The organism is Amycolatopsis sp. NPDC058278, assembly GCF_042881395.1.
Lineage (GTDB): Bacteria > Actinomycetota > Actinomycetes > Mycobacteriales > Pseudonocardiaceae > Amycolatopsis.
Genome location: NZ_JBHVXZ010000054.1, coordinates 22,451 through 63,384 on the forward strand (window position 1 = coordinate 22,451; position 40,934 = coordinate 63,384).

Genomic DNA, 40,934 nt, shown 5'->3' on the forward strand with positions numbered 1-40,934 from the left:
GTTTGGGGGGGGGGGGCGTTTGTGTTGTTTGTGGGGGGCTCGGGTGCGGGGGGGGGGGGTTTGTGTGGGGGGGCCTGGGCCACCTGGCTTTTGGGCCCGGGCCCCGGCGCCCGCCGCCCCCTCCACCGGCTGCTCAGGACTGTCCGGCTCGGACGCCCTTCTCGATCCGCTGGCCGAGTTCGTCGTCGACGTTGCGCCAGTACTCGAACGCGCGCTGCAGCACCGGCTCGGTGACGCCGTCCAGCAGGTGGCCGACGACGTTGGAGACCAGCCGGTCACGTTCCGCGTCGTCCATCACGACGCGGACCAGCGTGCCGGCCTGGCCCCAGTCGTCGTCCTCGGCGTGCAGGGTCTGCGCCGCGTGGACCATGTCGCCGTCGGAATACCACCCCGCGGGCTCGCCGTAGCGGGCGACGTCGGCTTGCGGGCCGCCCTTGGAGTTCGGCGCGTACACCGGGTCGGACACCTTGCGGTACCGCATCGCGCCGTCCTTGCTGTAGCTGTTCACCGGCGCGATGGGCTGGTTCACCGGCAGCTGGTTGTAGTTCGCGCCGATCCGCGCCCGGTGGGCGTCGGGGTAGGAGAACATCCTGCCCAGCAACATCTTGTCCGGGCTGGGGCCGATCCCCGGCACGAGGTTGCTCGGCTCGACGGCCAGCTGCTCGATCTCGGAGTGGTAGTCCGTCGGGTTGCGGTCCAGCGTCAGCCGGCCGACCTCGAGGAGCGGATAGTCTGCGTGCGGCCACACCTTCGTCATGTCGAACGGGTTGAACCGGTAGGTGGCGGCATCTTCGTAGGGCATGATCTGCATCTTCAGCGTCCACGACGGGAACTCGCCGCGGCCGATCGCCTCGTACAGGTCGCGGGTGTGGTAGTCCCCGTCGGAGGAGGCCAGCGCGTCGGCCTCGCCCTGGGTGAGGCACTCCACGCCCTGGTCGCTGATGAAGTGGTACTTCACCCAGTACTTCTCGCCCTGCGCGTTGACCCACATGTAGGTGTGGGAGCTGTACCCGTTCATGTGCCGCCAGGAGCGCGGGATGCCGCGGTCGCCCATCAGCCACGTCACCTGGTGCGCCGACTCCGGCGACAGCGTCCAGAAGTCCCACTGCATGTCGTGGTCGCGCAGGTTGTTGTCGGCGCGGCGTTTCTGCGACCGGATGAAGTGCTGGAACTTCATCGGATCCCGCAGGAAAAAGACCGGGGTGTCGTTGCCGACCATGTCGTAGTTGCCCTCGGTCGTGTAGAACTTGATCGCGAAACCGCGGGGGTCGCGCCACGTGTCGGGGCTGCCCCGCTCCCCCGCCACGGTCGAGAACCTGATCACCAGCTCCGTCTTGGCGCCGGGCTGGAAGACGGCCGCTTTCGTGAACGGGCTGACGTCGTGCGTCACCTCGAACCGGCCGAACGCGCCGCCGCCCTTCGCGTGCGGCTGCCGCTCCGGCACCCGCTCGCGGTTGAACTGGGCCATCTGCTCGATGACGTAGTGGTCGTGCAACAGGATCGGGCCGTCCGGACCGACCGTGAGCGAATGGTCGTCGCTCTCGACCGGGATGCCGGCATCCGTCGTCGTCGGCTTGGGCTGGGTGTCGGTCATGCTGGTGCCTCCTGGGCCGGGGTTACTTGTCGTCGGGGTTGAGCACGCGGAACACGAGGCCCGCGGCGGCGCCCGCGACGAGCTGTGCCACCACGTAGAACCAGAACGTCGTCCACGCGAAGAGGCCGACGGCGGTGGTGCCGAGCGCGACGGCGGGGTTGAACACGCCGCCCGAGATCCCCCCGACCGCGAACGCGCCCGCCGCCACGGTGAACCCGATCGCCAGGCCGAAGAACGCGTTGCCCGGCTGGTCCTTGCTCGTGGCGACATTGAGCACCACGTAGCACAGGGCGAAGGTGAACAGCAGTTCCGAGAGGGTGGCCGCGGTGAGCGCGTGCCCGGCCAGGTGCGGTACCGGCGCTGTCAGCGGGTCGACGATCGCGCGGGCGGCGAACCCGGCGACCAGGCCCGCGACAAGCTGCGCGACCCAGTACCCGGCGGCCTGTCCCCACCCGATCCGCCCGCGCACCAGCGCCGCCATCGTGACGGCCGGGTTGTAGTGCCCGCCGGAGATGTGCCCGCCCGCGTAGATCATGACCATCAGCACCGCACCCGCTGCGAGGGGCGTGAACGCGCTGTGGCTGAGCACACTGGCGGCGACCGTGAACACGAGGAAGAACGCGCCGATCGCCTCGACGGCGTATTTCCGGCCAGCGACGGCCCACGGTAACGAGGACATCGCCGGCAGGCCGGATTGGCGCGTGATAACGTCCGCCATCTGCTTTCTCCTTGCTGCGGGAATAGTGGTGACGCTGCCCAAGAATCGCGCGCAAGCGATGGCATCGTCATCGTCGCCAGCGGCCATCTCTCGCCCCCGGCTGGCCGGGACGGCCGAGTACCTGCTAGCTGCACCGGGCCCCGGGCTACCGGCCAGCAGGAACCGGCCGATTCCAGCCAACCCCCGCGAACGACGGCCGCTGGCGGCGATGTCCGTTCCGCACCCGCGCGCAACGCTGATCCCGGTTCACCGGCGAGTTCCGGCCCTGCGAAAGCGAGACAGCGATGAGCACGCGGCACCCCACCCTTGACGAACCGCACACGACGGTCGGGGCACACCGAGCCGGTGTGCCCCAACCGTCGGAGCGCACCGGGCGCCTCGTGGCGGGCCGCTACCGCCTTCAGGCGTTGCTGGGCCGCGGCGGCATGGGCCGGGTGTGGCTCGCCGACGACGAGGTGCTGCGCCGGTCCGTCGCGCTCAAGCAGATCATCCTGAGCGGCCTGCACACCGCGACGATGCGTGCGGAGGCATGGGACTGCGCCTTCCGTGAGGCACGCGCGGCCGCGCAGGTCGGCCACACCGGCGCCGTCGGCATCCACGACGTCGTCGAGGACGGCTCGTGCCCGTGGATTGTCATGGAACCGTTGTCCGGCCGGACACTGCGCGAAGCGCTCCTCGCCGAGGGACCGTTGCCGGTCGACGAGGTGACAAGGATCGGCCTGGCTCTGCTCGACGTGCTGCAGGCGACGCACGACGCGGGCGTCGTGCACCTCGACGTCAAGCCGGGCAACGTCCACCTCTGCGACGACGCACGCGTGGTCCTCACCGACTTCGGCATCGCGTGCGCCATCGACGACGTCCCCTCGGCCGGCACGCTCGCCGGGAGCCCGGCCTACGTCGCCCCGGAACGAGTCGACAGCGGGGAGTTCGGGCCGGCCGCCGACCTCTACTCACTCGGCGCGACGTTGTTCGCGGCGGTCGAGGGCCGGCCGCCCTTCGACCGGGGCTCCGCGCACGCCACGTTCACCGCCGTCGTCACCGATACGCCCGCTCCGTTCGAGCACGCGGGCAAGCTGCGCCCGGTCATCGAAGGACTCCTCGCCAAGGACCCCGGCAGGCGGCTCAGCGCCGACCAGGCCCGTGCCGCGCTGCGCGCCGCATAGGCGCCCTGCACCGGCCGGTGACCTGGTTCCCAGTCTTTGCAGGCGGTCTCGTCTTCAGGCGGGCACCGCGCCGGTCGAGTGAACGACCTCGCCCGCCACCACCGTGAGTTCGGAGCGGATCAGCGGGATCCGGTCCTCGGGAACGGCGAAGTAGTCCTCGCTGAGGACCGCGAAGTCCGCGTACGCGCCGGGCACCAGCCGTCCCCGGGCGGTCTCCTCGAAGCTGAGCCACGCGCTGCCCGCGGTGTAGCAGTCCAGCGCTTGCTCCCGCGACATCCGGTGCTCGGCCGCACGCCGGGCGGTTCCGTCCGCGGACCTGCCGGTGACGAGCCACCACAGCGCAAGCCACGGGTTGTGCGAACAAGCGCGGGTGGCGTCGGTGCCGGCCGCGAGCGGGACGTCGGCGGCGAGCAGGTCGGCGAGGGGCGGGACCGCGGCCATGGACCCGGCGCCCCACGCCCGTTCGGACAAGGCGGCTTTGAACACGTGGTGGTCGTCGAGCACCAGGCCGGCCCCGAGGGCCTTCAGCCGTTTCAGGTTCCGTGGGCTGATGCGGTCGCCGTGCGAGAGGGTGAACCGCAGGCCGCGCACCGGGATCCGCTCGTCGACGGCCTCCCAGCAGGTGAGGATCCGGTCGATGGATTCGTCGAGCACGGCGTGGATGTTCACCGGCCAGCCACGTTCGGCGGCGTGGGAGCAGATCCGGTGCAGCTCGTCGATCGCCGCGTCGGAGATCGCGAACTCTTCGAGACCTTCGAAGTCGTGACAGCCGAAGTGCACCACTTCCCCAATGCCGAGGAAGGCCAGCATCGGGTCGCCGAACCGGGACGGGGTGTGGCGCATCCAGTCCACGAGCTGGGCGTACTCCTGGCCCGGGTCGGCGGCGGACAGGAAGAGCCGCATCCGCATCGAGAGCCCGCCCTCGCGCCACAACGCGAACAGCGGCTCGTACCGCTGCGGTGGCATCCCGAACCCACCGGCGTCGACGAGCCCGGTCAGGCCGAGCGAGTGCAGGTCGGCGAACATCACGGCGGTGGACCGGCGTTCCTCCTCGGGCGTGGCCGGCGGCACCGCGGACAGGACGTGGTTGAACGCACCCATGCCGAAGACCCGGCCGGTCGGCTCGCCGGTCACCGGATCGCGTTCGAAGCGGCCACCGGGCGGATCGGCGCTCGCGGCGTCGATCCCGGCCGCGCGCAGCGCCGCCGAGTTGAGCACCGCGACCTCGTACAGCGCCTGCACGTACACCGGGTGCTCGGTCGTGACGGCGTCCAGCTCGGCCCGGGTGGGCTCGCGTGATTCGGGGAACTGGCAAGGGTGCCAGCCGCCGACGACGCGGATCCACTCCCCCGGCTCGGCCCGCCGGGCCACGGCCCGGATCGCGGCGAGTCCGGCCCCCAGGTCCGGCAGATCCGTCCAGCGGAGCTCCCGCGCCCAGCTCGCACCGCCGCGCACGGCGTGCATGTGCCCGTCGATCAAGCCGGGGACCAGCCGGCGGCCGCCGAGGTCGATCTCTCCGGCACCCGCGCCGGCCAGTTCGCGGATTTCGGCGTCGGTACCGCAGGCCACGACGTGGCCGTCACACACGGCCAGCGCGGTCGGTTCGGGCCCGGCGGCCCGGTGGGCCTGCGGCCAGACGAGGCCGTTAACGAAAATCCTGGTCATCGCGGTCCCTCGGGTCCGGTCGGGGATGGCTACCGCCAGGTGCGCGTGTCGGGCGGGACATCGCCGACGGTCAGCACCGTGCCCGCCGTGACGATCTCGAAGGCGTCCGGGAGCAGCTCCGCGACGGCCTTCTTGAGCGGGAACCCGCTGCAGTGCATGGGCGCGACCAGCTTCGGGTCGTAGGCGGCGAGGGCTTTCGCCGTGTTGTCGATCCTGTGGGCGCTGATGCCCGGGTGTCCGGTGTGGAACCCGCCGAGGACGCCGTAGAGCGTGTCGGTGCCCGTGAGGCTTCGCATGTGGTCGACCGAGCTGACCACGCCGCGGTGCCCGCACGGGTCGATGACGATCAGGCCGTGGCCCTCGACGTCGATGCCGAGCACCTGGTGGTCGTTGATGTCGTCGGCTTCGACGTGGCCATTCGCGTGGACGCACAGCCGTCCGGTCGGCGCTTCCCGTTCGAACTCGGCGCTGGTCTTCATCTCGCCGGAGGTGAGCAGCCCCGGCCCGAGCGGAACCGGGTCCCGCACCTCCATGAGGTGCCCGCCGGCCGCCCGGATCCCCTCGCGGGTCAGGCCGATGTTGATCATCGGAAGCGTGGTGTGCGGCTTGACGATCATCCGCGGGTCGAACGCGTCGGGGTGTGCGAGGACCGGCGTGGGGTGGCCGATCGCTTCCAGCACACCGTTGATCCCGCCGAAGTGGTCGGGGTGGCCGTGGCTGAGCACCACCGCGTCGACCTCGCTCAGGTCGACTCCCAGTTGCCGCGCGTTGTGCAGCACCACCGGCGCCGTCAGCCCGGCGTCGAAGAGGATCTTCGTGGAACCGCTCTCGGTGAACGTCTCCACGAGGAAGCACAAGCCGTTCTCGGCGAGCAGTTCGCCGTAGCGGGAGCTGAAGTGCTGGTCCATGTTATACCGGCGCACGCGGGGGCTGGAAGGCAACAGGATGTCGATGAAGTTCTCGTCGAGGACGGTGATGCGGGCACCGGTGCAGCGCGTCATGGTCTCGCCTTTCAGGTAAGGGGTTCCGGGATGATGACGACGCGGCCGGGAACCTGGTCCGCCACGGCGGAATACGCCTTCGGGCCGTCCTCGAGGCCGAACCGGTGCGCGACCGGCAGCGGCCGGAACTCGCCGCGCTCGAAGTACGGGGTGAGCAGGGTCAGCCGCTCGGCGGACTCGGTGACGTCGAGCTTGCGGCTGTCGGCGCCGAGCAGCCGCGCCTCCCGGTGGTAGAAGTCCGGCAGGTTGATCTCCACCGTCGGGGTGCCGACCGCACTGATCACCACCAGCCTGCCGCGCTGGGCCAGTGCCGCGAGCGCCGCCGCGGTGGTGACGCCGCCGACCGCGTCGTAGACGACCTCGGCGCCCCGGCCGCCGCTGTGCTTCAGCAGCGTGTCGGCGACTTCCGCCGGATCGGTGAAGGGCACGAACTCGTCCACGATTTCGGCCGCGGGAGTGCCTTCGGCCGGGGCGATTCGGTCGACACCGAGCACCCGGGCGCCGCGCGCGCGGGCGATCTGGGCGACCGCGCCGCCGACCCCGCCGGCGACCCCGAAGACCACGACGGTCTCGCCCTGGCCCAGCTGCGCGACCTCGACGGCGCCGAGCCAGCCGATCACGAAGTTGACCCCGACTGCGGACGCCTCCTCGAAGCTCAGCCGTGCGGGCTTGCGAGCCAGGGCGCCGACCGGCACGCGGAGGTACTCGGCGTGCGAGCCGTCGAGGGTGAAGCCGACGTCGCCACCGGTGCCCCACACTTCGGCGCCGCACCACTCCGGCGGTCCGTCGACGACGATCCCGGCGAAGTCCCGGCCCGGCACCCGGGGCAGCACGGTGTCCTCCATGCGGCCGGCGACGTTCTTCAGGTCGGACGGATTGACCGAGGCGGACCGGACGGCGACCACGGCCGTGCCGTCGGTCGCGACGGGATCTGGCACCTCGGCGACCCGCAGGACATCAGGACCGCCGAACCGGTCGAAGCGAAGCGCACGCACGTGACTGTCCTTTCTGGACTCCGGACGGGGAAGCGGCGGTCACCGGCGGCCCGGATCGAGGGTGAAGGTCCATTCGACGGTCTGGAACGGCTCGTCCATTTCGGTTCCGTCCGGCGCGGTTTCGCCGGCCTCGCGCTGAACGAAAGACACGACCAGCGAACGCTTGACGCCGAACACCGCGTCCTGCTCCAGGTACGGGTCCCCGCGCCGGAACAGCATGGTGACCAGCGGTTCGTGGGCCGGCGCGTGGAACCGGAAGTGGATGTGCTCGGGCCGCATCGGTGAGCGGCCCGCCGCACGGAGGATCTCTCCGCAGGGCCCGTCGGTGGGCACCGGGTAGTACCGCGGCACGATCGAACGGAACGAGAACCGGCCGTCGCGATCGGTGCTCAGCAAGGCCCGCATCGCCGGTTCGCCGTGCAGCTTGTCCGCCTGCTGGACGTCGTAGAAACCCTCGCTGTCGCTGTGCCAGGTGTCCACGCCCGCCCCGGCGACCGGCCGGCCGCCGGCGTCCACGACCGTGCCGCTGAAGAACAACGGCATGCCGGCGACACCGCCGGAGATGTCGGAGCCGTTCTCCGCGCGCGGCCTGCCTTCGACGTAGAACGGCCCGAGGAGGGTGGAATCGGTGGCCGGGCCCGTGCCGTGGTTGATCTGGTCGACCAGCACGCTCAGCCCCAGGATATCCGACAGCAGGACGAACTCCTGGCGCGTCGGGCTGCTGATCCGGCCGACCCGCTCCAGGAAGTCCACCGCGGTGAACCATTCCTCGCTGGTCAACCGGACCTCACGGCTGAAGTCGTGCAGGTGCTGCACCAGTTTCACGAAGATCTCGCGCATCCGGTCGTCGGCGGCGCCGTCGAAGGTCTTCTGCACCTCGGCGGTGATCGTTTCCTCGGTCAGGTCGATCGACATCGCTCGACTCCCTTCGTTCGGCCGGGTTGGCCCCGCACCTCCGAGCATCACCCCGAATACCCATCTCGTCCAACGAAGAGTTTCGATAGAAATCATCTCGATGTGAGATAGTGTCGAGGTGGATCTTCGCCAGCTCGAATACTTCGTCGCCGTCGCCGAGGAGCGCAGTTTCTCGCGGGGCGCCCAACGGGCCCACGTGGTGCAGTCAGCGGTGTCGACGGCGGTGTCGAAGCTCGAGCGCGAGCTCGACATCCGACTCCTCGACCGAACCGCGTACCCGATCGCCCTGACGCCGGCCGGTGCCGCGTTCCTCGCCGAAGCCCGCGGCACCCTCGCCGCCGCCCGGCGCGCGAGGAACTCGGTCGCGCCCTTCCGCGAGCAGCTCAGCGGGAGCGTCGATCTGGGGATACTGATGTCCTCCGGGCCGCTCGACCTGCCGACGGTACTGGGCCGGTTCCACGCCCGGTACCCGCTGGTGTCGGTGCGGTTGCGGCAGAGCGTCGCGGGCACCGCCGGACACCTCCACGCCGTCGCGGACGGCGCACTGGACCTCGCCCTGGTGGCGGCCACGACGCCACCGGCGAGCGTCACCCTCCGCACGATCGCCCGTGAGCCACTGGTCCTGCTGTGCCGGCCCGACCACCGGCTCGGCACCCGCGGTCAGGCGCAAGTGTCGGATCTGGCCGACGAAACGGTCGTGCGGTTCGCCGCGGGCTGGGGCATTCGCCGCCAGGCCGACGAGTCCTTCGCCGCCGCCGGGATCAGCCCGGACACCCCGTACGAAGTGGCCGACTACGACACCGCGGCCGGACTCGTCCGCAACCGGCTCGGCGTCGCCCTGCTGCCCGCGACGCCGGCCGGTCGCTACCCGGACCTCCGCACTGTCCCCATCACCCCCGCGAGCACCTGGACGCTGGCGCTCGCGGCGCCGACCAGATTGGCGGTTTCGGCGGCTGCGACGGCGCTGGCCGACGCCCTTCTCGAGGCGTGCCGCGCCTGACCGGTTTCCCGGACGCCATTCCGGAAATCGGTTTTCCCGCCGGACCCGTCAATTCCGGCTGAGATCCGCGCACAGTGTGGACAAGAGGAATTCGACCTGGCCGGAATCGGTCCCGGCCGGGCGAACCCCGTGCGCACGGCGTTGCCGCCGTGCCGGACACCGGACTACCGTCGGACGAGTGACCGCGCCCGACGCCGGCGCCAGCGTCGATCACCCCGTCCTCGCCGAGCCCGACGACCTGGCCCGGCTGCGTCGGCTCGCCCAGGAACAGGCGGCGCTACGGCGGGTGGCCACGCTGGTGGCGGGTGGGGCCACGCCGGGCGAGGTGTTCACCGCGGTCGCCGACGAACTCGGCCGCCTGATCGGTGCCGAAGCGAGTTTCGTCGCCCGCGTCGATCACCCGTCCGGGGAGGCCGAAGGACACATGACCGTCGTAGGCTCCTACGGCGAGGTACCCGTCGGGTTCCGGATCGGCCTGCAGGCCGGGATGGCCACCACGGCCGCTGTCCGCACCGGGCTCCCGGCGCGGGTCGACGGCGAGCGGCTCGCACAGGGCCCGTTCGGTGCCATCACCGGCCGGCTGGGCCTGCGGGCCGCGGTCGCCGCTCCGATCGTGGTCGGGGGCTGCCGCTGGGGAGCGACGGTGGCCGCGACCACACGGGCGGCCTTCCCGGCCGGCACCGAGGCACGCCTGGCGGATTTCACGGAACTCGCGGCGACGGCGATCGCGAACGCCCGGGCCGAGCAGGAACTGCGCGAACTCGCGGACACCCAAGCAGCCCTGCGGCGCCTGGCCGAGCTGGTCGCGCGCGGTGCGGCACCCGAGGTGGTGTTCGCGGCCGCGACCGGGGAGGCGCTCCGCCATTTCGGCTGCAGCACCGCCCGGATGATCCGGTACGAGCTCGACGGGACGGCGACGATCGTCGCCAACGAAGGCACGTCGGGACCCCACGTGCAGGTCGGGCATCGCTGGGAGGGCTACCCGGAGACCGGGCTCACCGAGACCGTCCGGCGCACTGGGCGGGCCGCCCGGGTCGCCGACTACCACGACGTCCCGGGTGGGGACATCTACCTGCGCGAGGGACTCGTCTCCGCGGTCGCCGTGCCGATCCACGTCGACGGCAGGCTGTGGGGCATGATCGCCGCCGGTACCGGGCAGCGATCGCTGCCGCCGGACCTCGAACAGCGGATGGGCGAATTCACCGACCTCGTCGCCACGGCGATCGCGAACGCCCAGAGCCGCTCCGAACTCGTCGCTTCCCGCGTGCGACTGCTGACCGCGGCCGACGAAGCGCGCCGGCGGATCGAACGGGACCTGCACGACGGCGCGCAGCAAGGTCTCCTCGCGCTCGCGCTCCGGCTGCGCACCGTGGCGGCGAGGCCGGACTGCGCCGCCATCCGCGACGAGACCGAGGACATCGCCGCGGGTCTGCGGGAGGTGATCGACGACCTCCGGGAGATCTCCCGCGGCATCCACCCGGCGGTGCTGTCCAGCGCGGGACTGCCGCCCGCGTTGCGCGCACTAGGACGGCGTTGCCCCGTCCCGGTGGAAACGACCGTGCGGATCGACGGGCGGCTTCCGGAACCCGTCGAAGTGGGCGCCTACTACGTCGTCTCGGAAATGCTCACGAATGCGGCGAAGCATTCGCGTGCCACCGTCGTCCAGGTGGACGCCGATGCCTCCGGGCCCACGCTCCGGCTGTGCGTGCGCGACGACGGGATCGGGGGCGCCGACCCGCGGCGGGGCTCGGGGCTGGTCGGGCTGAAGGACCGGATCGAAGCGCTGGGCGGATCGTTCTCCCTGCACAGCCCGCCGGGCGAGGGCACGACGGTGCGCTGCGAGCTGCCGGCCGTTGCCCCGCACGACGGGTGACCGATCGGTGATCAGGACGCGAGCAGCCGACGTGCCACGGGCAGCCCGGCCGATTCCCGGTAGACGTCTTCGAAGGCGTCCAGGGTGCCGGCGAGGTCGTGGCGGGCCACGGCCTGCCGGCCGGCCTGGCCCATCACCGCCCGCGTGACGCCATTGCCGAGCCACCTGAGCGCCGCGGCCAGCCGTTCGACGTCGCCGGGCGGGTACAGGAACCCGTTGACGCCGCTGCGGACCAGATGCGGCAGGGCCATCGCGTCGGCCGCGACCACGGGCAGCCCCGCGGCCATCGCCTCCATCGTCGCGAGGCTCTGCAGCTCGGCCGTACCCGGCATGCAGAAGACGTCGGCCTCCCGATACGCCCGCACCAGGTCCTCGTCGCCGACGAAGCCGTGGAACCGGACGCGCCCGGTCACACCGAGGCGCTCGGCCTCGTCCGCCAGCGCCGTCCGGCACGAGCCGTCGCCGACGATCTCCGCCCGGGCCGTCGGCACCGCGGCCACCGCGCGGAGCAGTTCGCCGACGTTCTTTTCCCGATCCAGCCGCCCGACGAACAGCACGGAGATGTCCGTGCCGCCGACAGTCCGGCGTGTCACGTAGTGCGCGAGGTCGATACCGCAGGAGATCGCCCGGGCGTTGCCGAGAAAACCCTTGTCGGCCAACAGGTCCACCGCGCGAGGGGTCGGCGCGGTGACCACTTTCGCCTGGTGGTAGACACGAACCAGATCACGCCAGGCCGCGGCCGCAACCCACGACCGCACCCGGTCCGGGGCCGGCACGAAGCCGAGCAGGTTCTCCGGCATGAAGTGGTTGGTGGCGATCACCGGGACGGCCCGCTCGACCGCGGCCCAGACCACCGACCGACCCACCGCGAAGTGGGACTGCACGTGCACCACGTCCGGCCGGAGCCGGTCGAGCAGCGCTCCGGCCACCCGTGCGGCCTGCCGGGGAGTGCTGAACCGGAACGTCGGGTGAAAGGGGGTCCGCCGGGATTTCACCCGGTGGACGGTGAGGACACCGTCGGCCGTGGTTCCCGGGGTGGCGGAGTCGGCGGGGCAGAGCACGTGCACGTCGTGTCCGCGGGCCGCGAGGCCGCGGGCCAGCCGGTCGGTGAAGTGCGCGGCCCCGTTGACGTCCGGGGGGAAGGTGTCCGCGGCGAGCAGGATGCGCATGTCGGGTTCCTTTCGGGGGGACGCGGATCGGGGATCGACCGCGCCAGGACGAGCACGCCGGCGATCGCGAGCCCGGCGAAGCCGGCTTGCGCGACCGCCGAAGCGGGGGTGGTGTGTGCGGCCTCGCCGTAACGGGTCAGGCCGATCACGACCGCCGTGAACGGGTCGATCACCGTGGTGACGGCGAGGACCACGGCCGGTGGCCCGGCGGCGTAGGCCTGCTGGACCAGCCAGCCGCCGGCCGCGATCAGCAGCAGTGACTCGGCGGCGAGGCTCAAGCCGGTCACCGCGGCCAGGTCGTGGGTGGCGGCCCTGATCAGGGCCGAGCCCGTGCCGAACAGCACGGCCGCCGCCGCGGCCAGGCCGAAGCACCGCGCCCGCCCGTGGATCGACAGGGCCGCAGCGGCAACCGCGATCGCCGCCGGCGCGAAGAACCAGGTCGCACCGGGCTGCGATATCCCGCCCGAGGCGACGCCGGACCGCGCCGCCAGCACGACGAACCCGGCGACGCCCAGGCAGACGCCGACGACCGCGGGCCGGAACCGCCCGGTGACGACGACCAGGCCGAGCACGCCGACCGGCTGCACGACCACGAGCGGCGCGAGCGACAGCGCGACGACGTGCAGCGTCCCGCCGACGACCGCGAGCCCGGCGCCGGCCAGCCAGCGGCGGGTCCGCAGCACGCGGCCCAGCGAGCGGACGCTGAGCGACTCCCCCGGGTTTCCCGACCGGACCGCGCCGTGCTGCAACCGCGCCGAACCGGCGAAACAGCACGCTCCGAGCGCCGCGAGGAGGATCGCCACCAGCGTCGTCATCGGGACGGCTGCCGCACGGTGAGCGCCAGCACGACCACCAGGGCGAGCTCCGCGGCGAGCGCGAGGCGTTCCAGCAGGCCGGCCGGCAGCGACGGGGCGAACTGGGAGACCCCGAACGCGGCCGCCGTGACCACCCCGGCCGCCGCGGACCACCGGATCCGCGGCGCCGCCCGGTTCCACCGCGGGTTCCCGCGCAGCGACCGCGCCAGCAGCCAGCAGGCCGTCGGCAGGCAGGTGAAGTACACCGCGCCGCCGAACCAGTGCAGGTCCCCCGGCACCGTCGGGTCGAACGCGGACCGGTTGGCGGGGAACACCGCGACCAGCGCCAGCCCGGCGCACCACAGTCCGAAGAGGACCCGGACGGCGCGGCCGCGCGGCAGGCCCGCGTGGCCCATCGCGGCGATCACCGCCAGCCCGCCCGAGATCAGCAGGAGCACGGCCGCGACGAACAACGGTGCGCCCGCGCCGTGGAACTCGTAGTCACTCACCGGATCCCGGACTGGATCGACCTGACCGCCGAGCGCCGTGGTGAGATAGCCGACCACGACGACGGCCGCGGCCACCGACGCGATGGCCAGTCGGCTGAAGACCTCGGCCCGCGGGCTCCGGAGGATTGTGGTCACTCCTCCACGGTCCTGCGCCGACCGCCTCCTGTCGTCGACGCCAGCAGCCATCCGCCCTACCAGCTGGCCGCCATTCCCGCTTCCGGTCACCTCTCCCGGGTCGGCCGGATGACCGCGACCGTGGTGCCGCCACTGCGCGCGCACGGGCATGATGGCGGCCATGCCGCACCGCGTCCTGCTCGCCGACGACGACCGCGCGATCCGTGAGTCGCTGGTCAGAGCCCTCGACCTCGAGGGCTACCACGTCACCGAGGTGACCGACGGCGTCAGCGCGCTCGCCACCGCCCGACGGGACGAGTTCGACGTGCTGATCCTCGACGTGATGATGCCCGGTGTCGACGGCCTCGGCGTGTGCCGGGTGCTGCGCGCCGAAGGCGACCCCACGCCGATCCTCATGCTGACCGCCCGCGTCGAGACGCCCGACCGGGTGGCCGGGCTGGACGCCGGGGCCGACGACTACCTGCCCAAGCCGTTCGAACTGGACGAGCTACTGGCCCGGCTGCGAGCCCTGCTGCGCCGCACGTCACCCGAGCCGGACGCGCGCCGCACGCTGCGGCTGGACGAGCTCGCGGTCGACCCGGCCGCCCGTCGGGTGTGGTGGCGAGGCACGGAGATCACCCTGTCCAAAACCGAGTTCGACCTACTGGAACTGCTCGTGCGCAACGCCGGGATCGTGCTCGACCGCACCACGATCTACCAGCGCATCTGGGGCTACGAATTCGGCTCGGAATCCAAGAACCTCGCCGTCTACATCGGCTACCTGCGGCGCAAGCTGGAGCAGGCCGGGGCCACCGACCTGATCCACACCGTCCGCGGGGTGGGTTATTCGGTGCGGCCGGCATGAACCTCCGCAGCAAGCTCGCGATCGCGTTCGCCGGGGTCGGCGCGGCCGCGGCGATCCTGGTCGGCGTGTTCAGCTACCAAGCCGCCTCGCAGCGGATCAACGCGGAACTCGACCGGTCCCTGCTGACGACGTCGGCCGAAGTCGCGGCCGGCGCGACGCAGATACTCGCCCCGAGCCCGGTTACCCGCGGCCCCGATGACGACGACCACGACGAAGCCCAGCCCATGGTCGCCCAGGCCATCGCCCCGGACGGCACCGTCCGCCCCATCGGCGGCCGCCCGGTCCACCTCGCCGTCGACGGAGAAGACCGGGCGCTCGCCGCGACCGGCACCCTCGGCGACCACCGCTACCAGGACCTCACCGTCGCCCCGGACGACTACCGGGTGATCACCGTGGCCCTCGGACCCGGCCGCGGGGCACTCCAGCTCGGCATCGACGTCGACGAGTCCCGGCACGTGCTCGGCGAGCTGGCCACCCGCATCACCGCCGTCAGCGCGATCGTCCTGGTCGCGGCGGCACTGGCCGGCTGGCTGCTGGCCCGGCAGATCACCCGCCGGCTGGTCCGGCTGACCCGGGTGACCGAGCAGGTCAGCGACGGCCGCCTCGACGACGTCGCCGTGCCCACCGGCGGCCGCGACGAGGTCGGACGGCTCGCGACGTCGTTCGACCGGATGCTCGGCCGCCTCGCCGACGCCCGCGCCGACCAGGAACGCCTCGTCCAGGACGCCGCCCACGAGCTGCGCACCCCGCTGACCAGCCTGCGCACCAACGCCAGCGTCCTGCGCCGGTTCGCCGAGCTCACGCCCGAATCCCGGGCCCGGCTGCTCGACGACGTCGACGGCGAAGCCCGCGAGCTGACCCACCTGATCGACGAGCTCGTCGAACTGGCCACCCGTCGCTACGAAGCCGAAGAGCCGGCGCCGGTCGAGCTGCACGAGGTCGCCGAGCGCGCCGCTGAGCGCGTCCGGCGCCGGTCCGGGCGGGCCATCACCGTCACCGCCGACGCGTCGACGGTGACCGGCCAAGGGAAAGCGCTGGAACGCGCCGTTTCGAACCTGCTGGAAAACGCCGTGAAGTTCGCGCCCGACGGCCCGATCGAAGTCGACGTCCGCGACGGCCGGGTGCAGGTCCTCGACCGCGGCCCCGGCATCGGCGACGACGACGCGGCCCGGGTGTTCGACCGCTTCCACCGCGCGGACAGCGCCCGCGGCCAGCCCGGCTCCGGGCTCGGCCTGGCCATCGTGCGCGACATCGCCCTCGCCCACGGCGGGACCGTCTTCGCCGAGCCGCGCCCCGGCGGCGGAGCGGCGATCGGGTTCACCGTCGGCGCGGATCTTCTCTTACCCAACTCTCACCCTCGTCACGTCGACGGCTAACCCGGCTCCGGAAGGGTGGACCTCAGAAGCGATCACCCGAGGAGCCCGATGTCCACCACCCTCACCGTCCGCCGCGTGGCGCACCCCGCGGTCCGCGCGTGGTGGCGGGACGCCGCCGGGCTGACAGCCTGGCTGAGCGTCCTGTTCGTGGTCGCGCTCTGGGTGTCCGGCCGCGGCCTGCAGGACCTCGGCTCCGATTTCTTCACCTCGACCGGGCGGCTCACCGGGCTGCTGTCGGCGGACCTCCTGCTGCTGCAGCTGCTCCTGATGGCGCGCATCCCGTGGGTGGAGCGCAGCTACGGCCAGGACGAGCTGGCCCGGCGGCACCGGCTCGTCGGGTTCACCTCGATCACGCTGCTCGCCGCGCACCTGGTGCTCATCACCCTCGGCTACGCGGCGGCCGACCGCTCCGGCGTCCTGGCCGAGGCGTGGGCGCTGGTGACGACCTACCCGGGCATGCTCCTGGCCGCGGCCGGGACCGCCGCGCTGGGCATGGTCGCCGTGACGTCGGTGCGCGCGGCCCGGCGGCGGCTGCGCTACGAGTCCTGGCACCTGCTGCACCTCTACGCCTACCTCGGCGCCGCCCTCGCCCTGCCGCACCAGCTGTGGACCGGCGCCGACTTCACCGCCTCACCGGTCGCGACCGCGTTCTGGTGGACCGCCTACGCCGCCGCGGCCGGCGCCGTGCTCGTGTTCCGCGTCGGCCGGCCGGTGTGGCTCAACGCCCGGCACCGGCTGGTCGTCGAGCAGGTCGTGCCCGAAGGCCCCGGCGTCGTCTCGGTATACCTGCGCGGCCGCGACCTCGACCGGCTTCCGGTGGCGGCGGGCCAGTTCTTCGTCTGGCGGTTCGGCTCCGGACCGGGCCGGACGCGCGGCAAGCCGTTCTCGCTCTCGGCCGCCCCGGACGGGCAGCGGCTGAGGATCACGGCGAAGGACCTCGGCGAGGGCAGCCGCCGGCTCGCCACCCTCCGGCCCGGCACCCCCGCGTGGTTCGAAGGCCCGTACGGCCGACTGACCGCGAACGTCCGAAAAGGACGGAAGCTCGCGCTGTTCGCCTCCGGCATCGGCATCACCCCGCTGCGCGCCCTGCTGGAGGAGCTGCCCTACCGGTCCGGCGATGCCGTGCTGTTCCTCCGCACCGGCCGGCAGGCGGACCTGCTGTTCCGGCGCGAGATCGAGGACCTCGCCGCCCGCCGCGGGGTGCGCATCCACTACCTGCTGGGCCGGCGCTCGCGCGACCGCGCGTCGTGGCTGCCCGCCGGATACGCCCCCATGCCCGACGAGCAGGTGCTGCGCCACCTCGTGCCCGACATCGCCGACCACGACGTCTACGTCTGCGGCCCCGATGCGTGGACCGCCGCCGTTCTCGACAGCGCGCGCCACGCCGGCGTCCCCGGCGACCGCATCCACGCCGAACGGTTCGCCTGGTAGGAAAGGACTCTCCCGATGCGCAGGATCGCCATTGCCGTCGCAGCGACCGTGTCCGTCGTCGTGCTGCTGTTCAGCTACCGCACCAGCACCGACCAGACGCCGGTCGCCACCGGCAGGCCCCTCGGCAGCACGCAGCCGTCACATACCACAGCCCCGCCCGCGTCCGGAGCTTCTTCCGGGGGCGACGGGACGTTCACCGGCGACGCCGCCGACACCCGCTACGGACCGGTCCAGGTGCGGATCACCGTCACGGGCGGCAAGATCACCGAGGCGGACGCGATCGAATACCCGCAGGAAAGCGGCCGCGACGTCCGGATCAACTCCGCTGCCGTGCCGGAGCTGAACCAGGAGACGCTGCAGGCCCAGAGCGCACAGATCGACACGGTCAGCGGCGCCACCTACACCTCCGAGGGCTACCAGCAGTCCCTGCAGTCGGCGATCGACCAGGCCCACAGGTGACAACCAGGCCCCGCCGGTCCTGAGCACGGCGGGCCGGCCTCCGCCTGCGCGGTCCGCGCATCGGCTCCGCCCTCACCGACGGACCGCTTTCCCGGCGATCCAACCCTCCGCAAAGGACAAAATGACCACCGTCAACGGCCTTCCCGCTCACGTGCTGCTCGTGCACGCGATCGTCGTCCTCCTCCCCCTCGCCGCGCTACTGCTCGTGCTCAGCGCGGTGTGGCCCGCCGCACGGGACAAGCTCGCCGGGCCGAACGCGATCCTGTCCGTGCTCGTCGTGGTCCTGGTCCCGATCACGACAGATGCCGGCGAATGGCTCGAGCGCCGCGTCGCCTCGACCCCGCTCGTGCGGACCCACACCGAACTCGGCGACACCGCCCTGTGGGTCGCGATCCCGGTGGCCCTGCTCGCGCTCCTCGTCTGGTGGCGCCGACGGGAGAGTCTGCGAATTCGAGCGGACGAGACCGGCCGCCGAACGTTCCTGGCCCCGGCATCGACCGCGGTCACCCCGACATGAGCATCGTCCACCACGATCGAAACCCCGGAGCCGCCCGAGCCGGAGGATTCCCCAACGGGTTGCGGGTGCGCGCACACAGCGGCCGGTTCACCGGCGGGACCGGCGTCGTGGTCGACCGCGCACCCGAACTGCGTCCCGGCTCGGTCTGGGTCGAGTTCAGCCCCGGCCACGCGCGACTCGTGCCCGGCTACCGGCTCGACGTCGTCGAACCGGAAGACTGAGCGGGCCCGCCATGCTCGCCGAACCGACGCCGGAAGAGCGCAGCCGCGCCGTCCGGGTCGTGCAGCGGTACGCCAACGACAGCCACGACGAGGCCGAACGGAAGGCGATGCTCGGCTTGGACCAGGCTGAACCGGCGCCGCCGAGACGACGGCCGCACGGCGCGCTGACGACCGCCGAACTGCACGACATGCTCGCGCCGTTCGCTGCCGAGTGTGGTCGTCGACCGGACGACGCGCGGTAACTCCGGCCCGGTGCGAGGTGGACCCGTTCCGACCGCCGGCCACGCGGCCGATGGCTCCCCCCACACGCCGGAACCGGATCACCAAGCGGTCGGCGAAACCCTTGGTGTTTCCCTCAATGGATCGCGCAGCAGCTGCGAGAATCCGAGCTCACCGGCGCCGATCAGGGTGGTGTCGTCCCCGAGCGCCGATACACTCAGGCGCACTTTTTCCTTCGCCACCGGCAGCACATTGCGTGCGACGCGGCTGCGTACTCGCGGCAATACACCGGCGTACACGTCCCGCAACATTCCGCCGAAGACGACCACGGCCGGATTGAAGAGGTTGATGAGATTCGCCACGCCGATGCCCAGCCAATCCCCGACGTAATCGAGCGCGTTTCGCGCGTCGGCGTCGCCCGCGGCCGCGTCGGCGGCCACCGCTCGCACCGCGTCGCGACCGAAGACCTCCGTCGGCCGGCGCGCGGCGTCCAGCAAGGCCCGCTCCCCGGCTTCCGCCTCCAGGCACCCGCTGGAGCCGCAGCCACAAGGTCGCCCGCCGTGCGGGTTGACGACCATATGGCCCAGCTCGCAGCCGTACCCCGCGTCGCCGTCCAGCACCGTGCCGCCGACGATGATCCCGCCACCGACGCCGACATCGCCGTGCAGGTAGACAAGGTTCTGCTGCCCCATCCCGGCCCCACGAAGGTGCTCCGCGAGCGCTCCGAGATGCGCCTCGTTTCCCACCGGCACCCGCAGTCCCAGCCCCAGCCGGTGTGCCAGTTCAGCGCCGAACGCCTGGTCGACCCATCCGAGGTCGGGGCCGAAACGGACGGTCCCGTCGTCGGGACGGATCATTCCGCAGTACGAGGCCCCGAGTCCCACGCAAGTCGAGGTCGGCGGCGCCGCCTCGGTCAACTGGTGGCCGAGCTCCGCGAGCGTCGTGACCACATAATCGAGATCGACTCCGGACCGGTGCCGGGCCGCGACCTTGCGGTCCAGGATGACACCGCCGAGGCCGATCCGGGCGGCGACCAACCGGTCCACCGCGACGTCGAACGCCACTACGTGGAAACGCTGAGTCTCCGGCCGCACGATGAGCGACGGGCGGCCCTGGTGACGATTGTCCGTCTGAGGCACTTCCCGGACCAGACCTGCCGCGCTCAGTTCCGCCGTCAACGTCTTGATCGTGCTTCGGTTGAGGTTCATCTGTCTCGCGAGTTCAGCCCGTGAGATTCCGCCGTTCAGGTGCACGAGGCGAAGAAAAGCAGCGCGATTATGCCGACGCATGTCGTCCTGGTCCAACCCGACCCTCGAACCGTCCCAGGGCGTCAGCAATTCCATGTCGTGTCCGATGCGTAGAGTGTTCGGGCCAGACTCGCACCATCGCGCCCTGCATGCAATCCCGCGATGCGGGCCGCGTCTCACCGCCGGTCAGCCTGCCGGCCTTCGCCGGACTGGACGCTCCGCTGGGTCGTGCGGCATCCAGGCGACGTAGGTAACCCGACGCCGCCTTCCGACAAGTTCACCGCTACTCGATGTGCCGGACGATCCGGTGACCGACCGCACCGACGACGAACTCTGATGGTCCCGCTCGAGTCCGGTGCCTCATACTCGGCGGCGGGCATGTCCACCGCCCGAACCGCGGCAAACGATGAGCGCGTCGACATCTCCCCGTGGCTCCGAGGCGGTTGCTTAGCCGGTTCGAGTTCCTTCGAGTCGACCTCAGTCGTCGTCCACCTTGCGCGGACGCCCGCCGCCGGCACCCTGACCCGGCCGCGCAGCCGCCCACTGCTCGATCTCGGCCCTTCGTTCAGGTGACCAACCCGGCGTCCGTCCGATGACGACGTCAGGCTCGGGAAAGGGATGGGAGTCGGCGTAGCGGGAACGCCAGTTTGCCACGGCGCGGTGGCTGACGTTGAACCACGAGCCGATCTCGACCATGTCGACGTAGCGGAAGGTCGTGTCCGCCGGCGCGGCCGGTCCGGCCGCGATCTGCCGCTCGCCTTGCTCCACCCGGCGAAGTTAGCAGGAACGACCAGGCAGAGCCGTCACCCGCGCCGTCGACGGCGCGTCGAAGGCACAAGATCAGATTCGCTTCAGGAAGTCGAGGGCCTGCCTCGCCGCTTCCAGGGAGCCGACCTGCTTGAGAAACCACGCTCGTCCGCGGCTGGCCTCCTCGGGCCAATGTGGGTGAGCGAGGATGTCGCCCACGTACAGGGTCACGCCGGAGCCGAGACCCCACAGCAGGCCGTTGACCGCCGTGGCGGCGACGGCGAGTTCGTCGGTGTCCGCGCCGAACCACACCATGTCGGCCGGGTCGAGACCGCGGCTGCGGACGATCTGGGCGGCCACCCGGAAGAGCCCACCGGTGCCGACGGTGTCGTCGCAGAACGACTGTCCGGCCTTGAGGTCGTCGAGCGCGACGGCAGTCAGGGCGCAGGCGATGTCTCCCGGCGTGTACATCTGTGCGTTGACCTTCGTCGCCGTCCGCGAGCGCAGAGCGCCGAGTAGCGGGCCGAACAGGTCGCAGTCGAATCGTCGCTCCGTAGCGGTCAGATCGAGTTGCCCGGCGTTCAGCGCAGCGAGAGCCGACCGCTTGATCCGCTGTCGCGTCGGTTCGTCAAGGTCCGCAAACAACCAGCGCAGCAACGGGTACGACCACAACGTCACATCCGGACGACGCGTGACCACGACAGCCCACACCCGCCGGGCGAGGTTGACGAAGTCGGTCGGCGACGCCGAGGTCATCTCCTCCGCCAGCCAAACCGGGTCATCGACCAGCAGTCCGGCCGCCGCAATCGTCGCGACGACACCCATCGGTACTTCGGCCTGACCTGACGCACTGTTCTTGTGCCAGGCCGAGGCGACCTCGATCGCGATCTTCAGCGCATGAGCCTCCGCGTTGATCGGCCCGCTCAGGGCCGAGCCACTCGGTCGGTGCTTACCGCACGTCATAACGACGCCCCCTCACCCTTGTTGACTAAGTACTCAATGTTTGCTTACCGTAAACCATGAGCACTCAGTACACAAGGTTTGAGAGCGAGGCTTGATGACACCCGAACCGGCCGGCTGGTCTCCCCCGCAACCCCGCGAACTGCCCGCGTTACGCGAGCACTTGGCCGAGTACCTGACGACGTGGCCAGCCCACCTGTCGGTCGCCGACGCCCTTCGCCGCGGACGCGGGACACTCCGGCCGATCACCAGCCCCGAAACCGGAGCCAGCCTCCTGCTCGGCGACGAGCACCAGCGCCTGAGCGGGGCGCAGCTGTTCTACGTGACCTCCGACATCACCCGGCTCGTACGCCAGGCCGCCCCGAGCTTGCGGGACAAGTGGGACATCCAGCCCCACGACCTCCCGGCACCGACCGGGTTCATGCTCTTCGCCGAGCCAATGGCCGAGTACACCCGCGAAGACGGCAAGCGCATCGACATCGTCGCGGTCTCCTGGGGCGGGACCGAGCTAGTCACCTCCGACACCGGCGGGCTATGGGTGACGTTCTGGAGCGTCACCGACTTCGCCGCACTCAAGCGCCTCGCCCGTTCCTTGGGCGCGAGCGCAGCCGAAGCAGAAGTGACGACCCACCAGCAGCACGCCGAACTCACGTGGGACAACGAGCTCTACATGCCGTGGGGCTCGACATCGGTCACCGTCGCACCCGGCCCGGACGGCCGGGTAATCGACCCGGCGAAGATCGCGGCCGCGGAGACGACGATCGACTGGCTGCAGACCGTCCACGCAGGCTGGATCTTCTGCACGCCCAACACCCTGACCGAGACCACTGAGGAACACCTCCCCCGCACGCAGCGCGCCCGCGCCGAACGAGCCGGCCACCGTGCTTCGCCGGTCCGGGTGGTGTCGGTCAGCCGAAAGGCCTCTCCCGCGACCGTCCGCAGTGGGGAGCCCTCCGGCCGCAAGGTCGGCGTCCGCTTTCCGGTCGCGCCGTTCATCCGGCGCCAGGCCTACGGTCCCGGGCGTCAGCTGCGCAAGCTGACACCGGTCGCAGGGCACTGGCGTGGACCCGTCGACGCCCCGGTACGCATCACGAAGAAGGTCAACCTCGTCGACACGCCACCGACCCCACGATCCGACTAAGCCGGACGTGATCAACCCGCTTCGGCAATGCGCAATGGGACCCACGAACCCTCGATGCGCAGGTCCGCGCGGGCAGCGTCGACGAAGGCCGTGATGGCGCGGTCCAGCTGCCGACGTCCGGATTCGTCAACCTCGCGAACGTTCTCGTCGACCCTGCCACCAAAACCCGGGCGGCTGTCCGCGTGAATCTGCCGCACGGTCTCGACCCGAGCGTGCACGGCCGCGAGCAGTTGATCGAGCGTGGCGTTGAGCCCTTCATCGCAGAAGAACGCGAGCTGCAGAACGGCCTCTTCCAGTGCCTCCGACACCGAGGACGGATCGACAGCTTCACGGTTCCGCCAGACCGGCAGGCAGCGAAGCCGGTAGGCGGTCGCCACGACTGTGGGGAACAGCTGGCTCTTGCGCTGCAGCACGACGTAGCGGTCGGCCTCGTCCCCGCTCACGGGAGGTCGTACCCGAGGCTGTCGGCGACGTCCTCGACGAAGTCCTCGCCGTCGACGCCGGGATCGCGGTCCTGAACTTCCCAGGCGGCGTCGTCGATCGCGTCTCCCCCGTCGCTGAGGGCGGTCGCGACGATGTCCACCAGCTCACGCGCTTGCGGACTGTCCAGGTCGAACCGCTGCGCTGCTGACGCAGTGGCCTGGTCGAGGTCGTCGGCGGAGTACTCGTTCACGTTGGGCTCCTCGGTTGCCGGGACGGACGCAGGAGTCACGTCCCAACCCGGCCGGCGACGATTCAGACTTGAGCCAGCGTGCTGAGGATCAACGCGGCGGCGACCATCGGTGGCCCCATCGGAACGTGGCCATCGCGCAGCCGATACCGGCCGGCGGCCGCTCCGACGACGCCGACGGCTGCGGTCAGCAGGTACGTCGCAACCAGGCCGCCCAGCACACACGGCCAGCCGAACCAACCCAGTACCGCGCCGATACTGGGCGCCAACTTGACGTCACCCGGGCCCGGCTGCCCTGTCAGCACGAACGACAGCAGCAACAGCCCACCCCACACCAGCGCCCCAAGCGGCGCACGCACACCGCTCACGCTGTCCCGAGCGACAAAGGTCGCGCCGGCGAGAGAAAACGCCATCGTGACCGCCAGCGGAAGGCTGAGCTGGTTCGGAATGCGGTGCTCGACGGAGTCGATCGCGGCCGCGGGAACCGCCAACAGTCCGAAGGAAACGGCCGCTGGGATGAGCGGCGGCCACTGCCCGATTGCCGCTCCGCCTGCCCAGCTGCCGAAGAGGCACAAGAACTGGACAAGCGACGGCACAGGCGTCGTCGCCGCGCGGCGGAGCAAAGTCATCGTGAGCGGTGTGCATGCCATCGCGACGGCTGCCCCTGCGAACATCCCGTTCACCGCGGTCGCTGCTCGAACACGAGTCTCACCTCGGCGCCTCGGAACGCTGTGCTGTCGGCGGCCGTGGCCGGGCGGTAGTGCCAGGCCGGGTGGTTCGAGCACGCCAGTGAGCGTCGGCAGCGGCAGGCTTCGATCCGCCACCAGCCGGCGTGCAGGATCCGCAGCCGCACCCGCAACCCAGCGGGCCTTCGAGCGGCGATCGCGGCCTGGGTGCGAGCGGCGACTTCAGCGAGTGTCGCGCCGTGCACCAGAAGCTGACCATGGGCCTCCAAGTGGCCAGTGACCCACTCGACATCCGCTACCTCAGGTTGCATCGCCACCACCGCCTGCCCTGCACTCGATTCACCGAAGACATGCGTATGGAGCGGGCCGTCGGATACGGCACGAACGAGGCTGTGGTCAGTCGTGGTCGAGCGCAGCGATCTCGGCGCGCTGGTCACCCGAGAGCGTGGTCATCCAGGTGTCGAAGTCCTGCAGCACGGCCAGTCGCTCGGCGCGCGCCGGCTCGATGCGTGCCTGCTGCCCCGCGACCAGGTCGAGCGCCACGCAACCGTCGTCGATGTCCGCGTGAGCGATGTGGATCGCGCGGCGGCGCACGACCGCCACGTCGAAGGTAGGAAGTCCGCTTCGGACGGTCGCTGGTGTGACGAGGGGGCGGATCCACACGACTGCGGGGTCGTCGCGGTCACGGCGGGCGTGCCGCGCGAGCGCGGCACGGAAGACTTCTCGTCCGTCGTCGAACACGACCAGTTCAGCGCCGGGCAGATCGTCGCCGGTGTCTTGCCCGCGTCCGACGAGCAGATCGGTGAACCGCGTCCAGAACTCGTCTTCGGTCAGGTGCTTCACAGCGTGACGACCTCCTCGATCGGCTTCCCGGCAATGCTGGTGACGCCCTTGGCATGGAGGAGCGTCTTGATTTCGTCGCGTTGCGCGGTGTTCTTGCAGAGGATGCGGCTGGGGACGATCTGGATGATCCGCCGACGGAGCCCGTCGGCATCGCTTGTCGTGCACAGCGTCAGCTGCCAGGCACCCTGAGCGTTGCTCGCCGTCAGGATGTTGATCCCGGACTGCTCGAGGTTGGAGATCGAGGCGAGGACCTCGTCGGCCACGATGCCGTATGGCAGGTCAGGTCGCTGTTTTACCAGTTCGATCAGGGCAACGGCGATGTTCTGCTCCGCGACACCGAACGAATGACGCATACGCGTGGTGAGATATCGCAACGCTGAGTCACGTCGATCCAGAGACCCGTCCTCGGCACCGACCGCGTCCACAACGGCCCCGATGTCGCCGTCTTCGGCGGACGCCAGGAGCCGCTTCGCGGACGCGGTGTCGAGACCGAACAGGCTCTCTTCGCTCCGCAGGAAAACAAGATCGCGCGATGGGCCGTCGACGGTGCGGGTCCGCTGCAGGTAGTTGAGAAGCTGGCGATGATGGGTGTGACGGGTGTCAGCGACCCGCTTGTTCCCGGCCCCGTTGACGCCCTCGCCGTTTTCGTTGCCCTCCCCGACCATGAGGGGTGCGAGCTTGGCATCCGGGTTGTTGTACCTCTGCGCAAGCTCTTTCGCATCGGGGTCGATGTCGTCGGGCAGGGATTCGGAATTCTGCAAGTTCAGCACGTGCGCGGGAAGCTCTGGATCGATGACCAGGTCCCGGCCGAACAGAGGGAACTCCACGCGTAGGCACACCAGTTTCGCCAGGGCTGTCGCCGACCGTGCGGGGTTCTCGTGAAGATGCTTGGTCCGGTACCGGTCCTCGGCGAGCCGGTAGGTCAAGGCGAACGTGTTGAGCAGGTGCTTCACCCGACGTGGGCTGGTTACGTGTCCGGGAATCAGGACCGAGATGACCAGCGGAAGATTGGTCAGTTCGCTCCAGACGCCGGACTCACGATCCTTCACCAGGTTTAGGGCGAACTCGCCGATGTTGGGAGCGAGCAGGGCGGGAAGGCTGATCTGGTATTGGAAGACCTTGTCGAGGTAGGCACTTCCCGTGCTGTAGTAGGGATTATGCGCCGTCACCGGGGTGGGTTGCTGCGATTTTCGCGACAAGGCCTCTTCGAGTACCTGTTGGTCAGCGGCCACTATGAAGACACATCGGTCAGTTCCGAGGAAGGTTCGCACCGCATCCAACGTGGCGACCACGTCTTCCGAGCTGCACCGGTCGAGCTCGTCGACGAAGATCACCACACGGTTCGCTTTGGAATCTTTCACCAGATCCGCGAGGAGTGCTTCGAACTGTTCGTCGCTGTCCGGCTTGGACAGGCTGCGTTCGGCCGCGAGATTCTTGCCGACCAGGGCGATCAGCCCTGACAAGAGCGTCGCCGGAACGAGCCCGGCCGTGACAGCGGTGCCCGCCATCCTGGTGAAGTTCTCGCCGAAGGAGCCGGCCTGAAGCAGGGCAATGATGGCGATGACCCCCACGACGAGGAACACCAGGGCAACAAACAGTGCAGCGAAGACCCGGATCAGCGCCCAGACACTCGTGGCAGGGACGCGGATGTCCGTGCGGGTGCGTCCCGAGTACAGGTCTTCGTGGTACTTCGCATCAGTTACGCCGAGCTCGTTCGCGGCAGCCGTCACGAACGTCCGGCGCAGGGGATTCTCCGCGTACTTGAACGCGTCGAAACGAACGAACCGTACCCCTTTGACCCCTTGGAGCCTTCCTTTCACGAGGTTCGCGATACCGGACTTCCCCGAACCCCACGGCCCGTACAGAGCGATGTTCGTCGGAGCTTCCACTCTCGTCGCAAGCTCGACGAGCTGGTCAGCTATGCGCTGGTGCTCGAACCGGTCCTCGTGGGCGTCCGTGAGTTCTCGATCCTCAATCAAATCCTCGTGCCCGAGCAACCCGGACCTCACCGTGAACTCTGCGTCGAAACCACCCGCCCCTGCTATCCGGCCGTCCATACCACACCTCCCTCAGTGCACTATAGACAGTTCGCCCGACACTTCCAGGCCCGACACGAGGCCTACGGTAGTAGTGATATCCACTAGTGACATGAATAGTTATCCGCACAACAACGACAGTGGTTGCAAATTAACTCTTGCGTCTCGGCAGACATCCCATCCTGTGTAGCGGCGCGCGGTGCGCTGACGACGGCCGAGCTGGCCAAGGTTGAGGACATAACCAGGTGTGTGGATCGGGGCGCGGTCACACACTGCAGCATCCGGCAACCGCGGGCGGGATCGCGTTCTTAACCTCAAGACGAGACTGGGGATGGCCAACGTTCTCGTCTTGCCAAGCCTGTGAGCCCGCCAGCAGCTTGTCGGGTGGCAGGGCCACGCTGCTGATCCGCGGGCAGGTGCAGGCACTCGTGGACCATGTCGCACAGTACCCGACCACGGCGTCCGCGGCGGAGTCACCGAAGCCGGCGCAACTCACCACCTGGTCGGCCAGGTCGATCCTGCTCGCCCACGCGACGATCAACGGCGATCGGGCCACCCTCGCCACTTTCGCCGGTCACGCCCCGGATTCGGGCCGGTAGCCCAGCTCACCCGTACCGACCGGTGCCCGTCGAGCGGGGACGGGGTCAGGAACGCGATCCCGGAGCTGTTGCCCTCTTCGACCCATGCCAGCGTGTGCGTGTCCAGGGCGGCGCCGTCCTGGATCTCGCCGGCGGCTGGCACGGTTCCCGGCGGCTCGTCGCGGAGGACGACCGTCTGCAGGTTCACCGGCGCCAGCACCCCCCAGCCGGGCATGTCTTCCACCGCGCTCGCCAGCCAGCGCGCGTTGGATAGGTCGCGTCGCAGCCGTTGGCGGACCGCTTCCACGCCGTCCAGACACAGCTAGAACTACAACGTCAGCGCGCGGAACCGGCGGCCCAGCGGGATCCCCAGTCCTTGTACTGGGTCACGCCGCCGTCTGCGGCCGAGCGCAGGTACGAGGGGTTCAGATGTAGCGTCAAATTTTGAATGATCGTCGTGCGCTCACCGGAGAGCTCCGAAGTGGACTCCCCCGGACGGGCGGCTCAGTCGTGCCTCGAGCGTCGGCGGGCCCAGCGGACGTAGGCTGAGCCGATGGCTGGAACGGAACGACCCACCACGTTCGTCACCTGGGCGCACCGGGCGAGCGATTGGACGGCCGAACAGACGGACGAGTGGCAGCACACGGTCCACAGGTTCGCCAGGGCTCTCCGGGAAGCGGGCGTCGACGCCGACATCGATCTCTTCCACCAGCACGACGACGCAGTCGATTGGACCCGCTACGGAACCCTGGCGATCGAGCACGCGGACACGACCATCATCGCGATCTCACGCGCCTGGCGGGAACGCTGGGAAGGCAGCAACGCGCCCACCGAAGGCGCCGGCGCCGCGCGGGAGGCTGACGCCCTGCACGGTCGGTTCGACGCGGATCAGCAGCGTTTTCAGAAAACGGTGAAGATGGTGGTGCTGCCCGGCGCCGACGACCAGGACATCCCGGCCGACCTGCGGCGCGTCACGCGCTACTACATCACTGACTTCACGCGGGACGGCATGGAAGACCTCTTGCGCACGCTCTACGGAAGCCCGCGCTACGTCATGCCGCCGTTGGGCCCGGTCCCGGACCTGCCACCGGAGCTGCCCGCGGAACCACAGTCCGAACTCGAACCGGATGTCGGGTGGCGCGGGCTGAGGGTCCCGGTCCAGCCGGTCGACACCGCGCTCGACACGGTCCCCGACCGCCTCGGCGGACCGGTCCTCGAACTGCAGCTCCACCCGCCTGTTCCGGTCCCGAACCTGCCGATGGCCGGCCTCCGCGAGCTCGTGAGCGATCTCGAGCGCATCCTCAGCGCGGCTCTCCCGCCCCTTAGTCCGTTGGGCAGCCGGTCCCAAGACGAGTGGCAAGTCCGCAAAGCGGTCGAAGGCGATGTCGCATCCGTTCGGTCTGAGCCTCTGCTTCGCGGCGCGGGGCTCGGCGTGTCACCGGACTTCCCGCTGTACATCGATGTCCATCGCGATCGGACCGTCGTCATCGCCATGCGGTTGCGCCGCGACGCGATCAGCGCGAAGGTCGACGACGCCTCCTTGCAGCGCATCGCCGAGGAACTGATCTCCACCGCGAGCGGCCTAAAGGTTCTCGCGGATGATGTCGTCCCCTTGCTCAGGCTCGGCCCGCTGGATTCGGTTTCGCCCGGCGATCCCGGCACCCTACAAGACGGATCATCTAGTGCGACGTTCCCGTGGATGCACGGCGGGAAGGCGAAGACCACTGGTACGGACAGCATCCCGCTCGGCTATCTCCGGGCGCATGTTGCCGAAGTCACCACGGAACTCGTCGCGCAGCTGGTCGCCGACCTGCCGGGATGCGGGCGTCCGTAACAACCGGCCGCCGGCCGAGAGACTCTGGTGGGGAGCAACGCACACCCGTCGATTCCTCGGATGCCGGAAAGCCGGGGAGGACGTGTGCTGCCGCGATCGCGTCGAAACGTGCCGTTCTCGCGCTCGTGGTAGTGGTAGTGCTGGTAGCGGGCGGACTGACCGCCTGGCTGCTGACCGACACCTCCGCACCGACGCAGAGCCTCGCGAGCGGTTCGTTCCGGGACACCGGAAGCGGAGTGAGCGCCTCGGACGACGCGCCGCAATCGATGAAGGCGGTCCCCGACGACAAGGTCGCGAAGCCGTTCTTCACGGGAACTGAGTCGCCCCAGCGGCACATCAACATCACGAAGGCGGACCCGAGTAAATGACCGCCCTCGCGGACGTCGTTACTGCGCCTACCGTCTCAGAACGTCCGGAGCCGTTGATCTGCCGATCTTGCTCGGTCCTCCACTTCCGGAGAATCCGACGGCCGTAGTTGTGCGTTCCGACCACTCGATCCAGCTCGGCGCCCGTCGGCGTGCGGCCGCGGGCCCGCTCGCCGACGTAGTACTCCCACATGCGTTGCTCGGCGGTCGGGGCCGGATCGTCCGAGACGTCTGCGAGTCGCAGTCTCGGCGGAGTCTCGGCGGCAGGCTGCTCGGTCTCGTTGTGGGCCTCACGGCGATGGCGGAGGGCTCGGTTGAGGAGTTCTACCGCTAGGAGCAGGGCCAGGGGTGGGCTGGCGGCGACGATGACGCCGAGAATGGTCTGGTTGTCGGTCGAGCCGATGTTTGCGCACAGCGAGAGCGAGATCCCGAACCCGAACGCCGTCCACGCGATACGGCGGCCGGAGTCTCGCCCGGCCGTCCACAGCTCCACCGTTGCGATCGTGAGCAGGCCGTCGACGATCAGTGGCCAGATCGCCGCCGTCGTGGGGTCGGCGCCGAAGCGAAGAGCGAACGTGCGGCCGTGCCGGTAGGACGCATACGCCGCGCCGAGGGCCACCAGGGCGGTGCAGGCACATTGGACGACCAGGGAGAGCTGCCATCGCTGTGGTCGGGTCATGACGCACCTCCGAGGGCAGGCTTGTGAGCGAGGGGGTGGGGCTCGCCGGTGAGCGCGGCCAGTGCGGTGGCCACGTCGTGGAGCGAGGCTTTGACATAGGTCACCGTCGCGCTGTCCCCCGCATCCGAATGCCCCGCGTAGGCGTGCGCAACGCCGTAGCCGAACCGGCGCTCGACCCAGGTCAACGTGGTGTGCCGGAGCCAGTGGGTGGAGATGTTCTGCGTGTGCACCGACGGGACATGTCGGCCGATCCGGTCCCACAGGTAGTCGTAGCGGCGTTTGGTGATCGGCTCTCCCGTGCGATACCGCAGCAGCGGCCCGTCGGGGTGGGTTGCACCTCGCTCGTCGGCGTGCGAGACCAGCAGTCTCATCAACGTCGGTGACACCGGCTGGAACCGGCTCGTGCCGTCCTTCTCCCGCAGGTAGACGAGACACTGGGTCTCCTCCAGGTCTCGCCGCCGCAACCCCAAAGCTCCCCCACGCCGGCACGCAGTCTCGGTATGCAGCCTCAGCAGGAGCGTGTCGAGATACGGGTCGTCTCCCGTCTCGGCTGCTGCGGCGTTGATCTCGATCAGCTCGTGGTCAGCGAGCGCTCGTCGTGGTGAGGGCAACCGGCGGGGTTTGGCCACCTTCAGTGCCGGGTTCTCGGCCTCGGTCAGGATCCGGTCGGCGACCGCATGCCGGTACAGACAGCGGACCGCGGCAATGAAGTTCTCCGCCGCGTTCCGCCCACCGCGGGAGTTGCGCCGCACCACCGCCTGCGCCCGGGACTCCTCGGCCAGCTGCTTGATCTCCGACGGCGACGGCTCATCCAGCCGCCGACTCCCCCACTCCGCCTCCAGACGACGCCAGTAGGAGGAGTACGAGCGTGCCGTCGCCGCCGACACCGCGCGGGCGACCACCGGGATGTAGTCGGTGAACGTCGGAACCCGCCGTCGCTCCACCGGTTCGGTGAGCAGGTCGGCAGGGGCGATGCCCATCTTCGACAACAGCAACCGGGCCGCGTCCAGTTCCATCTGGCTACTGGTCATCGCCACCACCGCCGGTCAGGGAGGCGTGGTAACCGAGGATCATCTGGTCCAGGGCCGTCAACGGGTGCACGACCAGGACACCGTGCTCAGGGTCGGCTACCAGCAGGACGTCGTCGCCGGCGGTCACACCGCACAACCGTCGCAGCGCGACAGGCAGCACCACCGTCCGGCGCGTACCCAACCGGAACACGCCGCCGGGGTCAGGCTTCATCACCACCGAGGTCGCCACGCCGGTCGCAGCCAGCCGCACCGACGCCGGCCAGCCCAGCAACCTCAGCAGAGGCCGCACGCACACGCGGCCGGAGGCGTCGATGCGGGCGATCGCGTAAGCCAGACCGCACCGGGATCGATCGGGCGGTGGTGTCGGCAACGGCAGCGGGACCGCGATCGGAGCCAACGGCGCCAGCAGGCCGTCGATGCTCGCCCCAGGGATCACCGGAGCTACGAGAGCGCTCACGTTGACCACCTCGACCGGGTGACACGAGGCTGCAACGCAAGATGCCGACCACCAAAACCGGTGATCGGCGTGCTGTGAGAGGATCGGTGAAAGTTCACCACTTTTGGTGTCCGAGGGGGGACTTGAACCCCCACGCCCGTTAAGGGCACTAGCACCTCAAGCTAGCGCGTCTGCCATTCCGCCACTCGGACCTGCTGAAGAAAGAGTATACGGCCACCCCGACCCCTCCTTCAGGGGGGTCCGGATCCGCCCTGGGACCGGGTCTGGCATCATCGACCGGCTTCGCTCCTCTGCATCGATCCAGGCGCCGCCGTGGCTGGGCGATGGGCCGGTGAAACGCCGTGCTCATACGGTTTACAAGACCGGTTCTGCTTCCTAGGATTCGCCGGGCAAGCCAGCGCGTTCAAGCGCCCTCAGGACCTGGAGGTTCCGGTATGGCGCGCGCTGGTTGGCCGTCTGATGATGAGATTTCCGTTGATGAGCTCCTGCGGGAAACCGGGGCCATGCCCCGGTCGCTGGAGGCCTCCGAGCACGTTGCGCGGGTTCGTGAGGATGACACCGGTGCCGGCTACCGGGAACGGCTCGAGCAGCGGGCGAAGGAGGCCGCCGCCGCTCAGCAGCGGGCCGGGCGGCGGATTCGGTGGGTCTCCGCCCTGTGCGGGGGCCTTGTCGTCGTCGGGAGCCTCGTGATCATTGCCGTCACCTCGGAGAGCTCGCCCGGGCGGCAAGCCTCCCTGGCTGCAGATCCGCTGGCGCCCGCCACCACTCCGCGGACGGTGGCCACCACCGCGCCGAGCCCCACGCCGGTGCCCACCGTGCTCCGGCAGGTCTCGACCTCCGCGTCCCCTTCGACGAGCGCGCCCAAGACCACCGCCACCACCAGCCAGACCCAGGCTCCTCCCCCGCCCGCTCCGGTCGCCTCGTGCACCGTCCACTACGCCGTCACGGATCAGTGGCCCAACGGGTTCACCGCCAACGTCTTCGTCACCAACACCGGTAACCAGACGCTCAACCCGTGGACGACCACCTGGAACTTCACCGCCGGGCAGCGGGTCACCCACAGCTGGAACGGCGACTACTCCCAGAGCGGCTCGCGGGTCACCATGAAAGCGGTTTCCTACAACCTGGCCCTCGCCCCGGGCGCGACCGTCAACATCGGCTTCAACGGCTCCTTCGACCGCGGCAACCCGGCGCCCGTCGGCTTCAGCCTCAACGGCACCGGCTGCAGCACGAACTAACCCAGCACCTCACGCATGAAGCCCACCAGCCAGTGCTGGGCCGGGCTGCGGGCGTGCGTGTGCCGCGTGTACACCGACACCTGGGCCGGCTCGACCTCCATCGGCAGCTCGAACAGCCGGACCCGGTGCTCGGCCGCGAACACCTCCGCCACCAGCCGCGGGACCATCGCCACCAGCTCGCCGTCCTGCACCAGGTACGGCAGCGCCGCGAACCGGGTCACCTCCAGCACCACGCGGTCGAGCAGGCCGCACGCCTCCAGCGCGCGGCGGGGGCCGTCGTGGCCGGTCGGGCCGAACACCGTCACGTGGCGCTCCGCCGCCAGCTCGCCGAAGGTGACCACCGAAGAAAGCCGTGGGTGGTCGCGCGCCACCATGCCCAGGTAACCCTCGGAAAACAGCGGGATCCGGGCGACGCGCTGCGAGCTGATCAGCGACGACGCGATGAACGCGTCGACCTCGCCGCGGCCGAGCTGGTCGGCCGCGCGGTCGACGTCCAGCGGCCGGACGGTCAGCGTCACCCCGGGAGCACGCGACGGCAGCGCCGCCATCAGGCGTGGCAGCAGCGAGATCTCTCCCAGGTCCGACAGGCACAGCGTGAACGCCGCCCGGGCCGTCGACGGCGAGAACGACTTCGCGCCGCTCACCGCCGTCTCGATCTCGGACAGCGCGCTGTGCAGGGGCTCGTAGAGCGCGCGGGCCGTCGTCGTCGGGACCAGGCCGCCGCCGGTGCGGCGGAACAGCTCGTCGGAGAACCGGCGCCGCAGCTTCTGCAGGCTGTAGCTGATCGTCGGCTGCGTGACGTGCAGGGACTCGGCCGTCGCGGTCACGCTGCGGGTCTCGTACAGCAGCACGAACGTGCGCACCAGGTTCAGGTCGAAGTCCGGCATCATCGATCCCCTCTATGAACCACCGAGGCAACATTTATTGGAACACAACCGCGCTGCTCCATAGGGTCGGTCCGACTTCGAGGAGGCCCCACCGATGCCCACCGTCCGCCGGCTCGCCCACGAGTTCCTGGACCGCCGTGGCCTGACCACCATCTTCGGCAACCCCGGTTCCAACGAGCTGCCGTTCCTCGCCGAGCTGCCGGAGAACTTCCGCTACGTCCTCGGCCTGCACGAAGGCGCCGTCGTCGGGATGGCCGACGGCTACGCGCAGGCGACCGGCCGCCCGGTGCTGGTCAACCTGCACGCCGCCGCCGGCTCCGGCAACGCGATGGGTGCGCTCACCAACGCCGTCTACTCGCGTTCTCCCCTGGTGCTCACCGCGGGCCAGCAGGTCCGGACGGCGATCGGGCCGGAGGCGATGCTCGCCAACGTCGACGCGACGCAGCTGATGCGCCCCCTCGTCGCCTGGTCCGGCGAGCCGAGCTGCGCCGAAGACGTCCCGAGGTCGCTCGCGCAGGCGGTGTTCGAGGCCGAACTGCACCGGCGCCCGAGCTACCTCTCGGTGCCCTACGACGACTGGGCCGTGGAGCTGGACGAGACCGCGACGCTCGACAGGCAGGTTCAGAAAGGCCTGGCGCCGAGCGAAGCCCAGCTCGACGCCCTCGCCGCGAGCGTCGCCGCGGCGCGGAACCCGGCGCTGGTCCTGGGCGGCGACCTCGACGCCACCGGGCTGTTCGACCGGGCCGTCGCCCTGGCCGAGCACCTCGGCGTCGCGACCTGGGTGGCGCCGTCACCGCACCGGCTGCCCTTCCCCAACCGGCACCCGCTCTTCCGCGGCGTGCTGCCCGCCGGCATCGCGCCGGTGTCGGCCGCGCTGACCGGCCACGACCTCGTGCTGGTGCTCGGCGCGCCGGTCTTCCGCTACCACCAGCACGTGCCCGGCGCGTACCTGCCGGAGGGCACCCGGCTGATCCAGGTCACCGACGACTTCGGCGCCGCGGCCCGCGCGCCGATGGGCGAGGCACTGGTCGCCGCCCCCGCGCCGGTGATCGAGGCGCTGCTGGCCAAGGTGCCGGGACGAGAAGCGAGCGCGGGCTACGCAGCGAACCCGGCGCCCAAGACCGGCGGGAAAGCCTTGCACCCGGAGCAGGTGTTCGCCGCCCTGCGCGAAACCCAGGCGGGCGACACGCGCTACGTCGTGGAGTCGACGTCGACGAACTCGGCCTGGTGGCGGCAGATGGACCTGCGCCGCGAAGGCTCGTACTTCTTCCCGGCCGCCGGTGGGCTCGGCTTCGGCCTGCCCGCCGCGGTCGGCGTGGCGATGGGCAGCCCGGACCGCCCGGTCGTCGGCGTGATCGGCGACGGCTCGGCCAACTACGGCATCACGGCGTTGTGGACCGCCGCGCACTACCGCGTGCCGGTCACCTTCGTGATCCTGCGCAACGGCGTCTACGGCGCCCTGCGCTGGTTCGGCGAGCTGCTCGGGACGCCGGACGTGCCCGGCACGGAGATCCCCGGGCTCGATTTCACGGCCATCGCTGCCGGGTACGGCGTCGAAGCCACCACCGTCGGCGACGAAGACGACTTGCGCGCCCAGCTCAAGACGACCCCGGACGGCCCGCGGCTGATCCAGGTCGACACCGAACCGACCACACCGGAGTGATCATGACCTTGCTCGATGACGCCTTCGTCCGCGGAAGCGGCGGAACCCACGCGGTCGTCGAACCGGCCACCGGGGACACCCTGGGCCGCGTGGGCATCGCGACGCCGGACGACGTCGCGGAAGCCGCCGCCACCGCCGCGAAGGCCCAGCGTGACTGGGCCCGGCGCAAGCCCGCCGAACGCGCCGCCGTGTTGCGCCGCGCCGGCGAACTGTGGGAAAAGCACGCCGCCGAGGTGCAGGACTGGATCGTCCGCGAAGCCGGTTCGACGCGGCCCAAGGCCGGGATCGAGACCGGGATGGCGGCCGGGATCTGCTTCGAGGCCGCGGCCCTGCCCACCCACCCGCTCGGCGAGGTGCTGAGCACGGGCGAACCGCGCTGGTCGCTGGCCCGGCGGGTGCCGGCCGGCGTGGTTTCGGTGATCTCGCCGTTCAACTTCCCGCTGATCCTCGCCATCCGCTCGGTCGCGCCCGCGCTCGCGCTCGGCAACGCCGTGCTGCTCAAGCCCGACCTGCGGACCGCGGTGTCCGGCGGGGTGAGCATCCTGCGCGTCTTCGAGGAGGCCGGGCTGCCCGAAGGCCTGCTGCACCTGCTGCCCGGGGACACGGGAGTCGGCGCCGCGGTGGTCGACGCGCCGGAGGTGTCGGTGGTGTCGTTCACCGGCTCGACCGCGGCCGGGCGGAAGGTCGGCGAAGCCGCCGCGCGCTCGCTCAAGCGGGTGCACCTGGAGCTCGGCGGCAACAACGCGCTCGTCGTGCTGCCGGGCGCCGACGTCGCCAAGGCGGCCTCCGCCGGCGCGTTCGGCTCGTTCCTCCACCAGGGTCAGATCTGCATGACCACCGGCCGTCACCTCGTCCACGAGTCCCAGGTGGACGAATACGTCGAAGCCCTCGCGGAGAAGGCGCGCCGGCTGCCCGTGGGGAACCCGGCCGAGAGCGACGTCGCGCTCGGCCCGATCATCGACGACCGCCAGCTCGCGCACGTCACCGACGTCGTCGACCGCAGCGTCGCGGCGGGCGCGCAGGTGCTGGCGGGCGGGAAGCCCGACGCGCCCTTCTACCCCCCGACCGTCCTCTTCGGACTCGACGACGCGAGCCCGGCCTGGCGCGAGGAGATCTTCGGCCCGGTGGCGCCGGTGCGCGCCTACCGCGACCTCGACGAGGCCGCCCGGCTGGTCAACGCCTCCGAGTACGGCCTGTCGGTCGGCATCCTCGGCGACGTCGGCACCGCGATGAAGCTGGCCGAGGAGGTCCGCTCCGGCAAGGTGCACATCAACGAGCAGACCGTCGGCGACGAACCGACCGCACCCTTCGGCGGCGTCGGCGACTCCGGCAACGGCTCCCGCTTCGGCGGGGCGAAAGCCAACATCGAGGCCTTCACCGAAACGCAGTGGCTCACCGTCCGCGCGGACCTCGCGCCTTACCCGTTCTGAGGAGCACGACGATGAAGACGTCTCGTGGCGCGTGGACGGCGGTCCTTTGCTGGCTGACCGTCCTGCTCGAGGGCTACGACCTGGTCGCGCTCGGTGCCACCATCCCGACCCTGCTCAAGAGCGGCTACCTCGGTTTCACCGCGGCGGGCGCGACCGTGGTCGCCACGGTCTCGCTGATCGGCGTGGCCGTCGGCGCCGCCGGGCTCGGCCCGCTCACCGACCGGTTCGGCCGCCGCGTGCTGCTCATCGGCTCGGTCCTGCTGTTTTCGCTGTTCACCTTGCTGACGCCGCTCGCGCCGAACGTCGCGACGTTCGGCATCTTCCGGTTCGTCGCCGGGCTCGGCCTCGGCGCGTGCATGCCGGTGGCGCTGACCGTGATGTCGGAGAACCTGCCGGCCCGGCGGCGTGCCAGCGCGAGCACGTTCACCATGACCGGCTACCACGTCGGCGCGGTGTTGACTTCGGTCCTCGCGCTGTCCGCCAAGGAGGACTGGCACCTGCTGTTCTACGGCGGCGGGATCGTCGGCCTGCTGGCGGTGCCGCTGATGTGGTGGAAGCTGCCGGAGTCCGCGGCCTACCTCGCGGCCAGGGAGCAGCACGAACGCGCCGGGCTCAAAGACCTGCTGAGCGGCCGGTTCCGGCGTATCAGCATCGCCGTGTGGACCGGTTCGTTCATGGGCCTGCTGCTGGTCTACGGGCTCAACACCTGGCTGCCGCAGCTGATGCGCACGGCGGGCTACCCGATCTCGACGTCGATCACGCTGCTGCTGGTGCTCAACGTCGGCGCGGTGCTCGGGCTGGTGCTGGCCGGCACGATCGCCGACCGGTTCGGCATCCGCCCGATCGTGCGGATCTGGTTCGGTGCCGGGGCGGTCCTGCTGGCGGCGCTGAGCCTGAAGATCCCGAACGCGGTCGTGCTCAACGCGGTCGTGCTGCTGACGGGCGTGTTCGTGTTCTCCGCGCAGGTGCTGATCTACGGCTACGTCGCGCACGCGTTCCCGGCGCAGGCCCGTGGTACCGCGCTCGGCCTGACGTCGGCGGTCGGGCGGCTGGGCTCGATCCTCGGCCCGTTCGTCACCGGGGCGCTGGTCACCGCCGGGATCGCCTACCCGTGGGGTTTCTACTTCTTCGCCGTGGTGGCCGCGCTGGGCCTGGTCGCGGTGTTGCTGCTGCGCGGCGAGACGCGGGCCGAGGAGCGGTTGACGCCCGTGTCCGCCGGCTAAACCGTGTCTTCCGGACGGCGGCGGCCCAGCGTCGCCTCCGGGTGCTCGGTGCGGCGGTCGGAGTCGCGCAGGACCTCGCGGGCCTGGCCCTCGGGGTCCGCGCTCTCGACGGCCTGCTCTTCGGGCAGCAGCTCGGCGCGGGTTTCGGTCCGGTCAGGGGTGTCGGTCATGCTTCGCGAGTACCCGGTCCCGACCGATCTCAGACACGCAGCCAGCCGATGGCCAGCGAGAGGACCAGCCCGGCGACCATCAGCACGAGGATGCCGGTGACGACCAGCCACAGCACCGGCATCGCCTTGGACGGCATCGGCTGCGGGTGCGACAACCCCGACGTCTGGGCGGAGTCGGGTGGCGTGCTGCCCGGGGGCACGCCACCCCCGGCTTCCAGGTCCGGGGTCCGGCGGGGGTCCGGATCCGGGGGTTCGGCGGTCATGGCGGCACCGTCCTTCCGTCGCTCCCGCGGCGGGTGCCCGGCCGGCGGCCGGGCAAACCCGATCACTCGCGGGACCGGCGGTTGCCGGCGGCGTCGCGGCGCAGCCGGTCGGTGTGGGCCGAGATCTCCCCGAGCTGCTCGGCCAGCCCGGCGTGCGCGCCGGTCAGGTGCGGCTGCGCGGCGGCCAGCGGCGGGAGCAGCGTCGCCGGGTCGTCGTCGCCGAGGGCCGCGCCGAGGCGGTCGGCGCTGGCCTGCCCGGCCGGGCCCAGCCCGTCGAGCGCGCTGACCCGGCCGGCGAGCTGCCGCAGGATCGCGGAGTTGCGGCGGGCCCAGTCGGCGACGGCCCGGTCGCCCGCACGCCGGTCGCGTTCCGCGTCGACCCGCGCTTCGCCGGTCTTCTCGCCGGTGTGCGACGGCTGCAGCCGCAGGTAACGCCGTTCCGCGGCCTGGCGGCTCGCGACGCCCAGCGCGGGTGCGAGCGCCACCCAGCTGGCGCCGGCCGCCCTGGCCGCGGCGATCAGCTCCGGTTCCCAGCTCGCCAGCTCCTCGCGCAGCAGCCGCAGGCCGGACAGCGCGTCCAGCACCCGGTCCTGGTCGCCCGCCCCGGCCCGGGCGGCCACGACCACCTCCTGGATCCGGCGCAGCACGCCGGTGGGATCGGTCCCGTCCATCACGTCATCCTTTCGACGACTCACATCTTGTCATCGTTTTGACGACATGCTAGAACAGAGGCGCGTGTTGACACCAGAGTCGACGAGTTTCCAGGAGGTGGATCCCGATGTTGATGCGCACCGACCCGTTCCGCGACTTCGACCGGCTCGCCCAGCAGGTCTTCGGCGCGGGCACCTGGTCGAAACCGGCCGCGATGCCGATGGACGCCTACCGCGCCGGCGACGAGTTCGTGGTGTGCTTCGACCTCCCCGGTGTCGATCCCGGCGCCGTCGAGCTGGACGTCGAGCGCAACGTCCTCACGGTCAAGGCCGAACGACGGCCCCTGCCGACCGGTGACGACGTCCGGATGCACGTCTCCGAGCGGCGGCTGGGCGTGTTCTCCCGCCAACTGTTCCTCGGCGACACCCTGGACACCGAGCACATCACCGCGAGCTACGACGCCGGGGTGCTGACCGTCCGCATCCCGATCGTCGAGAAGGCGAAGCCGCGGCGCATCGAGATCGGCGGCGCCGGCGACCGCACGCAGATCGAAGCCTGACCCCCGGCGGGGCCGGCGCGCCCGGCCCCGCTCCCACCGCGCCGAGGAGGGGTTTGCGGTGACTGCCACTTCCACGACGCGCGGAGCGACCCCCTGCTGGAGGAACTGCTCGCCCGGATCGCGGCCGACGTGCCGGGCAGCCTCGGCGCGGCGGTGTCCGTGCACCACCGTGGCGGTCCCCAGCGGTTGGCTGCCGCCCACGGGCTCGCCGCGGCCTTCGTCCCCGCCCAGCTGACCGGGTTCGGCGGCCCGGTCCCGACCGCGGGCCGCACCGGCGAGCCGGTGGTGACCGCGGACGTCTACGCCGACGACCGCTGGCCGTCCCTGACCCTGACCGGCCTGCTGGAACACCGCCCCGCCCTCGCCGCGGACTGGCCGCGGGTGCGCGGGGCTGCCGCCCTCCCCTCGACGAGGGACGCCGAGAGGACGCTGGTCCTGTCGGTGGCCCTCGACCGCGCCGCCACCGAAGAGACGGTGAACGTGCTGCGGCGTCACGAGCGGCTCGCCGCGATGGCCCTGGTCGTCGCCGAAGCGGGCCGGCCGGACCGGACCGACCAGATGCTGGACCTCCTGCAGTCGCGAGCCGCGCTGGAGGAAGCCAAGGGCATCGTCATCGCCCTGCGCCGCTGCGGCCCCGACGAAGCGTGGAACGCGCTGCGGCGGGCGAGCCAGGAGTGCAACGTCAAGGTGCGCGAACTCGCCGTCGCGCTGGTGGAGCTGCTCGGCGGCGCCCCGGCGCCCCAGCCGGACGGCGAGCGCACGATCCACCCCGGCCCGGCCGCCCGCCGCGCCGCCCAGCAGGTGCTGCACGCGCTGGAAGACCTCCGCCGCTGACCTTCAGGACCGTTCGACGCGGAAGACCGCGATGCGCTCCGCGGCCGCCGCGACGGCGTCCGGCGTCGGCGCATCCGCCAGGCCGGTCGTCACGAACCGCTTCCCCACGCTCGGCGGGCTCGTTTCGACGAGCCGGCGCAGGAC

Annotated in this window: 43 protein-coding genes and 1 tRNA gene; 19 read left to right on the forward strand and 25 right to left on the reverse strand. The window is 70.7% G+C overall.

Annotation, left to right across the window (positions count from 1 at the left end):
* Positions 1-133 precede the first annotated feature (133 nt).
* Both ACFVYA_RS26610 and ACFVYA_RS26615 read right to left on the reverse strand, forming a co-directional pair.
* Positions 134-1,594 carry a catalase gene (locus ACFVYA_RS26610; protein WP_387048775.1) on the reverse strand — a complete coding sequence of 487 codons (1,461 nt, stop codon included), beginning with the start codon at positions 1,592-1,594 and terminating at the stop codon, positions 134-136.
* A gap of 22 nt (positions 1,595-1,616) precedes the next feature.
* Positions 1,617-2,312, reverse strand: coding sequence for an MIP/aquaporin family protein (locus tag ACFVYA_RS26615; RefSeq protein WP_387048778.1), 696 nt, complete (start codon positions 2,310-2,312; stop codon positions 1,617-1,619).
* A gap of 347 nt (positions 2,313-2,659) precedes the next feature.
* Here ACFVYA_RS26615 and ACFVYA_RS26620 point away from each other — a divergent pair, with 347 nt between their 5' ends.
* Positions 2,660-3,475, forward strand: coding sequence for a serine/threonine-protein kinase (locus tag ACFVYA_RS26620; protein WP_387048779.1), 816 nt, complete (start codon positions 2,660-2,662; stop codon positions 3,473-3,475).
* Positions 3,476-3,529: 54 nt separating this feature from the next.
* Here ACFVYA_RS26620 and ACFVYA_RS26625 read toward each other — a convergent pair whose 3' ends face one another.
* From ACFVYA_RS26625 to ACFVYA_RS26640, 4 genes are read right to left on the reverse strand one after another with little or no spacing between them, the layout of a single operon-like run.
* A complete protein-coding gene (locus ACFVYA_RS26625) occupies positions 3,530-5,140 on the reverse strand; it encodes an amidohydrolase (protein ID WP_387048781.1) in 1,611 nt (536 codons plus the stop codon).
* 29 nt (positions 5,141-5,169) lie between these two features.
* Positions 5,170-6,141 carry an MBL fold metallo-hydrolase gene (locus ACFVYA_RS26630; RefSeq protein ID WP_387048783.1) on the reverse strand — a complete coding sequence of 324 codons (972 nt, stop codon included), beginning with the start codon at positions 6,139-6,141 and terminating at the stop codon, positions 5,170-5,172.
* Positions 6,142-6,152: 11 nt separating this feature from the next.
* A complete protein-coding gene (locus ACFVYA_RS26635) occupies positions 6,153-7,136 on the reverse strand; it encodes a zinc-binding alcohol dehydrogenase family protein (protein WP_387048785.1) in 984 nt (327 codons plus the stop codon).
* A gap of 39 nt (positions 7,137-7,175) precedes the next feature.
* Complete coding sequence (locus ACFVYA_RS26640) at positions 7,176-8,051, reverse strand: dioxygenase (protein WP_387048787.1); 876 nt, start codon at positions 8,049-8,051, stop codon at positions 7,176-7,178.
* Between the two features lie 118 nt (positions 8,052-8,169).
* Here ACFVYA_RS26640 and ACFVYA_RS26645 point away from each other — a divergent pair, with 118 nt between their 5' ends.
* Both ACFVYA_RS26645 and ACFVYA_RS26650 read left to right on the forward strand, forming a co-directional pair.
* Positions 8,170-9,051, forward strand: coding sequence for a LysR family transcriptional regulator (locus ACFVYA_RS26645; RefSeq protein WP_387048788.1), 882 nt, complete (start codon positions 8,170-8,172; stop codon positions 9,049-9,051).
* Positions 9,052-9,229: 178 nt separating this feature from the next.
* Positions 9,230-10,924 (forward strand): GAF domain-containing sensor histidine kinase, encoded by a 1,695-nt coding sequence (locus ACFVYA_RS26650; RefSeq protein WP_387048790.1) that lies wholly within the window; start codon positions 9,230-9,232, stop codon positions 10,922-10,924.
* Between the two features lie 11 nt (positions 10,925-10,935).
* Here ACFVYA_RS26650 and ACFVYA_RS26655 read toward each other — a convergent pair whose 3' ends face one another.
* On the reverse strand, positions 10,936-12,093 hold the full coding sequence (locus tag ACFVYA_RS26655; protein WP_387048792.1) for a glycosyltransferase: 1,158 nt from the start codon (positions 12,091-12,093) through the stop codon (positions 10,936-10,938).
* 811 nt (positions 12,094-12,904) lie between these two features.
* Positions 12,905-13,531 carry a DUF998 domain-containing protein gene (locus ACFVYA_RS26660; protein WP_387048793.1) on the reverse strand — a complete coding sequence of 209 codons (627 nt, stop codon included), beginning with the start codon at positions 13,529-13,531 and terminating at the stop codon, positions 12,905-12,907.
* 151 nt (positions 13,532-13,682) lie between these two features.
* On the opposite strand from ACFVYA_RS26660, the gene ACFVYA_RS26665 reads away from it, so the two are divergent.
* The 7 genes from ACFVYA_RS26665 to ACFVYA_RS26695 all read left to right on the forward strand — a co-directional run bounded on the left by ACFVYA_RS26665 (position 13,683) and on the right by ACFVYA_RS26695 (position 18,621).
* On the forward strand, positions 13,683-14,375 hold the full coding sequence (locus ACFVYA_RS26665) for a response regulator transcription factor (RefSeq protein ID WP_387048794.1): 693 nt from the start codon (positions 13,683-13,685) through the stop codon (positions 14,373-14,375).
* The gene (locus ACFVYA_RS26670; RefSeq protein ID WP_387048796.1) at positions 14,372-15,751 is read left to right on the forward strand and encodes an ATP-binding protein; all 1,380 of its coding nucleotides are present in this window, start codon (positions 14,372-14,374) and stop codon (positions 15,749-15,751) included. Before ACFVYA_RS26665 ends, ACFVYA_RS26670 begins: the two co-directional genes overlap by 4 nt.
* 48 nt (positions 15,752-15,799) lie before the next feature.
* On the forward strand, positions 15,800-17,182 hold the full coding sequence (locus ACFVYA_RS26675) for a ferric reductase-like transmembrane domain-containing protein (RefSeq protein WP_387048797.1): 1,383 nt from the start codon (positions 15,800-15,802) through the stop codon (positions 17,180-17,182).
* A 15-nt stretch (positions 17,183-17,197) separates the two neighbouring features.
* Entirely contained in the window at positions 17,198-17,641 is a 444-nt protein-coding gene (locus ACFVYA_RS26680) for an FMN-binding protein (protein ID WP_387048799.1), read from the forward strand.
* 121 nt (positions 17,642-17,762) lie between these two features.
* Positions 17,763-18,158: a DUF2231 domain-containing protein gene (locus ACFVYA_RS26685; protein WP_387048801.1), complete on the forward strand. Its 396-nt coding sequence runs from the start codon at positions 17,763-17,765 to the stop codon at positions 18,156-18,158.
* 65 nt (positions 18,159-18,223) lie between these two features.
* Positions 18,224-18,379 carry a hypothetical protein gene (locus ACFVYA_RS26690; RefSeq protein WP_387048802.1) on the forward strand — a complete coding sequence of 52 codons (156 nt, stop codon included), beginning with the start codon at positions 18,224-18,226 and terminating at the stop codon, positions 18,377-18,379.
* 11 nt (positions 18,380-18,390) lie between these two features.
* Entirely contained in the window at positions 18,391-18,621 is a 231-nt protein-coding gene (locus tag ACFVYA_RS26695) for a hypothetical protein (RefSeq protein ID WP_387048804.1), read from the forward strand.
* Positions 18,622-18,699: 78 nt separating this feature from the next.
* Here the strand turns inward: ACFVYA_RS26695 and ACFVYA_RS26700 are convergent, their stop codons facing one another.
* The 3 genes from ACFVYA_RS26700 to ACFVYA_RS26710 all read right to left on the reverse strand — a co-directional run bounded on the left by ACFVYA_RS26700 (position 18,700) and on the right by ACFVYA_RS26710 (position 21,555).
* Complete coding sequence (locus tag ACFVYA_RS26700) at positions 18,700-19,941, reverse strand: ROK family protein (protein ID WP_387048805.1); 1,242 nt, start codon at positions 19,939-19,941, stop codon at positions 18,700-18,702.
* Between the two features lie 381 nt (positions 19,942-20,322).
* Positions 20,323-20,613, reverse strand: coding sequence for a hypothetical protein (locus tag ACFVYA_RS26705; protein ID WP_387048806.1), 291 nt, complete (start codon positions 20,611-20,613; stop codon positions 20,323-20,325).
* 72 nt (positions 20,614-20,685) lie between these two features.
* Positions 20,686-21,555, reverse strand: coding sequence for an N-6 DNA methylase (locus ACFVYA_RS26710; RefSeq protein ID WP_387048807.1), 870 nt, complete (start codon positions 21,553-21,555; stop codon positions 20,686-20,688).
* A gap of 94 nt (positions 21,556-21,649) precedes the next feature.
* On the opposite strand from ACFVYA_RS26710, the gene ACFVYA_RS26715 reads away from it, so the two are divergent.
* Positions 21,650-22,693: a hypothetical protein gene (locus tag ACFVYA_RS26715; RefSeq protein WP_387048808.1), complete on the forward strand. Its 1,044-nt coding sequence runs from the start codon at positions 21,650-21,652 to the stop codon at positions 22,691-22,693.
* Between the two features lie 11 nt (positions 22,694-22,704).
* Here the strand turns inward: ACFVYA_RS26715 and ACFVYA_RS26720 are convergent, their stop codons facing one another.
* The 6 genes from ACFVYA_RS26720 to ACFVYA_RS26745 all read right to left on the reverse strand — a co-directional run bounded on the left by ACFVYA_RS26720 (position 22,705) and on the right by ACFVYA_RS26745 (position 27,741).
* Positions 22,705-23,136, reverse strand: a complete 432-nt coding sequence (locus ACFVYA_RS26720; RefSeq protein WP_387048810.1) for a hypothetical protein — start codon at positions 23,134-23,136, stop codon at positions 22,705-22,707.
* The gene (locus ACFVYA_RS26725; protein WP_387048812.1) at positions 23,133-23,366 is read right to left on the reverse strand and encodes a hypothetical protein; all 234 of its coding nucleotides are present in this window, start codon (positions 23,364-23,366) and stop codon (positions 23,133-23,135) included. The genes ACFVYA_RS26720 and ACFVYA_RS26725 overlap by 4 nt, the downstream gene beginning before the upstream one ends.
* Before the next feature lie 62 nt (positions 23,367-23,428).
* Positions 23,429-23,992, reverse strand: a complete 564-nt coding sequence (locus tag ACFVYA_RS26730) for a prepilin peptidase (RefSeq protein ID WP_387048814.1) — start codon at positions 23,990-23,992, stop codon at positions 23,429-23,431.
* 453 nt (positions 23,993-24,445) lie between these two features.
* Complete coding sequence (locus ACFVYA_RS26735) at positions 24,446-24,892, reverse strand: hypothetical protein (RefSeq protein WP_387048815.1); 447 nt, start codon at positions 24,890-24,892, stop codon at positions 24,446-24,448.
* Positions 24,889-26,949: a P-loop NTPase fold protein gene (locus ACFVYA_RS26740; RefSeq protein WP_387048817.1), complete on the reverse strand. Its 2,061-nt coding sequence runs from the start codon at positions 26,947-26,949 to the stop codon at positions 24,889-24,891. Before ACFVYA_RS26740 ends, ACFVYA_RS26735 begins: the two co-directional genes overlap by 4 nt.
* 516 nt (positions 26,950-27,465) lie before the next feature.
* Positions 27,466-27,741 carry a hypothetical protein gene (locus ACFVYA_RS26745; protein ID WP_387048818.1) on the reverse strand — a complete coding sequence of 92 codons (276 nt, stop codon included), beginning with the start codon at positions 27,739-27,741 and terminating at the stop codon, positions 27,466-27,468.
* A gap of 318 nt (positions 27,742-28,059) precedes the next feature.
* Between ACFVYA_RS26745 and ACFVYA_RS26750 the strand changes: the two genes are divergently transcribed.
* Positions 28,060-29,340, forward strand: coding sequence for an SEFIR domain-containing protein (locus tag ACFVYA_RS26750; RefSeq protein ID WP_387048820.1), 1,281 nt, complete (start codon positions 28,060-28,062; stop codon positions 29,338-29,340).
* 131 nt (positions 29,341-29,471) lie between these two features.
* Positions 29,472-29,708, forward strand: a complete 237-nt coding sequence (locus ACFVYA_RS26755; protein ID WP_387048822.1) for a hypothetical protein — start codon at positions 29,472-29,474, stop codon at positions 29,706-29,708.
* On the opposite strand, the gene ACFVYA_RS26760 is transcribed toward ACFVYA_RS26755, so the two are convergent.
* The 4 genes from ACFVYA_RS26760 to ACFVYA_RS26775 form a co-directional block, all read right to left on the reverse strand.
* Positions 29,683-30,384 carry a DUF2637 domain-containing protein gene (locus tag ACFVYA_RS26760; RefSeq protein WP_387048824.1) on the reverse strand — a complete coding sequence of 234 codons (702 nt, stop codon included), beginning with the start codon at positions 30,382-30,384 and terminating at the stop codon, positions 29,683-29,685. The two genes, ACFVYA_RS26755 and ACFVYA_RS26760, sit on opposite strands and share 26 nt — an antisense overlap.
* Positions 30,381-31,415 carry a tyrosine-type recombinase/integrase gene (locus ACFVYA_RS26765; RefSeq protein ID WP_387048826.1) on the reverse strand — a complete coding sequence of 345 codons (1,035 nt, stop codon included), beginning with the start codon at positions 31,413-31,415 and terminating at the stop codon, positions 30,381-30,383. Before ACFVYA_RS26765 ends, ACFVYA_RS26760 begins: the two co-directional genes overlap by 4 nt.
* Positions 31,405-31,872 (reverse strand): AbrB/MazE/SpoVT family DNA-binding domain-containing protein, encoded by a 468-nt coding sequence (locus tag ACFVYA_RS26770; RefSeq protein WP_387048828.1) that lies wholly within the window; start codon positions 31,870-31,872, stop codon positions 31,405-31,407. The genes ACFVYA_RS26765 and ACFVYA_RS26770 overlap by 11 nt, the downstream gene beginning before the upstream one ends.
* A gap of 104 nt (positions 31,873-31,976) precedes the next feature.
* A tRNA-Leu gene (locus ACFVYA_RS26775) sits at positions 31,977-32,063 on the reverse strand.
* Between the two features lie 312 nt (positions 32,064-32,375).
* On the opposite strand from ACFVYA_RS26775, the gene ACFVYA_RS26780 reads away from it, so the two are divergent.
* Positions 32,376-33,110, forward strand: coding sequence for a cellulose-binding domain-containing protein (locus ACFVYA_RS26780; RefSeq protein WP_387048830.1), 735 nt, complete (start codon positions 32,376-32,378; stop codon positions 33,108-33,110).
* On the opposite strand, the gene ACFVYA_RS26785 is transcribed toward ACFVYA_RS26780, so the two are convergent.
* Positions 33,107-33,997: a LysR family transcriptional regulator gene (locus tag ACFVYA_RS26785; protein WP_387048831.1), complete on the reverse strand. Its 891-nt coding sequence runs from the start codon at positions 33,995-33,997 to the stop codon at positions 33,107-33,109. The genes ACFVYA_RS26780 and ACFVYA_RS26785 overlap by 4 nt on opposite strands.
* A 94-nt stretch (positions 33,998-34,091) precedes the next feature.
* Here ACFVYA_RS26785 and mdlC point away from each other — a divergent pair, with 94 nt between their 5' ends.
* From mdlC to ACFVYA_RS26800, 3 genes are read left to right on the forward strand one after another with little or no spacing between them, the layout of a single operon-like run.
* Positions 34,092-35,660 (forward strand): benzoylformate decarboxylase, encoded by a 1,569-nt coding sequence (gene mdlC, locus ACFVYA_RS26790; RefSeq protein WP_387048833.1) that lies wholly within the window; start codon positions 34,092-34,094, stop codon positions 35,658-35,660.
* 2 nt (positions 35,661-35,662) lie between these two features.
* Positions 35,663-37,090 (forward strand): benzaldehyde dehydrogenase, encoded by a 1,428-nt coding sequence (locus tag ACFVYA_RS26795; RefSeq protein WP_387048835.1) that lies wholly within the window; start codon positions 35,663-35,665, stop codon positions 37,088-37,090.
* An 11-nt stretch (positions 37,091-37,101) separates the two neighbouring features.
* On the forward strand, positions 37,102-38,313 hold the full coding sequence (locus ACFVYA_RS26800; protein WP_387048837.1) for an MFS transporter: 1,212 nt from the start codon (positions 37,102-37,104) through the stop codon (positions 38,311-38,313).
* On the opposite strand, the gene ACFVYA_RS26805 is transcribed toward ACFVYA_RS26800, so the two are convergent.
* The 3 genes from ACFVYA_RS26805 to ACFVYA_RS26815 form a co-directional block, all read right to left on the reverse strand.
* Positions 38,310-38,483, reverse strand: coding sequence for a hypothetical protein (locus tag ACFVYA_RS26805; RefSeq protein WP_285993067.1), 174 nt, complete (start codon positions 38,481-38,483; stop codon positions 38,310-38,312). The two genes, ACFVYA_RS26800 and ACFVYA_RS26805, sit on opposite strands and share 4 nt — an antisense overlap.
* A gap of 29 nt (positions 38,484-38,512) precedes the next feature.
* On the reverse strand, positions 38,513-38,746 hold the full coding sequence (locus ACFVYA_RS26810) for a DUF6480 family protein (protein ID WP_285993068.1): 234 nt from the start codon (positions 38,744-38,746) through the stop codon (positions 38,513-38,515).
* Between the two features lie 62 nt (positions 38,747-38,808).
* Positions 38,809-39,417 carry an HSP18 transcriptional regulator gene (locus ACFVYA_RS26815; protein ID WP_387048839.1) on the reverse strand — a complete coding sequence of 203 codons (609 nt, stop codon included), beginning with the start codon at positions 39,415-39,417 and terminating at the stop codon, positions 38,809-38,811.
* 107 nt (positions 39,418-39,524) lie between these two features.
* On the opposite strand from ACFVYA_RS26815, the gene ACFVYA_RS26820 reads away from it, so the two are divergent.
* Positions 39,525-39,956 carry an Hsp20/alpha crystallin family protein gene (locus ACFVYA_RS26820; RefSeq protein ID WP_387048841.1) on the forward strand — a complete coding sequence of 144 codons (432 nt, stop codon included), beginning with the start codon at positions 39,525-39,527 and terminating at the stop codon, positions 39,954-39,956.
* A 129-nt stretch (positions 39,957-40,085) separates the two neighbouring features.
* A complete protein-coding gene (locus ACFVYA_RS26825) occupies positions 40,086-40,790 on the forward strand; it encodes an ANTAR domain-containing protein (RefSeq protein WP_387048843.1) in 705 nt (234 codons plus the stop codon).
* Positions 40,791-40,934 lie beyond the last annotated feature (144 nt).

What these genes read in the sequence shown, in the direction of transcription:
- ACFVYA_RS26610 (WP_387048775.1), bottom strand. Translation starts at nt 1,594, where the DNA reads ATGACCGACACCCAGCCCAAGCCGACGACGACGGATGCCGGCATCCCG.
- ACFVYA_RS26615 (WP_387048778.1), bottom strand. Translation starts at nt 2,312, where the DNA reads ATGGCGGACGTTATCACGCGCCAATCCGGCCTGCCGGCGATGTCCTCG.
- ACFVYA_RS26625 (WP_387048781.1), bottom strand. Translation starts at nt 5,140, where the DNA reads ATGACCAGGATTTTCGTTAACGGCCTCGTCTGGCCGCAGGCCCACCGG.
- ACFVYA_RS26630 (WP_387048783.1), bottom strand. Translation starts at nt 6,141, where the DNA reads ATGACGCGCTGCACCGGTGCCCGCATCACCGTCCTCGACGAGAACTTC.
- ACFVYA_RS26640 (WP_387048787.1), bottom strand. Translation starts at nt 8,051, where the DNA reads ATGTCGATCGACCTGACCGAGGAAACGATCACCGCCGAGGTGCAGAAG.
- ACFVYA_RS26655 (WP_387048792.1), bottom strand. Translation starts at nt 12,093, where the DNA reads ATGCGCATCCTGCTCGCCGCGGACACCTTCCCCCCGGACGTCAACGGG.
- ACFVYA_RS26665 (WP_387048794.1), top strand. Translation starts at nt 13,683, where the DNA reads ATGGCGGCCATGCCGCACCGCGTCCTGCTCGCCGACGACGACCGCGCG.
- ACFVYA_RS26670 (WP_387048796.1), top strand. Translation starts at nt 14,372, where the DNA reads ATGAACCTCCGCAGCAAGCTCGCGATCGCGTTCGCCGGGGTCGGCGCG.
- ACFVYA_RS26675 (WP_387048797.1), top strand. Translation starts at nt 15,800, where the DNA reads ATGTCCACCACCCTCACCGTCCGCCGCGTGGCGCACCCCGCGGTCCGC.
- ACFVYA_RS26680 (WP_387048799.1), top strand. Translation starts at nt 17,198, where the DNA reads ATGCGCAGGATCGCCATTGCCGTCGCAGCGACCGTGTCCGTCGTCGTG.
- ACFVYA_RS26685 (WP_387048801.1), top strand. Translation starts at nt 17,763, where the DNA reads ATGACCACCGTCAACGGCCTTCCCGCTCACGTGCTGCTCGTGCACGCG.
- ACFVYA_RS26695 (WP_387048804.1), top strand. Translation starts at nt 18,391, where the DNA reads ATGCTCGCCGAACCGACGCCGGAAGAGCGCAGCCGCGCCGTCCGGGTC.
- ACFVYA_RS26700 (WP_387048805.1), bottom strand. Translation starts at nt 19,941, where the DNA reads ATGGAATTGCTGACGCCCTGGGACGGTTCGAGGGTCGGGTTGGACCAG.
- ACFVYA_RS26710 (WP_387048807.1), bottom strand. Translation starts at nt 21,555, where the DNA reads ATGACGTGCGGTAAGCACCGACCGAGTGGCTCGGCCCTGAGCGGGCCG.
- ACFVYA_RS26715 (WP_387048808.1), top strand. Translation starts at nt 21,650, where the DNA reads ATGACACCCGAACCGGCCGGCTGGTCTCCCCCGCAACCCCGCGAACTG.
- ACFVYA_RS26730 (WP_387048814.1), bottom strand. Translation starts at nt 23,992, where the DNA reads ATGACTTTGCTCCGCCGCGCGGCGACGACGCCTGTGCCGTCGCTTGTC.
- ACFVYA_RS26740 (WP_387048817.1), bottom strand. Translation starts at nt 26,949, where the DNA reads ATGGACGGCCGGATAGCAGGGGCGGGTGGTTTCGACGCAGAGTTCACG.
- ACFVYA_RS26745 (WP_387048818.1), bottom strand. Translation starts at nt 27,741, where the DNA reads ATGCCCGGCTGGGGGGTGCTGGCGCCGGTGAACCTGCAGACGGTCGTC.
- ACFVYA_RS26750 (WP_387048820.1), top strand. Translation starts at nt 28,060, where the DNA reads ATGGCTGGAACGGAACGACCCACCACGTTCGTCACCTGGGCGCACCGG.
- ACFVYA_RS26760 (WP_387048824.1), bottom strand. Translation starts at nt 30,384, where the DNA reads ATGACCCGACCACAGCGATGGCAGCTCTCCCTGGTCGTCCAATGTGCC.
- ACFVYA_RS26765 (WP_387048826.1), bottom strand. Translation starts at nt 31,415, where the DNA reads ATGACCAGTAGCCAGATGGAACTGGACGCGGCCCGGTTGCTGTTGTCG.
- ACFVYA_RS26780 (WP_387048830.1), top strand. Translation starts at nt 32,376, where the DNA reads ATGCCCCGGTCGCTGGAGGCCTCCGAGCACGTTGCGCGGGTTCGTGAG.
- ACFVYA_RS26785 (WP_387048831.1), bottom strand. Translation starts at nt 33,997, where the DNA reads ATGCCGGACTTCGACCTGAACCTGGTGCGCACGTTCGTGCTGCTGTAC.
- mdlC (WP_387048833.1), top strand. Translation starts at nt 34,092, where the DNA reads ATGCCCACCGTCCGCCGGCTCGCCCACGAGTTCCTGGACCGCCGTGGC.
- ACFVYA_RS26795 (WP_387048835.1), top strand. Translation starts at nt 35,663, where the DNA reads ATGACCTTGCTCGATGACGCCTTCGTCCGCGGAAGCGGCGGAACCCAC.
- ACFVYA_RS26800 (WP_387048837.1), top strand. Translation starts at nt 37,102, where the DNA reads ATGAAGACGTCTCGTGGCGCGTGGACGGCGGTCCTTTGCTGGCTGACC.
- ACFVYA_RS26805 (WP_285993067.1), bottom strand. Translation starts at nt 38,483, where the DNA reads ATGACCGACACCCCTGACCGGACCGAAACCCGCGCCGAGCTGCTGCCC.
- ACFVYA_RS26810 (WP_285993068.1), bottom strand. Translation starts at nt 38,746, where the DNA reads ATGACCGCCGAACCCCCGGATCCGGACCCCCGCCGGACCCCGGACCTG.
- ACFVYA_RS26815 (WP_387048839.1), bottom strand. Translation starts at nt 39,417, where the DNA reads ATGGACGGGACCGATCCCACCGGCGTGCTGCGCCGGATCCAGGAGGTG.
- ACFVYA_RS26820 (WP_387048841.1), top strand. Translation starts at nt 39,525, where the DNA reads ATGTTGATGCGCACCGACCCGTTCCGCGACTTCGACCGGCTCGCCCAG.